This is a genomic window from Micromonospora sp. C41, assembly GCF_018070485.1.
GTDB classification, from domain to species: Bacteria; Actinomycetota; Actinomycetes; order Mycobacteriales; family Micromonosporaceae; genus Micromonospora; species Micromonospora chalcea.
This window is the reverse complement of the sequence record NZ_JAGPXP010000016.1, coordinates 1-56,196: the sequence shown is the minus strand read 5'-3', so window position 1 is coordinate 56,196 and position 56,196 is coordinate 1. Positions and strand designations below refer to the sequence as shown.

Sequence of the window (56,196 nt, the reverse complement as noted above, 5' to 3'; positions counted from 1 at the left end):
CGCTGCTGTGCCTCTTCGAGCAGCCGCTCCAGCCCGATGATCCGCTTGACCCCGGCCAGGTTGATCCCGTCGTCCTGGCTGAGCCGCTGCACCTCGCGCAGCAGCACCACGTCCCGGACGCTGTACCGGCGGCCACCGCCGGACGCCCGGCCCGCCTGCACCAGGCCCAGCCGGTCGTACTGGCGCAGCGTCTGGGGGTGCATCCCCGCCATCCGCGCAGCCACCGAGATCATCAACACCTTGGCCTCGTAGGCCGGGTCACCCGAGCCGACGTACTCCTCCGACATGCCCGCTCACCTCCGCTGCCGCCGTCAACTGAATCGACGTACCCGCGCGTCGAGATGTTCCCGCGCGGCGGGCGGAGTCTGCTCCGCGAAGGTCTCCAGCGCCGCCCGCGCCTCGTCCGAGACCTTCGCCGGGACCACCACGTCGAGCGTGACCAGCAGGTCACCGGCGCGGCCGTCCTTGCGTACGACGCCCTTGCCGCGGGCACGCAGCACCCGCCCGCTGGGCGTACCCGGTGGCACCCGCAGCGTCACCGTCCCGTCCAGGGTCGGCACGCGCAGGTCGGTGCCGAGGACCGCCTCGGCGTACGTGATCGGGACGTTCAGGGTCAGATCGTCCCCGGTACGCCCGAACAGCTCGTCCGGGCGGACCTTCACCTGCACGAACAGGTCGCCGGCCGCGCCGCCCCGCTCACCGGGCTCACCCCGGCCGGCCAGGCGGATCCGCTGCCCGTCGGCCACCCCGGCCGGGAAGCGCACGTTCAGCGTGCGGGTCTTGGTGACACCGCCGGTGCCGTGGCACTCCGGGCACTTCTCCTCGACGATCGTGCCGACGCCCTGGCAGTTGCGGCACGGCTCGGAGAAGCTGAACGACCCCTGGTTGCGGGTGGTCACGCCGGCGCCGTGGCAGACCGGGCAGGCCACCGGCTGGGTACCCGGCTTCGCGCCGTTGCCGTGGCAGGTGTCGCAGACGCCGGGCGCGCGCAGCGTCAGCGGCAGCGTGACGCCGCGTACCGCATCCTCGAAATCGAGCGCCACCTCGGTCTCGACGTCCCGGCCCCGCGCCGGACCGCGCGGACGCGCCGCGCCGCCCCCGCCGCCGCCGGAGAAGATCGAGCTGAACAGGTCGGTGAAACCGCCGCCGCCGAACCGGGTGTCCCCGCCGCCCGCGCCGCCGCCGAACAGGTCGGAGACGTCGAACGGCACGCCGCCCGGCTGGCCCGCGCCGCGGGCGCTGCGGCGGAAGGCGCCCGAGCCGAACAGCGAGCGCATCTCGTCGTACTCGCGTCGCTTCTTCTCGTCGCCCAGCACCGCGTACGCCTCGGAGACGGTCTTGAACCGCTCCTCGGCCCCGGTGTCGCCGGGGTTGTGGTCCGGGTGCGACTCCCGGGCCAGCTTGCGGTACGCCTTCTTGATCTCGTCCGAGGAGGCGGACTTCTCCACGCCCAACGCGGCGTAGTAGTCCTTCTCGATCCAGTCCTTGGAACTCACCGGTCCACCCCCTTCCACGGGTCGAAGCCCGGCCGTCCCGCCCGCCCGGTGGGGGCGGGCGGGACGTCACGGGTCGGCACTACTCCGGGTCCGCGACCGCGACCATGGCGGGCCGCAGCAGCCGCTCGCCGAGCTGGTAACCGCGGCGCATGACCTGTACGCAGGTCGACTCGGTCACGTCGGCGGAGGTCTGGTGCGCCACCGCCTCGTGCCGGGTCGGGTCGAACGGGTCGCCCTTCTCGCCGAACGCGGTCAGGCCGAACTTGCCCAGCGCGGCGGTGAGCTGCTCGGCCACGCTGCCGAACGGGCCCACCAGATCGCCGTGCTCACGGGCCCGGTCCAGGTCGTCCAGGATCGGCAGCAGCGCGCTGAGCACAGTGCCGGTGGCCTGCTCCTGGACCAGGTTGCGGTCCCGGTCGACCCGCTTGCGGTAGTTGGCGTACTCCGCCGTGACCCGCTGGAGGTCGCGGGTGCGCTCCTCCAGGTCGGTGCGGAGCGACTCCAGCTCGGCGCCGAGCGGCGCGGTCGCCTCCGTCTCCCCGCTCGGCTCGGCCGGGGAGTCGACCACCGTCGGCCCGGTGACCTCGGCCTCGCCGCCGATCTCGTCGACCACGACCTCGGCCTCCTCGACCAGCCCTTCGGCGGGCGCGTCGGCAGCGGCGTCCGCCGCCGAGGCGTCGTTCGCCGGCTGCTCGGTCACCTTGCCGAGCTTGCGCTTGTCGCGGATGACGACCCGGGGTTCGTCGCCGGCGTCCTTGCCGGCGCCCGCCGACCCGGTGGCACCCGGGTCGGCCGCGCGTGGCTTGTCCGTCATGCGGTTACCTCATCCCTCTGCCGTGCGAATCGTGTCCGGGACCGGATGTCACTTCTTGTCCTCGTCCACGATCTCCGCGTCGACCACGTCGTCGTCGCCGCCGGCCTTCGGGCCACCGGTCGCGCCCGCGCCCGCGCCGGCGCCCGGCCCGGCCGCGCCACCCGGCGCCGCCTGCTCGCCCTCCTGCTGCTGGGCGTAGAGCAGCGAGCCGGCCTGCTGGGAGACCTGCGCCAGCTTCTCGTGCGCGGACTTGATCTTCTCGATGTCCTGGCCGCCGAGCGCGCTGCGCAGCTCGCCGAGCGCCTCGTTGAGCTGGTCACGGTTCTCGCTGGGCAGCTTGTCGCCGCTCTCGGCGAGGAACTTCTCGGTCTGCCACTGGAGCGCCTCGGCCACGTTGCGGGTCTCGGCCTCCTCGCGGCGGCGCTTGTCCTCGTCGGCGTGCTCCTCGGCGTCCCGGCGCATCCGCTCGATGTCGTCCTTCGGCAGCGAGGAGCCGCCGGTGATCGTCATCTTCTGCTCCTTGCCGGTGCCCAGGTCCTTGGCGTGCACGTTCACGATGCCGTTGGCGTCGATGTCGAACGTGACCTCGATCTGCGGCACGCCGCGCGGGGCCGGCGGGAGGCCGGTCAGCTCGAAGGTGCCGAGCTTCTTGTTGTAGGCCGCGATCTCCCGCTCGCCCTGGAACACCTGGATCAGCACCGACGGCTGGTTGTCGTCGGCCGTGGTGAAGACCTCGGAGCGCTTGGTCGGGATGGTGGTGTTGCGCTCGATGAGCTTGGTGAAGATGCCGCCCTTGGTCTCGATGCCCAGGCTCAGCGGGGTCACGTCGAGCAGCAGGACGTCCTTGACCTCGCCCTTGAGCACACCGGCCTGGAGCGCGGCGCCGACGGCGACGACCTCGTCCGGGTTGACGCCCTTGTTCGGGTCCCGGCCGGTGAGCTGCTTGACCAGGTCGGTGACGGCCGGCATCCGGGTCGAGCCGCCGACCAGGATGACGTGGTCGACGTCGGAGATCTTGATGCCGGCGTCCTTGACGGCCTGCTCGAACGGGCCCTTGCAGCGGTCCAGCAGGTCCTGCGTCATGCGCTGGAACTCGGCGCGGCTGAGCGTCACGTCGAGGTGCAGCGGGCCGGCCGAGCCGGCGGTGATGTACGGCAGGTTGATGTTGCTGGTGGTGGCGGCGGACAGCTCGATCTTGGCCTTCTCGGCCGCCTCCTTGAGCCGCTGCATGGCCATCTTGTCCTGCGAGAGGTCGATGCCGTGCTCACCGCGGAACGTCTTCACCAGGTGGTCGATGATGCGCTGGTCCCAGTCGTCACCGCCGAGCTGGTTGTCACCGCTGGTGGACTTGACCTCCACCACGCCCTCGGCCAGCTCCAGCAGCGACACGTCGAAGGTGCCGCCACCGAGGTCGAAGACCAGGACGGTCTGCTCCTTGGAACCCTTGTCCAGGCCGTACGCCAGGGCGGCCGCGGTCGGCTCGTTCACGATCCGCAGCACGTTGAAGCCGGCGATCTCACCGGCCTCCTTGGTGGCCTGGCGCTGCCCGTCGTTGAAGTAGGCGGGGACGGTGATCACCGCGTCGGTGATCTGCTCGCCCAGGTACGCCTCGGCGTCCCGCTTGAGCTTCATCAGCGTGCGGGCCGAGATCTCCTGCGGGGTGTACTTCTTGCCGTCGATGTCGACGGTCCAGTTGGTGCCGATCTCCCGCTTGACCGAGCGGATGGTCCGGTCGGGGTTGGTCACCGCCTGGCGCTTGGCGACCTCACCGACGAGCACCTCGCCGTTGCGGGCGAACGCGACGATCGAGGGAGTCGTACGCGAGCCCTCTGCGTTGGCGATGACGGTGGGCTCACCGCCCTCGAGAACGCTGACGCAGGAGTTCGTCGTGCCGAGGTCGATGCCGACCGCACGTGCCATGTTCGCTTCCTCGCTTCGTAACGGGTGAGCAGGTCAGACGGCCTGCCCGGGAGGGCCGCCCGGAAGCGACCGCACCACAAGTTGAGTGAACTTGACTCAATAGTGCCACGCCATCGCCAATCCGCAAGTCGAGGTTGAGCCGACCCGGCGCAACCCGACCGTTACTACTGTCCGGTTGTCTTACCTTGCGTCGGTCGGGCACGCTTTAGCGGTGACGACGCATGGCGATTCCGCCACCCGTGCCGGCGCGCCCGCCGTCGCAGCCCGCACCGGAGCCACCACCGGCGCCGACCAGCCTGCGCACGCCGCGGAGGGCCTGCCCGCCGCGCTCACCGGCCTGCGGTCGGCGATCGGCGCGGCCCGCTTCCCGCTCGCCCTCCCGTCGGCCGAGCCGGCCCGGCACGCCGCCACGAGCCTCACCGACCAGCTCGACGACTACCTGCTTCCCCGGCTGGCCCGGCTCGACGCCCCGCTGCTGGTGGTGGTCGGCGGCTCCACCGGCGCGGGCAAGTCGACGCTCGTCAACAGCCTGGTCCAGGCACGGGTCAGCGCGGCCGGGGTGCTCCGCCCCACCACCCGCTCCCCGGTGCTGGTGTGCAGCCCGACCGACGCGGCCTGGTTCCGGCAGGGCGAGCTGCTGCCCGGCCTGACCCGGACCACCGAGCCGAGCGAGCAGCCGGGCACCCTGCACCTGGTCACCGCACCGGCGCTGCCGCCCGGCCTGGCCTTCCTCGACGCGCCCGACATCGACTCGGTGGTCGACGCCAACCGGGCGCTCGCCGGGCAACTGCTCGCCGCCGCCGACCTCTGGCTGTTCGTCACCACCGCCGCCCGGTACGCCGACGCCGTCCCCTGGGAGCTGCTGCGCAGCGCCCGCGCCCGGGGCACCGCAGTGGCGATGGTGCTGGACCGGGTCCCCCCGGAGGCCGCCGACGAGGTCGCCGCCCACCTGTCCGAGATGCTCGCCGAGCAGGAGCTGGGCGCCGCGCCGCTGTTCGTGCTGCCGGAGACCTGGGTGGATGGGCAGGGGCTGCTGCCGGACCGGATCACCGCCCCGCTCAGTGACTGGTTCGCCCGGCTCGCCGCCGACGCCGACGCCCGCGCCGCGGTGGTCCGGCAGACGCTCGACGGCGCGCTGGCCGCGCTGCACCCGGTGGTGGAGGCGCTCGCCGAGGCCGCCGACGAGCAGTGCACCGCGGCCGACGCGCTGGACGAACGGGTACGGGCCGCGTACCGGGGCGCCGAGCGGAGCGTCGACCAGGGGCTCCGGGACGGCCGGCTGCTGCGCGGCGAGGTGCTGGCCCGCTGGCAGGAGTTCATCGGCACCGGCGAGTTCTTCCGGGGCCTGGAGGCACGCATCGGCCGGCTGCGGGACCGGGTCGTCGCGGCGGTCACCGGGCGGCCCGCGCCCGCCGCGGAACTGCGTACCGCGATCGAGTCGCAGCTCGTCACGCTGCTGCGCGGCGTGGCCGCCGAGGCGGCGGAGAACGCGTACACCGGTTGGAAGGCGCACCCGGCCGGCGCGGCGCTGCTTGAGCCGGACCTGGCCCACGCCTCGGCCGACCTGCCGGAGCGGGCCGAGCAGCTGGTCCGCGACTGGCAGCGCGGCGTGCTGGAACTGGTCCGGGTCGAGGGCGGCGACCGGCGGTTCGTGGCCCGCACCGCGGCGTACGCGGTGAACGCCACCGGCCTCGCCGTCATGATCGGCGTGTTCGCCTCCACCGCGTTCATCCCCACCGGGCTGGAGGTCGCCGCCGGCACCGGCACGGCGGTCGCCGGGCAGACCGTGCTCCAGGCGATCTTCGGCGACCAGGCGGTGCGGAACCTGGCCCGCAAGGCCCGGATCGACCTGCTCGACCGGACCGGCAAGCTGCTGGCCGAGGAGGCCGAGCGCTTCCTGGCCCGCACCGAGGCCGAGCGCCCGGCCGACAACGCGGGAGCGGCGCTGCGCTGGGCCGCCCTGGAGGTCGAGCGGGCCCGGCACCGTAGTGGTCTGTTTCCGAGCCCCGAGCAGGACGGACGCCAGTGAGTAACGTCGTCGGACGGATGCGGGACGCGCTGCGCGGCGAGCAGCGGGTCGACCCGGACGTGCTGATCGAGCGCCTCCAGGCGATCCAGCGGTTCCTTTCCGCGGTGGACGGCGATGTGCCCGACGCTCAACTGGTCGCCGCGCACACGGTGGTCGAGCGGGCCGGTGACCGGCTCGCCCTCTCCGGCCGGCACACGGTGGTCGCGCTGGCCGGCGCGACCGGCAGCGGCAAGTCGAGCCTGTTCAACTCGCTGGCCCGGCTCGACCTCTCCCCGGTCGGGGTGCGCCGGCCGACCACCGGCGTCGCGCACGCCTGCGTGTGGGGTCCGCTGGACGGCGCGGTCCGGCTGCTCGACTGGATCGGCGTGCTGCCCCGGCACCGGTTCGTCCGGGAGAGCCCGCTGGACGCCGACGACGAGTCGACGCTGCACGGCCTCGTCCTGCTCGACCTGCCCGACTTCGACTCGGTGCAGCACGGTCACCGGCTGGAGGTCGACCGCCTGCTGGGCCTGGTCGACCTGGTGGTCTGGGTGGTCGACCCGCAGAAGTACGCCGACCGCGTGATCCACACCAGCTATCTGCGCGAGTTCCACAGGCACAAGGACGTCACGGTCGTGGTGCTCAACCAGGCCGACCGGCTGCACCCGACCGAGCTGCCCAAGGTCCTCGAGGATCTGCGCCGGCTGCTCGACGAGGACGGGCTGGGCGGGGTGCCGCTGCTGCCCACGGTAGCGGTCGACCCGAACGGGCTGAGCGGCCTGCGGGCCGAGCTGGAGCGTACGGTCGCCGAACGGCAGGCCGCCCTGCGCCGGCTCTCCGGCGACGTGGACGCCGTGGTGGCCGATCTCGAACCGCTCGTCGGGCCGGAACCGCCGAGCAGCAAACCCGGCGACGCCTCGGCGCAGGAGCTGAACCGGGCGCTGGCCGGGGCGGCCGGGGTGCCGACTGTGGCGGCGGCGGTCGAGGGGGCGTACCGGCACCGGGCCGTCAGCAACACCGGCTGGCCGCTGCTGCGGAGCTGGCGCAAGCTACGACCCGACCCGCTGCGCCGGCTGCACCTGCCCGGGCGGGACCCGGACGCGCCGGCGGACAGCCTGGTCGCGGCCACCTCCGTACCCGATCCGACAGCCGCGCAGCGCTCGGCGCTGACGCTGGCGATCCGCGCGGTGGCCGACCGGAACGGCGCCGGTCTGCCGGCGCCGTGGCCGGCCGCGGTGACCGCGGCGGCCCGGTCCCGGCAGGCCGACCTGCCGGGCGCGCTCGACCACGCGGTCGCCGCGACCGACCTGGGCATGGACCGCCGGCCGGCCTGGTGGCGGGTGGTCGGCGTGCTCCAGTGGGTGGTCACCCTGGCCGCGCTGGCCGGCCTGGTCTGGCTGCTCCTCGGGTACGCGGTGCGCCTGCTCGGCCTGCCCCCGCTGGAACACCCCACGCTCGGCGTGGTGCCGTGGCCGACGGTCCTGCTGCTCGGTGGCCTGCTGGCCGGGCTGCTGATCGCGGCGCTGACCCGGCCGGTGGTCGGGTGGGCGGCCCGCCGGGCCCGGGCGCGGGCCGAGCGACGCCTGCTCACGTCGGTGGGCAGCGTCGGCGAGAAGTACGTGCTGGACCCGGTGTGGGCGGTGCTGACCCGCTACGGCACGGCCCGGGAGGCGCTGCGCGAAGCCGTGCGGCGCTGAACCCGGCGTGCTGACCGGTGTGGGGGCGGCCCGCGCGGCGTAGGGTCGATGCATGGCCACGCCACAGACCCCCTACGACGCGGTTCTGCACGCCGCGCGCGACGTGACGAGGCTCGACTCGGCCCTGGACGCGGAGATGCTCGGCGCCGCGTTGCTGGGCAGCGTCTACGCCGTCGCGGAGCACGACCGGGAACAGGCCGTCCGCGAGTTCGTCACCGGCTTCCTCGCCGCCACGTCCCGGCGGCGCAGCGCCGCCGCGACCACACTGCGCGCCGTCTTCGCCGCCCTGGTGCCCGACGCCGAGGGCGCCGCCCGGGTCCGGCCCGGCGCGTACGCCCCGACGTGGGCCGGCCAGCTCGGCCGGGTGCACGTCACAGGCGCCTGGGCGTACGGCGACGTGTACGGCGACCAGACGTCCTACCTCGCCACGTTCGCGTACGACGACGAGGAACAGGGCGGGCCCGAGCACGCGCTGGTGGCGCTGGTCGACCACAACATCGGCATCACCAAGGACGTCTTCGTCGGCGGCCCGGCGGCCCGGATCGTGGAGCAGGCCCGGGAGATCTGCACCGAGGACGAGTTCACCTGGTTCCGTACCGAGGACCCGGCCCGGATGCACGCCGAGGTGAGCCGCCACCTGGCGGTCACCGACGACCTCGCCGAGCTGCCCGCACAGGGCTCGCTCGCCACCGACCGGGCGCTCGTGGGCGCACGGCTGGCCGCGCTGCCCGGGCCGACCCCGCCGGCCGGTCCGGCGGTCGTGCCGCCGCCCACCGACGAGGAGCGCACCCGCCTGGTACGCGCATTCCTCGACTCGCCCGAGGCGTCCCGGTTCGGCCTGCCCGAGGTCGCCGACGGCGAGCTGGCCTCACTGCACTTCTGCCTCGGCCTGCTGCTCGACCACGCGGCCAGCTTCCCGGACGCCGACCCGATGCGGTGGAGCCCGATGGTCGCCGAGCTGTTCCTGCTCGACTGGGTGCACCGCCGGGCCGTGCTGGACATGGACGACGCGGCGATGCTGCCCCGGGTGCTGCGCGCCTGGGCGGCGTACGCGGCCCGGCAGCGCGGGCTGTCGCAGTCGGCGTCCGCCCGGACGGACGAGGCGATCACCGAGATGGTCCCGGAGTTCGCGCGGCTCTACAGCACCGGTGAGCGGCGCAGCCCGGCCACCGCGGCGGTCGCCCAGCTGATGGCGGACGGCGTGGACCCGGACGACCCGGAGGCGCTCAACGCCTGGATCGAGGCGAACCGCCACCGCCTGACCGACGACCCGGCCTAGGCAGTCGCACACGCATGATCGGCACCACCTCGGCGAGGTGGCGGCATCACCCCGGCCGGAACCACACCACTACGCCGTACTGGTGTCGATCATGCGGGCGCCGGCCCTCGGTGGCCCCGCCCCTCGTTGATCCACGCCACCTCGCCGAGGTGGCTGCATCGAGCCGGCCGGAACCACACCAGCACGGCGTAACGGTGTCGATCATGCGGCCCTGGGTGCCCCGCGCGAGGGGCCTCCCCGAACCTCCTTGATCGACACCAGCACGGCGAAGTGGTGTCGATCATGCGCCTGCCGATGCCCTGACCAGCCGGACCTCGGTTGATCCACACCACCTCGGCGAGGTGGCTGCATCGGACCGGCCGGGACCACACCAGCACGGCGTAACGGTGTCGATCATGAGGCCTGCCGTCCCCCGACCACCCCACCCCGGAACGAGGGCACGCCCCCCAGACCCCTGTTGATCCACACCACCTCGGCGAGGTGGCTGCATCGGACCCGCTGGGACCACACCACCACGCCGAAGTGGTGTCGATCATGAGGTGCGGGACACCGATGGGCGGACCAGGCCGGAAGGAGCGGACGCGGCGGACGACCCGGCAGGACCCGACGGCCCAGCAGAACCGGACGGATCGGCAGGACCCGACGGATCAGCAGGACCGGACGGCTCAGCGGGACCCGACGGCCCAGCGGAACCGGACGGCTCGGCAGGACCCGACGGATCAGCGGGACCGGACGTACCCGATGGGCCGGACGGGTCGGACGAACCTGCCGAGGGCGTCGGCTCGACGGACGTGGCGGACGGCTCGGGGCTGGGGCTCGGCTCGGGCGTCGGCGTACCCGGGTCGGACGGCGGGTGCGACGGCGACGGTGAGGGCACCGGCGAGGGGTGCGGCGGGCGGACCGGGGTGGGCCGGACCGGCGTGGACGGTGGCGGCGGCGCGGCCACCGGGCGGGACCGGTGGCGGGCGGCGAGGTCGCTGTCGTCGGGCAGGCTCGGCGCGGCCGGGAGCACCGGCCGGGCCGGGGGTACGGAGGTGACGTCGGGGGTGGGCGTGGACGGCACTGCGGGCTGGGTCGCCTGGGGCGGCGGGATCACCACCGGCCCGATCGAGGGTGTCGGCAGGAACGGGGTGCTGGTGTCGGGGAGCGCGCTGTTGCCCACCGTCGCCGATCCGGTGCTGATGGCGGCGAGGATCGGCATCGACGCGGTGCCGGCGAGCAGCGCCACTGTGAGCAGGTAGCCCCGGCTGGGGGCGCCGGCGCCGGGGGCGCGGTGGGCGCCGACGACCCGGCGGTACGGGGAGGCGGGCAGCGCGCGGTGCCGGCCGAGGAAGGGTGAGCCGGGGGGACCCTCTGGTTCGGACACCGGCACACTCCTCACGCGCGAACGGGGACGGGAGAGCACGCGCGGATATTCGGACAAATGCCGCGCAACAGCTCACCGCAAGCTTGACCCAGTGACGCTCAGTTCACCAGTCGCAACCGCGTGTCGACACACATTTTGTACGTCAGCCGATCCCGCCACTGGGGACAAAGACGGCTATCCGTCATGAAGACGATGGAACCTCACCCACCAAGGAGGCCATACTGTGGGCCCGCTCACCTCCTCTGCAATCATTCAGACACGACGGCAACGCAGCCGCCACCTCCGCGTACCCCGCGGCTGGTGCGGAACGGCGCCGGCGCTCCCGGGCCTGGGTCTGTCCCCGACCGACTCCGGCTCACGCCGCGCGGCAACCCCTACCGGGGTCAGGCGCGGTCGCCAGGGACCGACCCGGCATCAGCCGGGCGGGCGCACGAGGTGCTCGGCTCGGGTAACCCCCGGCGCCGGCGCAGACAGACAGGGAGAGACGGATGGCAAAGGGCGACCCCGGGGCCGCCACCCGCAGCAAGCGGGCCGCACCCCGCACCAGGCGCGCCGCCGCGGCCGGTGAACCGGAACTCGTACAGCTGCTCACGCCGGAAGGTGAGCGCATCGAGACCGCGCTCGGCCCGGACGGGACCGAGTACCGCGTCGACTTCACCGACGAGGAGTACCGCGGGCTCTACCGCGACCTCGTGCTGGTCCGCAAGCTGGACGCCGAGGCCACCGCGCTGCAGCGCCAGGGCGAGCTGGGACTGTGGGCCAGCCTGCTGGGCCAGGAGGCGGCGCAGGTCGGCTCCGGCCGGGCGCTGCGTACGCAGGACATGGCGTTCCCGACCTACCGCGAGCACGGCGTGCTCTACTGCCGCGGCATCGACCCGATCATGCCGCTGGGCCTGTTCCGCGGCGTCGACCAGGGCGGCTGGGACCCGAACGAGTTCAAGTTCAACATGTACACGATCGTGATCGGGGCGCAGACCCTGCACGCGACCGGGTACGCCATGGGTGTCGCCATGGACGGCAAGACCGGCGGCGAGGACGGCGAGGCGGTCATCGCCTACTTCGGTGACGGCGCCACCAGCCAGGGCGACGTCAACGAGTCGTTCGTCTGGGCCAGCGTCTTCAACGCCCCGCTGGTGTTCTTCTGCCAGAACAACCAGTACGCCATCTCCGAGCCGCTGGAGCGGCAGACCCGCGTGCCGCTGTACCGGCGGGCCGGCGGGTTCGGCTTCCCCGGCGTCCGGGTGGACGGCAACGACGTGCTCGCGTCGTACGCGGTGACCCGGCACGCGCTGGACAACGCGCGCAACGGCCAGGGCCCGAGCCTGATCGAGGCGTACACCTACCGGATGGGCGCGCACACCACCTCCGACGACCCGACCCGCTACCGCATCGCCAGCGAGGTCGAGGCGTGGCAGGCGAAGGACCCGATCGCCCGGATGAAGGCGTTCCTGACCAAGCAGAAGATCGCCGACGAGTCGTTCTTCACCGCTGTCGACGAGCAGGCCCGCACCGAGTCGGTGCACCTGCGCGAGCGTGTGCTCGCCATGCCCGACCCGCAGCCGGTGAGCATGTTCGACCACGTCTACCCCAACGGCTCTCCCGAGCTGGACGAGCAGCGGGCCCGGTTCACGCAGTACATGGAGTCCTTCGAGGGGAGCGCGCACTGATGGCCACGGAGACGCTCACCCTCGGCAAGGCACTGAACACCGGCCTGCGGCGGGCCCTGGAGAACGACCCGAAGGTCGTCATCATGGGCGAGGACGTCGGCAAGCTCGGCGGCGTGTTCCGGATCACCGACGGCCTCCAGAAGGACTTCGGCGACCAGCGCGTCATCGACACCCCGCTGGCCGAGTCCGGCATCATCGGCACCGCTGTCGGCCTGGCCATCCGCGGTTTCCGGCCGGTCTGCGAGATCCAGTTCGACGGTTTCGTCTACCCCGCGTACGACCAGATCGTGTCGCAGGTGGCGAAGATGCACTACCGCTCGCAGGGCAAGGTGCGGATCCCGATGGTCATCCGCATCCCGTTCGGCGGCGGCATCGGCGCGGTCGAGCACCACTCCGAGTCGCCCGAGGCGTACTTCGCGCACACCGCCGGTCTCAAGGTGGTGAGCTGCGCGAACCCGCAGGACGCGTACGTGATGATTCAGCAGGCGATCGCGTCGGACGACCCGATCGTGTTCCTGGAGCCGAAGCGGCGCTACTGGGAGAAGGGTCCGGTGGACCTGGACGCGCCGATCGCCGACGCGTACCCCCTGCACTCGGCCCGGGTCGCGCGGCCCGGCACGGACGCGACGGTCCTGGCGTACGGCCCGATGGTGCGCACCGCGCTCGACGCGGCCACCGCCGCCGCCGAGGACGGCCGCGAGCTGGAGGTCATCGACCTGCGCACGATCTCGCCGCTGGACCTGACCGCGGCGTACGAGTCGGTGCGGCGCACCGGCCGCTGCGTGGTCGTGCACGAGGCCCCGGGCAACCTGGGTCTCGGGTCGGAGATCGCGGCCCGGATCACCGAGGAGTGCTTCTACTCCCTGGAGTCCCCGGTGCTGCGGGTGACCGGCTTCGACACCCCCTACCCGGCCGCCCGGGTGGAGGAGGAGTACCTGCCCGACCTGGACCGGGTGCTCGACGCCGTCGACCGCACGTTCGGCTGGTGAGCGGCATGTCCCGGATCAAGGAGTTCAACCTTCCCGACCTGGGCGAGGGCCTGACCGAGGGCGAGATCCTCGCCTGGCTGGTCAAGGTCGGCGACGACATCGAGCTGAACCAGCCGATCGTCGAGGTGGAGACCGCGAAGGCGGCGGTCGAGATCCCGGCGAAGTGGGCCGGCCGGGTGCAGGCGATCTTCCACCCGGAGGGGTCCACTGTCGAGGTCGGCGTGCCGATCATCGCGATCGACACCGACCCGGGCGCCGGGCCGATCGAGGAGTCGACGACCGCTACCCCCGCGTCGGACCTGCCCGCTCCGTCTGCAGCGTCGCTCGCCGCGGTCCAGGTCGCGCCCGCCGAGGGCATGGTCGAGCCGGGCCTGATCGGTGGTGTGGCCCCGGGTGGGCGTACCGCCGTGCTGGTCGGCTACGGCCCGCGCAACGCCCCGGCCAAGCGCCGCCCGCGCAAGGGTGACGCGCCGGCACCGGCTCAGGCCGCCGCCCCGGTGGCGCCCGCGCCTGTCGCGCCCGCCCCGCCCGCTCCCGCCCCGGCGGTCAACGGCAACGGCCGGGTCTCCGGTCCGGTGCTGGCCAAGCCGCCGGTCCGCAAGCTGGCGAAGGATCTCGGCATCGACCTGGCCACGCTGACCGGCTCGGGTCCACTCGGCTCGATCACCCGTGAGGACGTACAGCGGGCGGCGACCGCGACCCCGGCGGCGGCCGAGCCGCTGACGGTCACGACGCCGGCCGCGTCGGCCGCGAGCTTCGGCGCGGACCGCGAGCAGCGCATCCCGGTCAAGGGGGTACGCAAGCTCACCGCGGAGAACATGGCCCGCTCGGCGTTCACCGCCCCGCACGTGACGGAGTTCCTGACCGTCGACGTGACCCGGGCGATGAAGGCGCTGGACCGGCTGCGCGACCGGCGGGAGTGGCGCGACGTGCGGGTCTCGCCGCTGCTGCTGGTCGCCAAGGCGGTGCTGCTGGCGGTCAAGCGGCACCCGATGGTCAACTCGACCTGGGCCGGCGACGAGATCGTGGTGAAGGAGTACGTCAACCTCGGCATCGCGGCGGCCACCGAGCGCGGCCTGATCGTGCCGAACATCAAGGACGCCGGGCGGCTCTCGCTGCGCGAGCTGGCGGACGCGATGACGGACCTGGTGCAGACCGCGAAGTCGGGGAGGACGTCCCCGGCGGACATGTCCGGCGGCACGTTCACCATCACCAACGTCGGCGTCTTCGGCGTCGACACCGGTACGCCGATCCTGCCCCCGGGCGAGTCGGCGATCCTCGCCTTCGGCGCGGTACGGGAGCAGCCGTGGGTGCACAAGGGCAAGGTGAAGCCGCGCCTGGTGACCACGCTCGGCCTCTCCTTCGACCACCGCATCATCGACGGTGAGCTGGGCTCGAAGTTCCTCCGCGACATCGGGGACTTCCTGGCCGACCCGGAGGCGGCGCTGCTCGCCTGGACCTGACGCACCACCGCTCCGGTCACGGCCGGTGTGCCACGGGTGAACGCCCGGCACACCGGCCGTAACCGTTTCGGGAACAGAATCATAGGATCTGAGGGCAGGCTGACCTACGATCCTTAGGTACGTGGTTCAGCTCACCTAATAATCGATGGCGATGGGCGGCCTGGTGCGCTTAAATAGAGACATCAAGGGGCTGACAACCGAATAGCCAGGAGGAGAGACCCAAGATGAGCATGATCGAGCGAATCCGCACCCGCCGCGACGCCAACCGCCGCGCCCGCGCCATCGAGCACGCGCTGCGTTCCGCGAACTCGCCCGCGGTCCGCGAGGAGCTTCTCGCCATCGCCCAGCGTCACATGAGCTGACGCCACAGACCTTTCTCACCTCCTCCAGTCCGAAGACCCGCCCGACACCGGGCGGGTCTTCGGCGTATCGGCATCGGTCGGCACCGGGATTCCACCTCGCCGCACCGCCCGGTACGGTTGGCACGGTCGCCAACCGGTGGTTCCGGGCCGACGCGGGCAAGTGAAACCCATCGACGTCGTCCGGTGACTTTCGGTGACGGCCGATGCTCCCCCGGGCGGCTCCGGGCAACCACCGGATACGGTGCGGGGAGCCCGCACGGCCGGTACCCGCCGGCGACGCCGGCAGCCATGCCGACGGTTCCCCGGACCGGCATCGGCGGCCGACCTGTGATGGAGGAGGCGCACCCATGACGTCCGAGGCTCCGCACCGCCCCGGCCAGGAGCCGGGCGAGGTGTCGCCGGGCACCGGCGGACCGGTGCCGTACGGCGATCAGCCGGCGCAGCAGGACAACGGGTACAACGGAGCGCCCGACCTCGGCTGGGCGCCGCCCCCGCCGGCCGGTCGGCCCGCGCAGCCGGCCCCGGCCTGGGCCGCTAACGACGAACAGCCCCCCGCCTGGGCCCCGCCCGCGGGCCAGCCGGTGACCGGCCGGGCCACCGCCCAGGTCCCACCGCCCGCCGACCGTGGGCAGCAGCCCGCCTGGGGCGGCACCGACCAGGGCGCCCCCGCCTGGGCCGGTCCCGCCCAGGGCAGTCCCGTGTGGGGCGCTCAGGAGCAGCCCGGCCCGGACCGCGCCGCCGACCCGGCGCCGCCCGCGTGGGCCGCCACGCCGCCGGGCAGCCCGGTCGAGCCGACGGCGCCGGCCTGGGCCGCCGAGCAGAACCGCCAGGGGTGGGGCTCCGGTGAGCAGCCGGCCCGGTCGCCGTCCGGCGACCCGGCCGCCCGCAGCACCGGTTACGTCCCCGCCCCGGCCACCGTGCCGAACGAGACCTCGGTCACGCCCGCCCCGCCGGACGACCCGCACCGCTCCGGCGGCTTCGCGCCCACCGGCGGGCAGCACGACGACGCTCCGGGACACGCCGGTGGCTGGTCCCCCGCCGCGCCGCCGGAGGATCCGAACCGCTCCGGCGGCTGGAACCCGCGTGACGAGCAGCCCGCCGCGGCCGACGACCCCGGCCGCTCCGGCGGCTGGACGCCGCGTGAGAGCCAGCCGGCTTGGGCGCCCCCGGGTCAGCAGACCGGCGCCACCTGGCCGCCGGCCGACCCGCCCGCCCGTGCCGCCGCCGCGGTCTCCGTGCCCGGCGTCACCCGGCCGGACAACGCGTGGTCCACTCCGGAGCAGTCCGATCAGGACAACCGCTCCGCCGCTGGCGAGGACGACTCCCACCGCTCGGGCGGCTGGCGTCCGACCGGTGGACAGCACGACGGCGGATGGCCCGCCCCGCAGGCCGAGAACCGGCCGGGGGGCTGGGACGAGCCCGCCCGCCCCGACGACCCGGACCGCTCCGGCGGCTGGGCCGCGGGCCGCGCCGCCGGCCCCGCCGAGGTGGCACAGCCGGGCGGCTGGGGTGAGCCGGACCAGGGCCGGCAGCCCGGTGGCTGGGGCGCCCCCGCCGTACCGCAGCAGCGTGACTCCGAGGAGCAGGCCGGCGCCTGGAGCGGTGCCGCGTCCGTGCCGCAGCAGCAGGAGAGCGGCCGGTCGGCCGAGGAGCCGGCACAGCCCAGTTGGGGTGCCGCCGCACCGGTCGATACTCCGGCGGCCCGCGCGAGCGTCTCCGTACCGGCGCCCGACGCCGGCTGGGGCGGCAACCAGAACGACCGCCCGGCCGTACCGGCCGCCGAGCCGTGGTCGCCCGCCGAGGCGTGGGGCCGCTCCGAGGACTCCGCCCCGGCGTACCAGCCCGCTCCCGCGCCGGGCATCTCGCCCGGCAACGCGGTGCCGCTGCCGGCGCAGCAGCAGCGCGTGCCCGGAGCCGCGCTCGCCGCGTCGCCGCCCGCCGACCAGCCGCCCGCGCCGGCCGAACCCCAGGGGTACGAGCCGGAACGCGGTGACGGCGCGTGGGGCGAGTCGCAGTCGGCCTCCGTGCCCGGCCCGCGTACCTCCCCGGAGGGCGGCCCGGTCTCGGCCAGCGCGTCGGTCCCGGTGACCAGCCGGGTCACCCCGCCGTCCGACCAGCCCCTGCCGACCGGCACCCCGGCGCCGCAGCCCCGGGTGTACGGCCGGCCCGCCCGCCCGGAGCCCGAGGACACGCCCGAGCAGGACGGTCACGGCTTCCCCGAGCAGGACGGGCCCTCCGGATTCGGCCCGGACAACGGCTTCCCCGGCCCGCAGTCCCGGACCGAGGACGCCGACGGGCCGCACGGGTACGCCGCCGTGCCGCCGTCCTCGCCGGCCGCGCCGCCGCCGTTCCCGGCCGGTGTGCCGTCCTTCATGGACCCGCCCGCCAACACCCGCCCCGCCAACGGGGTGCACCCGGGCGGCGAGCAGCCCGGCGCGGTCCGGGACCCGTTCGACGGCCCGCAGAGCCCCTACGGCACCCCGGGTGGCAGCCAGGACCCGTTCGGCCCGCCCGGCGGCCATCAGGACCCGTTCGGTGGCCCTCAGGGCGGCCGCCAGGATGCGTTCGGCAGCCCGGCCGGCCGGCCCGAGCCGTTCGGCGGCCAGCCGGACCAGTTCGGCCCGCCGGCCGGTGGGCGCGCCTCCGTCGCGGTGCCCGGCCAGGGCCGGCCGGGCGAGACGAGCCCCTTCCCGGCACAGCAGGCCCCGCCGGCCTGGTCGCAGGACGCGCCGTCCGGTGAGCCGGAGCAGGGCCGGTTCGACGCGTTCAAGCCGGACGCCGCCGAGCCGCAGACCGAGGCGCCCCCGCCGAAGGTACGCAACGGACGGGTGCTCGCCGCCGTACTGATCGCGGCGGTGCTCATCCTCGCCGTACCGCTCGGTCTGCTCACGCTGCTCGGCAAGGTCGGCGACGACAAGCCGGCGGGCTTCGACCCGGCGGTCGGTTCCTGCGTCAAGCAGTCCGGCGAGACCGCCGTTCCCGCCGACTGCGGTGAGCAGGGCGCGTTCAGCGTGGTGTCGAAGGTGGACAACAAGGACAAGTGCGCCGATCTGACGCAGCCCACCGTCTCCGTCGAGAACGGCGGGACCACCCGGGTGCTCTGCCTGAAGCCGGCCGGCCAGTAACCACACGCACGCGGAGCGTCCACCCCTCACCGGGTGGGCGCTCCGCGCCGTTCCGGTGTGCCTCTGTTCACCCCGGGTTCGCCGCGAGCGCACCCGGCCGGTGCGGCACGATGGGGGCATGAGCGCGCGCGTACGGGCACCGGAACTGCGGGGTCGGGCCTGGCTGAACACCGGCGGCAAGGCCGTCACGCTGGCCGACCTGCGCGGCAAGATCGTCTTGTTGGACTTTTGGACCTTCTGCTGCATCAACTGCCTGCACGTGCTGGACGAACTGCGCCCGCTCGAAGAGAAGTACGGCGACGTCCTGGTCGTGATCGGGGTGCACTCGCCGAAGTTCGAGCACGAGAAGGACCCGGCGGCGCTGGCCGCGGCCGTCGAGCGGTACGGCGTGCACCACCCGGTGCTCGACGACGCCGACATGGACATGTGGCAGCAGTACGCGGCCAAGGCGTGGCCGACCCTGGCCGTGGTCGACCCCGAGGGGTACGTGGTCGCCACCATGGCCGGCGAGGGGCACGCCGAAGGGCTGGCGCGGCTGATCGACGAGTTGATCGCCACCCATGAGGCGAAGTGCACGCTGCACCGGGGCGAGGGCCCGTACGTGCCGCCGGCCGAGCCGGACACCGTGCTGCGGTTCCCCGGCAAGGCGCTGCCGCTCGACGGCGGGAACCTGCTGGTCAGCGACTCGGCCCGGCACTCACTGGTCGAGCTGGCCGCCGACGGCGAGACGGTGGCGCGCCGCATCGGCGCCGGTTCCCGGGGCCGTACGGACGGCCCGGCCTCCGCCGCCACGTTCGCCGAGCCGCAGGGGCTCTGCCTGCTGCCGCCGCACGTGGCCGAGGTCGCCGGTTACGACGTGGTCGTCGCGGACACCGTCAACCACCTGCTGCGCGGCGTACGGCTGTCGTCCGGCGAGGTGGTCACGATCGCGGGCACCGGGCGGCAGTGGCGCTCGACCGTCGACGACCACGCGCACGACGCCCGCGCCGTCGACCTGTCGTCCCCGTGGGACGTGGCCTGGTACGGCGATCGGGTGATCGTCGCCATGGCCGGCATCCACCAGCTCTGGTGGTTCGACCCGATCAAGCGGACCGCCGGCATGTACGCCGGGACCACAGTCGAGGCGCTGCGCGACGGCCCGCTGCCGGACGTGTGGATGGCCCAGCCGTCCGGGTTGTCCGTCTCCGTCGACGGGACACGGCTCTGGGTGGCCGACAGCGAGACCAGCGCGATCCGGTGGGTCGAAGGCGGCGTGATGCACACCGCAGTCGGTCAGGGCCTGTTCGACTTCGGGCACGTCGACGGCCCGGCCGACCAGGCGTTGCTCCAGCACCCGCTGGGCGTGTGCGCGCTGCCCGACGGTTCGGTGCTGATCGCCGACACGTACAACGGGGCGGTGCGCCGCTTCGACCCGGAGACCGGCCAGGTGGGCACCGTGGCGGACGGGCTGGCCGAGCCGAGCGACCTGGTGCTGACCGGCGAGGGCGACGTGCTCGTGGTCGAGTCGGCCGCGCACCGCCTGACCCGGCTGGCGCCGGGCGCGCTGACGTCGGCCGGGGCGAACACGGTGGACGGCCCCCGGCACCGGCTGGAGCGCAAGCCGACCGACGTGGCGGCCGGGGAGCTGACCTTGGACGTGATCTTCACGCCGGCGCCGGGGCAGAAGCTCGACGAGACGTACGGGCCGTCGACCCGGCTGGTGGTCTCGGCGTCCCCGCCGGAGTTGCTGGTCGAGGGCGCGGGCACCACCACCGACCTGTCCCGCAAGCTGGTGGTCAGCGGCGACGTGACGCAGGGGGTGCTGCAGGTGACCGCCCAGGCGGCGACCTGCGACGCCGACGTGGAGCACGCGGCCTGTCACCTGACGCGGCAGGACTGGGGCGTGCCGGTCCGGGTGGTCACCGGCGGCGCGACCCGCGTGCCGCTGGTGCTGCGTGGCATGGACGCCTGACAGCGCGTGTTAAGAAGGGGCCCTTCCTCTACCGGAGGCGTTAAGAAGGGGCCCTTCCTTTCACGCGAACGGAGTGAGCGTGACCCCCGCGTCGATGAGCGCGGCGCGGACCAGCTCCGCGCACCGCACCGCGCCGGGCGTGTCCCCGTGCAGGCAGATCGACTCGACCGGGCAGGCGATCACCGTCCCGTCGACGGCGACGAGCGTCTGCTCGACGGCCATCCGTACCGCCCGGACGGCCACCTGCTCCGGGTCGGTCACCAGCGCGTCGGGGGAGCTGCGCGGCACCAGCGTGCCGTTCGGGAGGTAGTTGCGGTCGGCGAACCCCTCGGCCACCACCCGCAGGCCGGCGCCGGTGGCGAGCTGCGCGAGCACGCTGCCGGGCTGGCAGAGCACCGGTAGCTCGTGGTCGTACCCGCTGATCGCGGCCACCAGCGCGGCGGCCTGGGCCTCGTCGCGGGCCGCCGCGTGGTAGAGCGCGCCGTGCGGTTTGAGGTAGCGGACCCGGGTGCGGTACAGCCGGCAGAAGGCGTCGAGCGCGCCGAGCTGGTAGATCGTCTCGTCGCGCAGCTCGGCGAAGTCGTACGCGATGTGCCGCCGACCGAAGCCGGCGAGGTCCCGGTAGCCGACCTGCGCGCCGACCGCGACGCCGCGTTCGGCGGCGGCGGCGCAGACCTGGTGCATGGTGGCCGCGTCGCCGGCGTGGAAGCCGCAGGCGACGTTCGCGGAGCTGATCAGGTCGAGCAGCGCGTGGTCGTCGCCGAGCCGCCAGCTTCCGAATCCCTCGCCCAGGTCAGCGTTGAGGTCCATGGAACGTCACCGTAGTGCCTGGCCGAGCCTGGGCGAGCGCTGTCACGTCGTCCACCACTCCGACGACCGGGTAACCGCCGGTGGTGGGGTGGTCGGCCAGGAAGACCAGCGGCTGGCCGTCCGGCGGGACCTGCACCGCGCCGAGCACCAGGCCCTCGCTGGGCAGTTCGCCGGCGACCGCGCGGGGCAGCGCCGCGCCGGCCAGCCGCGCGCCGACCCGGTTGCTGTCCGGGCTCACCGTGTACGCGGTGCCGCACAGCAGGTCCAGCGCCTGCGGGGTGAACCAGTCCTGCCGGGGGCCGGGGCGCACGGTCAGTCGCAGCGCGTCCGGGACCGGCGGCGGGACGGCGAGGTCGACCGGGGGCGGCGGCCGGTCCGGGGTGCCGAGCGGCAGCCGGTCTCCGTCGCGCAGCGGAGGCGGCCCGAGCCCGGAGAGCGTGTCGGTGGATCGGCTGCCGAGCACCGGTTCGACGGTGATTCCGCCGCTGACCGCCAGCCAGGTGCGTACGCCGGCCCGGGCCGGTCCGACGCGCAGCACCGCGCCCGCCGGTAGTGCGAGCGGCAGTCCCACGTCCCCCGGCCGGGTGTCCCCGGCCGGCCACTCGACGGCCACGTCGGCCGGGGCGCCGGTGAGCGCGAGCGCGACGGCCCGGGTGAAGCGCAGCACGCAGCCGGTCATGGTGATCTCCAGCCCGGCGGCGTGCTCGTGGTTGCCGACGAGGCGGTTGGCCAGGCGCAGGGCGGCCGGGTCGAGCGCGCCGGAGCGGGGTACGCCGAGGTGCGCCCACCCCGGTCGGCCCTGGTCCTGCACGGTGGTGAGCGCCCCGGCCCGCAGTACCTCGATCACGGCGTGTCGACCAGCCGGACCCGGGTGCCGGGGGTGAGCCGGGCCGGCGGGTCGGCGCGCACGTCGAACAGCGGCAGGTCGGTCCGGCCGACCAGCAGCCAGCCGCCGGGTGACGCGGCGGGGTAGATGCCCGCGTACGGGCCGGCGAGCGCGACCGAGCCGGCCGGCACCCGGGTACGCGGTGTGGCGAGCCGGGGCACTGCCAGCTCGGGCGGCAGCCCGGTCAGGTACGCGAACCCGGGCGCGAATCCGCAGAACGCGACCCGGAACTCGGTACGCCGCAGCCGGTCGATCACGGCGGGCACGTCGGTGTCCCAGTGGGCGGCGACGCGCGGCAGGTCCTCGCCGTCGTACACGACTGGCACCCGGACCTCGGCGGTGGTCGCGCCGGGGCCGCCGGTCCGGGGCCGCCAGCCGGCGATCCGGTCGGCGGCGGCAGACGGGTCCGGTACGCCGTCGAGCAGTACGGTGACCGCGCCCGGGACGATCTCGGTGGCGGTCAGCTCGCCGTTCGCGCGCCGGTGCCACAGTTCGGCCCGCCATGCCTCGACCTGCTCGGGGTCGTCGCAGTCGAGCAGCAGGGCGTGGGTCCCGACCGGCCGGATCCGCATCCCGGTCATCCTCCCGTCGGCTGACGTGACGGTCCACACTACTTGCAAGTAACCTACGCTGTCGTAACCTGTTGACGTGACCACATCCGCACCGTTCCGGCTCCGGCCGGCCGACATCGGGAAGCCGCGCATGCGCGGCTGGCTGCACGCATACGCGTTCTTCGCCGCTCTCGTCTGCGGCATCGTGCTCTGTTCGATCGCCGCCGGCCGTCCCGGCTGGGCGCCGCTGGTGAGCTGCCTGATCTACAGCTTCACCGTGTGCGGGCTGTTCGGCACCAGCGCGCTCTACCACCGGCGGGTCTGGTCCGAACGCGGCTACCAGATCATGCGCCGGATGGACCACTCGATGATCTTCGTGTTCATCGCCGGCACCTACACGCCGTTCTGCGCGCTGCTGCTGGACACCCGGCAGGCCACGATCATGCTGAGCCTGGTCTGGGGCGGCGCGATCGCGGGCGTGGCGGTGAAGCTGATCTGGCCGCACGCGCCGCGCTGGGTCTCCGCCCCGCTCTATCTCGCGCTCGGCTGGGTAGCGGTGGCCATGCTGCCGCAGATCCTGCACTCCGGCGGCGTCACCGCGCTGGTGCTGCTGGCGGTGGGCGGCGCGATCTACAGCGTGGGCGCGGTGTTCTACGCGCTGCGCCGCCCGAACCCGTGGCCCACGGTCTTCGGCCACCACGAGTTCTTCCACGCCTGCACGCTCGTCGCGGCGATCTGCCACCACATCGCGATCTACTTCGCCCTGTTCGCCTGAGCCGAGCCGGCCCCGGACACGCGCGAGGGCCCCGCGCCGTTGCGGGGCCCTCGGGTTCGGGGGTACGGGATCAGGCCGGGTAACCCGAGCCCGGACCACGCACCTCGCGGTACTCCTCGCGTACGACGCGGTCCTCCCGCACCGGTGCGACCGGCTCGGCGACGACCCGCTCACGCACCGGCGCCGCCACGACCCGGCGGCGGCTGTTCCAGAAGTAGAGCGTGGTGAGCAGGCCGGCGACGCCGGCGAGCATGAGCACCCAGCCCACCACGTTGAGGTTCAGCCATCCCAGATTGGCGTCGACGGCGAACGCGAAGATCGCGCCGAGCGCGATGAGAAAGATGCTGGCACCGATGCCCATGACGTCGCCTCCTTGGCGTCCTGCTGGCGTTTCCTGCCCGCCGCGGCCATGGATGAGGTAGCGGCACACATCGACATACCCAGGCGCTTTGATCGTCAATCAGGCAAGCTGGGCGGTATGACGGACGGCAGGAACGGGCAGCGGACGCTGGTGCTGCTGCGGCACGCCAAGGCCGAGCCGTCCGGGGACCTCCCGGACGTGGAGCGGTCACTCACCGCGCGGGGGCACGCCGACGCGGCCACCGCCGGGGCCTGGCTGGCCCGGCACGGGCTGCTCCCCGACGTGGTGCTCTGCTCGCCCGCCCGGCGTACCCGGCAGACCTGGCACGACGCGGCGATGGGCATGAGCGGTTCGCCGACGGAGAGCGGTCCGGCGGGCTCGGCGCCCGCGGTGCGGTACGAGGCGAGCGCGTACGACGCGCTTCCGGATCAGCTGCTGGAGCTGCTGTGGACCGTCGAGCCGACCGCCGGCACCGTGCTCCTGGTCGCCCACAATCCGGGGATCTCACTGTTGTCGGCGCTGCTCGACCCGCAGCGGGCCGACCCGGACGGGCTGCGGACCAGTGACCTTGTGGTGCACCGGCCGACGACCCGCTGGGCCGACCTCGGGCCGGGAACCGCGCCGATCACCGGCCGCCACACCGCCCGCGCCTGATGCTCACCCGACGCGGGTGTCGTACGCGGCCCGGTTGGCGAGCACGTCGTCCATGTGCGCCTCCGCCCAGGACTTCAGGCCGCGGATCATCTCGTGCAGGGAGAAACCGAGGTCGGTCATCTCGTAGGTGACCGTCACCGGCACTGTCGGCTCGACGGTGCGGGTGATCAGACCGTCGCGCTCCAGGGCGCGCAGCGTCTGGGTGAGCATCTTCTGGCTGACCCCGGGCAGCGTGCGGAACAGCTCGGAGTATCGCCTCGGTCGTGGGTCGCCCGCGCAGTCCGCCCCGAACCGGTGCGAGCCGTCGCTGCGCAGCGCGGCCAGCACGAGTGCGACCCACTTGTCGGTGATCCGGTCGAGCAGTTGCCGGCTGGGGCACCCGGCCAGGAACGCGTCGTACTCGGCCTTGCTCATCTTCTGCTCCTGCCGCCCGGTGAGCTACGCACTTTCAGGTGCCTACTTCCCACGAGAAAGTAACACCCCGATAGTGGAGGGCGGCCGCCGCGACCCGGCGGCGTCGCGTAACGACGAGAGGTACACGCATGGCCCCCACCACCCTTCCCGGCGGCACCTGGACGCTGGGCGACCTGACCGTGACCCGGTTCGGCTACGGCGCGATGCAGCTCGCCGGCCAGTGGGTCATGGGACCACCGGCGGACCACGAGGGCGCCCTCGCGGTGCTGCGCGAGGCGGTCGCGCTCGGCATCACCCACATCGACACCAGCGCGGCGTACGGGCCGTACGTCACCAACCGGCTGATCCGGGAGGCGCTGCACCCGTACCCGGAGTCGCTGCACGTCGTCACCAAGGTCGGCGCGGACCGGGACGAGCAGGGCGGCTGGCCCACCGCGCGCGACCCGCGCAGCCTGCGCCGGCAGGTCCGGGAGAACCTGGAGACGCTCGGCCTGGAGAGGCTCGATCTGGTCAACCTGCGGCTCGGCGACGCCACGGGCCCGCAGCCCGGCTCGCTCGCCGAGCCGCTGGAGACGCTCGTCGCGCTCCAGCGGGAGGGCCTGATCCGCCACCTCGGCCTGAGCAACGTGACGCCGGCACAGGTCACCGAGGCACAGGCCATCACGCCCATCGTCTGCGTGCAGAACCACTACAACCTGGCGCACCGCGCAGACGAGGACCTGATCGACGAGCTGGCCCGGCAGGGCGTCGCCTACGTGCCGTACTTCCCGCTCGGCGGCTTCACCCCGCTGCAGTCCTCGGCGCTGTCGGCAGTGGCCGCGCGCCTCGGGGCGACACCGATGGGCGTCGCCCTGGCCTGGCTGCTGCGCCGTTCCCCGAACATCCTGCTGATCCCCGGCACGAAGTCCGTCGCGCACCTGCGCGAGAACGTCGCGGGCGCCGGGCTGGCCCTCTCCGGCGAGGATCTCGCCGAGCTGGACCGGATCGGCAGCTGAGACGCGGCGTCAGGACGGCGGCGCCGTCGGCGGCGGCGGGTCGGGCGGCGGCGGCATCATCGCGGTCGGATGCGAGAGCCGGTTCTCCTCCACGATGAGCGTGCGGGCCCGCTTGCGGCGGTCCTGCCAGAACCACAGCGTGGTCAGCAGGACGCCCAGCCCGGCCAGGATGAAGACCCAGCCGACCGCGCGCAGGTCGATCCACCAGACGTTGGCCCGGATGGCGAAGGTCATGATCGCGCCGAGCGCGATGAGAAAGATGGCGCTACCAATGCCCATGTGCGCTGCACTCCCCCGTGCGATGGCCTTGGGCGTACTCCGGTCGTGGTCCGCGACGGTTACCCGCCACCGGGCCGCCTATCCGCCCGGGGCGCACGCACGACGACGGCCGGCGGGCTGGGGCCCGCCGGCCGTCGTCATGAGGGGGAGAGTGACGCTTCAGGGGTGAAAGCCCCCGGAAGGGCTCAGAAAGCCTCCTCCGGGAGGTCCATGATCTCCAGGTCGGTGCCCTCGATGATCCGCCGGTCCGCGCCGATGCGGGGCAGCACCTCGCGGGCGAAGAACCGGGCGGCGGCGACCTTGCCGGTGTAGAAGGACTTGTCGGCCGCGGAGACCTCGGCGGCCAGCGCCTTCAGCGCCACGTCCGCCTGCTTCTGCAGCAGCCAGCCGACCACCAGGTCGCCGATCGCGAGCAGGAACCGGCGGCTGCTCAGGCCGACCTTGTAGAGGGCGCGGGTGTCGCCACCCTGGGCCTCGCCCAGCCAGCCGGTCATCACGCCGAGGATGTTCTGGATCTCGGCGAGCGCCTTGCCGAGCGCCTGCCGCTCCTCCTTGAGCTGGCCGTTGCCGGCCTCGGAGGTGATGTGCTCCTGGATCTCGGCGGCGACCGCCATCAGGGCCTTGCCGTTGTCCCGGACGATCTTGCGGAAGATCAGGTCCAGGCTCTGGATCGCCGTGGTGCCCTCGTACAGGGTGTCGATCTTGGCGTCCCGGACGTACTGCTCCAGCGGGTAGTCCTGGAGGAAGCCGGAGCCGCCGAAGGTCTGCAGCGCCTCGTGCCCGAGCAGCTCGTACGCCCGCTCCGAACCGACGCCCTTGACCAGCGGCAGGAGCAGGTCGTTGACGCGCTTGGCCAGCTTGGTGGCCTTCTCGTCACCGGCCGCCTCGGCGATCGTGACCTTATCCTGCCAGGTCGCGGTGTAGCAGACGAGCGCGCGCAGGCCCTCGGCGTACGACTTCTGCAGCAGCAGCGAGCGGCGCACGTCCGGGTGGTTGGTGATGGTCACCCGCGGCGCGGTCTTGTCGGCCATCTGGGTGAGGTCGGCGCCCTGCACCCGGTTCTTGGCGTACTCCAGCGCGTTCAGGTAGCCGGTGGAGAGCGTGGCGATCGCCTTGGTGCCGACCAGCATCCGGGCGTACTCGATGATCATGAACATCTGGCGGATGCCGTCGTGCTTCTCACCCAGCAGCCAGCCCTTGGCCGGCACGCCGTGCTCGCCGAAGGTCACCTCGCAGGTGTTCGAGACCTTCAGGCCCATCTTGTGCTCGACGTTGGTGGCGTAGACGCCGTTGCGCTCGCCCAGCTCGCCGGTCTCGGCGTCGAAGTGGTACTTCGGCACGACGAACAGCGACAGGCCCTTGGTGCCCGGGCCACCGACGCCCTCGACGCCGACCGGGCGGGCCAGCACGTAGTGGACGATGTTGTCGCTCAGGTCGTGCTCACCGGAGGTGATGAAGCGCTTCACGCCCTCGATGTGCCACGAGCCGTCCGGCTGCTGGATCGCGCGGGTACGGCCGGCGCCCACGTCCGAGCCGGCGTCCGGCTCGGTGAGGACCATGGTCGAGCCCCACTGCTTGTCGATGAACAGCCGGGCCCACTTCTTCTGCTCCTCGGTGCCCTCGACGTGCAGCACGTGGGCGAAGGACGGGCCGGAGGCGTACATCCAGATCGGGGCGTTGGCGCCGAGCACCAGCTCGGCGAGCGACCACCAGAGGGCACGCGGGGCGTTGGTGCCGCCCAGGGACTCCGGCAGGTCGAGGCGCCAGAACTCGGAGTCCATGAACGCCTTGTACGACTTCTTGAACGACTCCGGCAGCGGCGCGGTGAACGTCGCCGGGTCGAAGACCGGCGGGTTGCGGTCGCTGTCCGTGTAGCTGGCAGCCAGGTCCTCGCGGGCGAGACGGTCGACCTCGCCGAGGAAGCTGCGGGCGGTGTCGACGTCCAGGTCCGTGAACGGGGCCTGGCCGAGCGTACGGTCCGCCCCGAATACCTCGAACAGGTTGAACTCGAGGTCCCGCACGTTGCTCTTGTAGTGGGTCATGCTCGCTGGCCCCGCTTCCGGACAGGTGTTACCGATCAGTAACTCCAGACTGTATTACTCACCGGTAGGCAACGACAAGCGGATCTCGGAAGTGACAGCGATTACACACTTCCCGTTCATCCGTCGGCGGCGCCGACCTCCCAGCTCGGCACCGGCGTCGCGGTGGCGCTGTACGGGCCGGCGTACTCCATCAGGACCAGCGCGATGTCGTCGTCGAGCCGGCCGTGCACCCACTCGACCAGGGCGGTCTCCAGCGAGGCCAGCCCGTCGGCGACGGTGCCGTGGCCGAGCAGCCGCCAGGCCCGGTCGGCGGTGGGGAAGAACTCGCCGTCCCGGCGCGCCTCGCCAAGCCCGTCGGTGAACAGCAGCAGCCGGTCGCCCGGCTCCAGCCGCTCCACGCGCGGCCGCACCACCGGCATGAAGCCGAGCGGCGGCGCGGGCGCGGGCGGCTCCAGTGGGATCACCGCGCCCCGGCGCAGCAGCAACGGCGGCGGGTGCCCGCAGTTGACGATCGTGAGCGTGCCGCCGCGCTCCTCGACCAGCGCCGCGGTGACGAAGTCCTCGTCGCCGACGTTGCGGGCCACCGCGCGGTCCAGGTCGGTCACCACCGCGCGCAGGTCGGCCCGCTCGTAGGCGACGTGCCGGTAGGAGCCGAGCACGATGCTGGCCAGGCGGACCGCGTCCAGCCCCTTGCCCCGGACGTCACCGATGATCATGCGGACGCCGTACGGGGTGTCCATCGCCTCGTACAGGTCGCCGCCGATCTCGGCGGTAGCGGTCGAGGAGATGTACCGGGCGGCCACCGCGAGCGTGCCGACCTGCGGTCCGAGCGGGCGCAGCACCGCCTGCTGGGCCACCGAGGCGAGCCGGGACAGCTCCGCGATCCGGTCCACCTGCCGCTGGCGTACCGCCGCCGTGGCCGCGGCGACGACAGTCCCCACCGCGATGGCTGTCACGTTCACGGCGGTCACCAGCGTGGTGCCCCGCTCGGCGAGGGCGAAGGCGACACCGACGGCGGTGGCCAGCCCGCCCATCGCGAGCACCACCCGCCAGGAGGCCAGCGCCGCCGCCAGGAACGGCGCGATGACCATCAGCGCGAGGTAGTGCGCCGGACGGCCGTCGGCCAGTTCCGCCGCGGCGACGATCGCGAGCAGCCCGAGGGCCGCGCCGAGGCCGGCGCGGGATCCGGGGCTCAGCGGGCGACGGCCCGGCTGGAAGGGTTGCGTGCGTACATCGGACAGCATGCCTGATGGACGTGAACGGGAGAATGAACCTGGCCCGTCGGCCGTGGAAGTTCTGGCCGAGTGGACGGTCAGCCGAGGACCTCGTACCGGACCTGGATGTGCCCGAGACCGGTGGCGGCGATGGACGCGAACGCGGCGCGGGACAGGTCCAGGCACCGGCCCTCGATGAACGGGCCCCGGTCGTTGATCCGCACCACCACCGACTTGCCGTTGTCCGGGTTGGTGACCCGGACCTTCGTGTTGAACGGCAGCGTCTTGTGCGCGGCGGTCAGCGCGTTCGGGTTGAACGACTCGCCGTTCGCGGTCATCTGACCCTCGGCGTAGAAGGACGCGCCGCAGGAGCCGCTGTCCACGACCTTCGGGCTGCTGGTCTTCTTCGCCGTCGGCGACGGGGAGGCGGTCCGGGCCTTGCTCCGGGAGGCCGCCTGGGTCCGGCTCGACTTCGGGCTCGCGGTGGCCTTCGGCGACGGGCTGAGGCTCGCGCTCGGCGAGGCCGAGGCGCTCGGCGAGGGGGCCGCCGAGGTGGGGGCGGGCGTGCTGGGCAGCGTCGCGACCGCGACCGGCTCGGCGGGCGGCTCGGCGGAGGTGAGCCGCACGGCGCCGACGGTACCGCCGACCGCGAGCGCCACGCCGACCGCCGCGGTCGCGGCGATGGCGGCGGGCGAGGAGAACTTGCGGGTACGAAGGTGCCTAGCAGCCACCGGCCCGGTCCTTTCGTCAACTGAACAAACCGGCCCGGACCGTAGCGAGAGAAGCACTTCCGAAGTCAACGTGATCATGGTGCTATGCCCGTATTTACCCCGGTACGTGTAGCCGATCACGCCACGCTCGATCGGCCGAACGGCCCACCGATCCGCGAGGATGGAAACCGTGCTGAACCGTCGCCTGGTCGAGCTGTTCCGGTGGATCGACCCCGGCCCCGGCAGCACCCACCTGGTCAGCGACACCTCCGGCTGGTGGCGTGACCCCGAGGTGCTCGCCCAGGTCGGCCCGGCGCTGGCCGGGCTCTTTCCGGACGCCCGCCCGACCGTCGTGATCGCGCCCGAGGTGACCGGGCTGCTGCTCGGCCCGCTCGTCGCGGTCGCCGCCGGAGCCGGTTTCCTGCCCGCGTACAAGGACGGCGGCGAGCGACGCCGGGCCGGGCCGACGCGCTGGGCGCAGACACCCCCCGACTACCGGGGCCGGCGGCTGCGGGTCGGCGTGGACAGCAGGCGGCTCGGCACCGGCGACCGGGTGCTGCTCGTCGACGACTGGGTCGACACCGGCGCGCAACTGGACGCGCTGTGCCGGGTCGTCCGGGACGCCGGGGCCGACCTGGTCGGCGCTGCCGCGCTCGTCGCGACCTGCCCGCCCGAGGTCGCCGCGCGGCTGAGGCTGCGCGCCCTGATCACCGGCGCCGACCTGCCGTGAGCCGCCGGCGGTGGCGGAGCGTGCCGTAGCGTCGGCGGCATGTGGCCCCGCATCGGTGGATTGCGCGCACTCGCCCTCGGCACGCCCGGTGAGCTGCGCACCCGGCTCAACACCCTCGTGCTCTCCGGCGTGAAGACCGCCACCGCCGGCCTCGTGCAGGAGTACGACGACGAGAACGAGGAACTGGAGTACGTCGGCGAGCGACTGGTCCTGGTCGACGACAACGACCGGTTCGTCGCCGTGATCGAGGTGACAGGCGTCGAGGTGGTGCGCTTCGCCGACGTGCCGTGGGACTTCGCCCGCGCCGAGGGCGAGGGCGACAGGTCGATCGAGGAGTGGCGCGAGGGCCACGGCGCCTACTGGGCCCGGCAGGGCACGCCGGTCACCGACGACACCCGGATCGTCTGCCTCCGGTTCCGGGTGGTCTCCACCGAGGGCAGCGTCGGCACCTAACCGGCCCGGCGCAGCTCCGGCAGCAGCGCCGCCGCCTCCACCAGCACCGCCTCGTCGCCCGCGTACCAGCTGCTGGCCCGGGGCCAGTGCGTCACCACGTCGGTGAAGCCCAGCCGGGCCGCCCGGGCCACCTGCTCGGCGAAGAAGTCGGCGCTGGTCAGCGAGAACATCGGAGCGGAGTCGAGCGAGAGGTAGCGGTCCAGCGTCGCCGGGTCACGGCCGGCCTGCTCCAGCGTGCGGTCCATCCGCTCGGACAGCTCCGTGACCGTCCGCCACCAGCTCTCCACATCGTCGCTGCCCTGCCCGATGGTCACCCAGCCCTGCCCGAACCGGGCGGCCAGCCGCATCGAGCGGGGACCGTTCGCGGCCACCACGAACGGCACCCGGGGCTGCTGGACACACCCCGGGTTGTTGCGCGCGTCGACTGCGGTGAACCAGTCCCCGCGCCAGGTCGTGCCGTCCTCCCGCAGGATCGCGTCGAGCAGCTCGATGAACTCGGCGAACCGGTCCACGCGCTGCCGGGGCGGCAGCGTCTCGCCGCCGAGCACCGCCGAGTCGAAGCCGATGCCCCCCGCGCCCAGGCCGAGCAGCACGCGGCCGTCGGACACGTCGTCGAGCGCCGTCACCTGCCGGGCGAACGCCACCGGGTGCCGGAAGTTCGGCGAGGCCACGAGCGTCCCCAGCTTGACCCGGGACGTCACGCCGGCCGCCGCGGTCAGCGTCGTCCACGAGTCGAACCACGGCCCGTCGACAAGGTCACGCCAGCCCAGGTGGTCGTAGGTCCAGGCGTGGTCGAAGCCCCACTCGTCCACCTGGGCCCACCGCCGACGTGCTTCCGACCAGCGCTGGTCAGGCAGGATCACGATGCCGATTCGCATGCCCGCCAGGGTACGACCCGGGTCGGACACTCCGACCCGGGTCGCGGTGATCACGCCGCCAGATCGGCCACCACGCAGGCGATGTTGTCCGGTGCGCCGGCCGCGTACGCCAGCTCCACCAGGCGCTCGACGGCGCTCTCCGGGTCGTCCGCCTCGGCCAGCGCGGCGTGCAGCGCGCCCGGGTCCACCACGGCGGAGAGACCGTCGGAGCAGAGCAGGTAGCGGTCGCCGGGCAGCGCGGTCCGCAGCGCCAGGTCCGCCTCGACCTCCGCGCCCGCGCCGAGCGCCCGGGCCAGCAGCGCCCGCTGCGGATGCGATCCCGCCTCGGCCGGGGTGAGCCGGCCCTGGTCGACGAGCGTCTGCACGTACGTGTGGTCCTGGGTGAGCCGGGACAGCTCACCGCCGCGCAGCAGGTACGCCCGGCTGTCCCCGACGTGCACCAGCGCGAGCCGGGTGCCGCGTCGCACGAGCGCGGTGAGCGTGGTGGCGGGCTGGTCCGCGTCGGTGGCGTGCGCGCGTACCGCCCGGTCGGCCCGGGTCACCGCGTCGGCCAGTGCGGCGAGCAGATCGGCCTGCGGCGTGTCCGCCTGCTCCAACGGCCGCAGCGCGTCCACCGCCTCCGCACTCGCAGTGGACCCGGCCGGGCCGCGTACGCCGTCGGCGACAGCGAGCAGCGTGGCGCTCGCGTAGGCGGTGTCCTCGTTGGAGTCGCGGACCGTGCCGGTCTCGCAGCGCGTCGCGTACCGGAAGGTGGTCTCGGACATGGTGGTGCCCCTCTCGCTGAGCCTGTCGACGAGGAGCGCGACGGTCCGGCCGCGCGCCGCGGTGTCCGCGCTGACCCGCCGCCACCAGTCGTCGAGCGCCTCGGCGGCGGCCGCGGGCGGCAGGCCGCAGACGGTACGGATCTCGGCCAGCGGCATCCCGGCCCGGCGCAGCCCGGCGATCAGCCGTGCCCGGTCCGCCTGCTCCGGCGCGTAGTAGCGGTAGCCCGAGTGCGGGTCCACCGCGGCCGGGGGCAGCAGCCCGCAGTCGTCGTAGATGCGCAGCGCCTTGGCGCTCAGGCCGGTCGCGCGGGCGAACGCGCCGATGGTCAGCAGTCGCACCGTGCCTCCCTCGCGCTCCTCGTGCCGGTCACCGCGACCGGCACCGACCACGCTGGGCCTTGCCGCAGGGGACGGGTCAAGGCGCGTCCGGCAGCGGGTTGGCGTCGGCCGCCGCGCGGACGAACTCGCGTACCCGGGACGTGGTGTTCCCGGCCGGCCACACCGGGCCGCGACAGATCGGCGGCGCGTCGTGGATCGGCACGTAGGCCACGTCCGGACGGGCGTAGAACTGCCGGGTCTGCTCGCCCACCGGCAGCACCCCGCGCCCCAGCGCGACGAGCGCCAGCATCTCGGAGAAGCTGCCACCCACCGGGCCCTTCGGCACCGGACGGCCGGACGGGGTGCGGTCCGGCGTGCGGTCCTGCTTGAACGCGGTCGACGTCACCGCCGGGTACTGCACCACCGGATGGTCGCCCAGCACCTCCAGCGACACCGACTCCTCGGCCGCCAGCGGATGGCCCGCGGCCACCGCGAGCACCCGGCGCTCGCGCAGCAGCACCGGGCCGTTCGCCATGCCGTCGAAGGGGTACGAGGCGATCAGGACGTCGATCGTGCCGTCCAGCAGGCTCGACCGGGTGCTGGCCAGCGGCGCCTCGTGCACGTGCACCTCGCAGTCCGGGTGGCGCTCGGTGAACAGCGCGACCGCCCGCAGCAGCACCGGCGCTGTCGACTCGCCGACGTACGCCACCCGCAGCTCGCCGGTGAGCCCGCGGCCGGCGTCCACGGCCCGCTGCACCGCCGCCTCGATGCCGGCCACCAGCGGGCGCATCTCCTCGGCCAGGCGGGCACCGATCGGGGTGAGCCGGACGACCCGGCTGGTGCGCTCGAACAGCGGCGCACCGATGCGGCGTTCCAGCTTGCGCACCACGTGGCTGACCCGTCCGGTGCTCACCCGCAGCCGCTCGGCGGTCCGCCCGAAGTGCAGCTCCTCGGCCAGGGTCAGGAACGTCTCGATCTCGTACCGCTCCAGCACACGGCACCTCCGTCGTTGCCCGTGAGTCAACGATCGTAGTGCGATCGGGGGTTGGTCCCGCCGCCGCGCCGGGCCAGAGTTGACGGCATGCGGAACGATCTCGTGACGGTGACCGGGTTCGACCATCTCGTGCTATCGGTGAGCGACGTCGAGCGTTCCCTCGACTTCTACTGCGGCACGCTCGGGCTGGCCCCGGTGCGGGTCGACAGGTGGCGGGCCGGCGAGGTGCCGTTCCCGTCCGTACGGGTCGACGCCGGCACCATCATCGACCTGATCGCGGGCGACCCGACCGGGTCCAACGTGGACCACTTCTGCCTCGTCGTGGAGCCGGTCGACTGGCAGCGGGTGGTCGACTCCGGGGTGTTCACGGTGCTGACCGGCCCGGTCCCGCGCTTCGGCGCGCGGGGCACCGGCACCTCGATCTACGTCAGCGACCCGGACGGCAACACAATCGAACTGCGTTCCTACCCGGCCGACGCCTAACCTGGCCCGATGCCGGAGCTGGAACGACTCGCCGCCCGCCACGCGCCCGCCGTGCTGCGGTTCGAGCGGGAGAACCGGGCCTACTTCGCCCAGTACGTCCCCGACCGGGGCGACGGCTTCTTCACCGGCTACGCCGCCCGGCACGCGGCCCTGCTGGCCGAGCAGGACCGCGGCACCTGCCACTTCCACGTGCTGGTCGGCGACTACGGCGCCGTGCTCGGGCGCTTCAACCTGGTCGACGTCGCAGGCGGCAGCGCCGAGCTGGGCTACCGCGTGGCCGAGCGCGCCGCCGGGCGCGGGCTCGCAGGCGAAGGCGTACGGCGCGTCTGCGAACTGGCCCGCAGCGAGTACGGGCTGCGCCGGCTCGTCGCCTCGGCGGCGCTGGCAAACCCGGCCTCACTGGCGGTGCTCACGCGTGCCGGCTTCGTACCGGACGGTCCGGTGGAACTGGACGGGGAGCCCGGCCTGCGGCACACGCTCGACCTCGACGTGCCCTACGCGGCCGCGTCGCCGTAGGCGGGCGCGCCGGCCGGCTCGTACGTCAACTGGAGCGTGCCATGGGCGTGGGTGACCGACTCGGTGAGCCGCAGCGCGGTCGGCACCGTGCCGTCGCCGAACAGCCGCTTGCCGGTGCCGAGCAGCACCGGGTACACCCACAGGTTGAGCCGGTCCACGAGACCGGCGCGCAGCAGCGACTGCGCCAGGTCGAGGCTGCCGATCACGTGCACCTCGTCGTGGCGGGCCTTGATCTCGGTGACGCGCTCGGCGAGGTCACCGTTCACCAGCGTCGAGTTCGCCCAGGCCAGCGGCTCGGTGAGGGTACGGCTGGCCACGTACTTGGGCACGCCGTTGAGCAGGCCGGTGAAGGGGATCTCCTCCGGCGCCTTCGGCCAGTAGCCGGCGAAGATGTCGTACGTCTTGCGGCCCAGCAGCAGCGCGTCCATGCTGCTCGCCTGCTGGAACATCACCGTGCCGGACTTCTCGTCCAGCAGCGGCATCTGCCAGCCGCCGTGGTTGAAACCGCCGTCACGGTCCTCGTCGGGCTCGCCGGGCGCCTGCGCCACGCCGTCGAGGGTCAGGAACTCGGTCACGATCAACGTACCCATGGGTCTGCTCCTCCGGTTTTCGCTCGTCCCCCGACAGACCCGTCAACGACCCGCAACTCATCGCCGAGGTGTACGTGATGGATTTCGTGGAGCACGGCTCCCACCTCGATGTCGACGTCCTTGTGACGGCGGACCGACAAGCCGTCCTGGACGCTGTCTTCGGGGTGCTCGCCGCCTTGGACCTAGGCGGCGTCCCGGGGCACGTGAGCGGCCCAGGCGGCGAGCCGCCGCATCAGGTCCGCGAGCAACATCTGGTACTCGTGGCGCACCTGCGCATCGGCGCCCACCAGTGAGCCTGCCGGAAGCTCTGCCCAGAACTCCTGGGTGAGACGGCACGAGTCGGGCCCGAGCGGCACAACGGTGAGCACGCCGCCGCTGGGACAGCCGGCCGTCAGGTTGCGGGTGACGGCGCGGCGTCCCGGTTCCACCTCGACCACCTCGTGCATCATGCCCGTTCGACCGCCGGGGCTCCGATCCACGAACGCCTGGATCTCGCCGACTCCCTTCGGGCCGGGCAGCGTCACGCCGAGCTCCGTCGAGTCGTGCAGCGCCACCGACGACGCCGGATCCTCCATGAAGCCGAAGGCTGCCTCCGCACTCGTGGGCAGGTCGACGGTGGCCGCCTCCCGTACCTGGACCGCAGACGTCGTCACCCTGATCAACCGCAGACGCGAGCGCACGCCGCATTGTGTCAGTCGATCCGCCGACGGTGGGGGCGAGATCAGCGCTACGGCGCCCTCCCTAGCGGGCTCCGCTCGGTGCGAACACGGCATAGAAGTACCGGAGGCTGTCCTCCGGGCCGTTCTCCAATCGCTTGAAGGCCTTCGCGATCGGATTGCACCAGCGCTGCCCGCCGAGCTCCACCACCATAGGCCACCCGACGACGGTCAGTTCGTCTGCCGCCGTTGCGCGCCACCGTCCACCGGCATGCCGGTTCAACACCTCGCCGACGTAGCAACCGAAGCCGAAGAGAGTCTCCGCCACCTGCCCAGCCATGAGGCCCTCGGCCCGAAAGCCGTCGAGGATGGCGTCCACGGATGCCAGGCTGTCCGGCGTGTAGTCCAGGTGCACACCGCTGACCTGGGCCGCTGACACCACGATGTCGCCAGCGAACCGGGCTGCGTTCTCCGGGACGGGCGCGTACTTCAGGCGCAGTTGCACGGTTCTCTCCGTTAATCAACAGATGGGGATCTTGCGATCGTACCGACGACGGCCGACAAGCAGCGGCCTCGCGACGGCTCGCAGGACGCCGGACGAGCACGACGCCGTGGTCTGGTTCGCGACGTCCGATCTCGCCGGCCTGCGTCTCAACCATAAGCCGCTTCTCCCGATGCTCACCGCCCTGCTCGCCGGGGTCAGCAGCCCTATCTCGTCCGCACGTCAGGTGCGAACCGGCGGCTCGCCGAATCTGCCACCACGAACGACGGAATCGGTCTCGACTTCCTGAACCGTCCAGACGTGACCGACGAAGTCGTCCACTGCGACGCCACCGCGTCCGAGCAGCGTCCGGATCGCTGCCACTGCGTCCTGCCGCCGCGACAACCGGTAGTTCACCTGGACCGCCCACGGCGGCCGCTCGCCGACAACGCGCTCCAACTCCGCCACCATCTCGCGCTCCCAGTCGAGGTACAGGTCACGGTGTTCCTCCACCAGCCAGAGGAAGACCGAGCCCGGCGCGACCCACTGATCAGACTGGGTCTCACCGAGGGAACCCAGGAGCCGCAACACGTCCGCCCTGGACACGGCCGGGAAGACGAACGCGTTCTCACTCATGTGCAGAACCATAGGCGCCGGCTTCGTCGCCCTCGATGCTGAGAAGAAACTCGGCCACCTGGTGGCCGTCCGGGTGGGTTATCGTGAGGGCGACCCGAATCTCGTCGTCGATCCGGATCATGGCCTCGTCATCGGCCGCGTCGAGGGCGGCGTTCCGGGCGACGAAGAGCGGACGCAGCGGCTCGAATGCAGGCAGCGGACGGAATCGGCCGTACGTCCACGGGAAGTCGTGAGTCTGCTCATCGATCTCGCCGGCCAGCTCGCCCCGGCGGTACAGCCGCCACACCCTGCCCGCGTCCATCGCGACAGCGTAGGCGGCGCTGAGCGGTCAGTTCCGGTGCGGTGTGGGTGAGGCCGGAGGGCCGAGGGCAAGCCGGCGTAGCCGGTGCGGCAGCCGATCGCCGAAAGCTCGACGGCCGCCAGCCACCTTGGCGATCGTCATTGCCTGGCCGCGATCGACTGTCTGCCCGATGCGGGCGTGGCAACCCGTCGGCTGTCGGCGGCTTGCCGCCGGGCGGACCACCGGGCCCGCACTCGTGGAACATCGAAGGCCCTGACCGGGACTGACGTCCTGATCAGGGCCTTCACGCTGGAGCGGGTGACGAGAATCGAACCCGCACTGTCAGCTTGGGAATCAGGCTCAATCACGAATAGATGGCAGTCTTTGTACTTTTTATTTGACCGTGATTGGACTGGCGGCCCTTGCCTGGAACCTCGCCTTGACCTCTGTTGGCCGCCCGAACGGGCATGCCACGGGCACGTGAGAGTCGAAGACTCCGGCTCGTTACTGGTAGCGTTCGCCGGTGCGCGTTGGAGTGTATGTCGATGGGTACAACCTCTACTACGGTGGCCGAGGGCTATGCGGACAGGGAACCCCTGGCTGGCGCTGGCTCGACATCCGGGCCCTTGCAGAGCGCCTGCTAGCCAACGTGCCGACCTGGGCTGGTGCTCAGGCGCACCGAATCGTCTACTGCACTGCTGTAATCGACGCGGCTAGCAACCCCTCGGGCTTCATCGATCAAGACATCTACCTCAAGGCTCTGATGGCGTCATCGAGCGTCGACCTCATCGAGTACGGCAGCTATGTCTCTCGCGTGAAGTACGCCCCGCTTGCAGTAAAGGCCCAGAGCCGCAGCGCAGGCCCCCAGCTCGTAACCTCGCAGTGGCCGATCATGGTTCAGGACGCGCAGGGCAATCCAGTACAAAACGCGACATTCATGGTGTCGTACGCCCACCGAGAGGAAAAGGGTTCCGACGTCAACGTGGCTTCCCACCTCCTGGTCGACGTACTCACGTCGCAGGTAGACGCGGCCCTCGTGATCTCCAACGACAGTGATCTTAAATTTCCGGTGTCATATGCGAGGACACTCGTCCCCGTCGGCACGATTAACCCCTCGCGGAACTACCTGGCAGGAGCCTTGAAGGGACAACGAGGGGACGGGGTCGGCAGCCACTGGTGGAAGCAGCTCACGGCGGGAGACCTCCAAGCCTGTCAGCTCAGTGACCCTGTAGTGAGCCCTGCCGGCACCTACGCGCGCCCAGCCGGCTGGTAGCTCTATAGTCTGTCTCGGTTGCAGGTCGAACTAGGCTGCGCTACAGTTCACCGCATATACCACCCGGTTCCCCTAGAGGGGCCGGGTTTTTTTTGGGCCGAAGCACCCAACCCCTCGACGCTTCCATGCTCTGACCTGCGGGTATGCAACCGCCAGGGCCGGCAAGGCGGGGGTTCGCTTCGCACCAAACCGGCCTACAGGAGCCTGCGACAAGAGGGCGAAAGAGGGAGCATCCACTACGCTCAGGCCGCCCGTTGGGTGCAAGCATCGCGGAGCGACGGCCTGAGCGTAGTGGATGCTGTCAAGTCCCGCGCACCCGGCCCCGACTAGGCTCCGGCGCTCAAAGGCTAGGATAGCTAGCCGGAGCCTAGTCGGGGCCGGGTGCTTCAAAGACGCGACACGCCGGGGAAATTTGTGACATTCGTCACTCTGCTTATCCTCGCCATCCGGACTTTCTGCCGTCGATCCGGCCTCGCGGGGGCAGGCCGCTGCCCGACCCGCCAACTTCAAGACGGACTTGACGCACGAACGGCCCCTCCCCCGGCAGGCCCAGTCGCCGATGCCGACATTCGGACCGTCACCATTCCCGACGCGATCCGCCGTGACATCCGCCCACACCTGGACGACTTCGTCGACGAGGACCAGGACGCGCTCGTCTTCACCGGCGCGAAGGGTGCTGTCCTGCGCCGCTCCAACTTCCAGACCGCCTGCAAGTGGCGTGACTGCGTGGCTGCGGCTGGCCTGCCCGGCTTCCACTTCCACGACCTGCGGCACACCGGTAATACCCTGGCGTCCCGGACCGGGGCGAGCCTTGCCGACCTCATGGCCAGGATGGGTCACGCCTCGACTCGCGCGGCATTGATCTACCAGCACACCGCCAAGGAGCGCGACGAGCACATCGCGAGCGGGCTCAGCGAGCAGATCAAGAAGGGCCGTGATCGGGCACGTAGCGGGCACGGCCAGCGCAAGAAGCGGTAGCAACGAACGAGGCCCCAGCCAGGAAACCTGTCCTGAGCTGGGGCCTCACGTTGGAGCGGGTGACGGGAATCGAACCCGCACTGTCAGCTTGGGAAGCTGATGTTCTGCCATTGAACTACACCCGCAGGCGGCACCACTCTACCTGAAGCCCCCCACCCCCGTGCACTCAGGTGCGCGCGCCACCTCGGCGAGGTGGCGGCATCGGCGGGCGGTTGACCCAGCCACCTCCCCGAACTGGAGTGGATCAAGCACTCACCGGAGCCGGCAGGCGCGAAGTTGCACGTCGGAAACGTATGGGCATTCTCAAATGCATCGATGGGATGTAACGTCTGCCCCACGTTTCCGCACCGGCGTGACACACCCCCTGGCACGCCGTCAGAAAGAGGTGGGCCCATGGGACTCCGTCCCAACCTGCTGACCCGGCGTACCGCCGGTGTCGCGACGTCGACCCTCGCGCTGCTGCTCAGCACCGCCGCCGTCGGCGTCGTTCCCGCTGCTTCGGCCTTCTCGGCCGCCCCGGCCGGCGTCTGCGCCGAGCCTGCTGACGCCCACGCCGACGAGCACGCGAACGCTCGCGTCGCGAAGGGCGGCAACGCCAAGCTCGACCCCAACCACCTGACCGCCAAGCAGGTCCAGGACCGGGAGGCCGACCTCGCCGCCGCGCAGCGCGAGCGGGCCAACTTCCGGACCGGCGCGGTCACCCCGCTGGCCACCGTGACGATCCCGGTCGTCGTGCACGTCATCCAGGAGAACAGCACCCGGGCCGGCGGCAACATCACCGACTCGATGATCAACCAGCAGATCACCGTGCTGAACCAGTCGTACGCGGGCTCGACCGGCGGCGCCGCCACCGCCTTCGGCTTCCAGCTCACGAAGATCAACCGGGTGACCAACCCGTCGTGGTACCCGATCGTGCAGGGCTCCTCCGCCGAGCGCTCGATGAAGACCTCGCTGCGTGAGGGCGGCAAGAACACGCTGAACATCTACCTCGGCGAGCTGAGCGACAGCCTGCTGGGCTGGGCGACGTTCCCGAAGCGGACGCTGGACAAGATGGACGGCGTGGTCGTGCTCAACGAGTCGCTGCCCGGCGGCACCGCCACCAACTACAACCAGGGTGACACCGGCACCCACGAGGTCGGCCACTGGCTGAACCTCTACCACACCTTCCAGGGCGGCTGCTCCGGCTCGGGCGACAGCGTCTCCGACACCCCGGCCGAGGCGTCCCCGGCGTACCAGTGCCCGACCGGCCGCGACACCTGCTCGACCGCCGGCAAGGACCCGATCACCAACTTCATGGACTACACGTACGACTCCTGCATGTACCAGTTCACCGCCGGCCAGGCGAGCCGCATGCTCACCGCGTGGAACGCCTACCGCGCAGCCTGACCGCCTCGTACCGCGTACCGGTGCCGGCCCTGTCCTCGGACGGGGCCGGCACCGCTCGTTTCGGGGTCGGGGTCAGGCGGCCGGGCGGCGGGTGTCGAAGCCGTGCCGGCCGCGCCGGCCCTCCGCGCCCACCGGCTCACGCCGGGCCGGTTCGGCCCCGAGCGGGTCGAGCCACACCCGCACCTGCGGCGGAGCGGCGCCGGGCTGGGCGACAGGGTCGCGCCGGGTCAGCATCGCCGCCTCGACTGTGAACTCGAACAGCCGCCAGTCACCATGTGGCGACGCGCGGGCGATCCGGGCCAGCCGCGTCACGGTGGCCGGGTCGGTCACCGGCCGCGCGCGCCCCGCGACGTACGCCTCGTCGTCGCTCTCCTCGGGCGGGAACGAGTGCAGCGCGTAGCGGCCGTCGCGTTCGAGGTCGCGGCGCTTCGGCGAGTCGATGACGAAGCACCATAGGCCGTCGTCGGTGAACACCGGGGAGACCGGGTGCACGCGGGGGCCGCCGTCGGCGCGGACCGTGGCGAGGTAGCCGAAGCCCGGCCCGTACTGCTGCATCAGGAGGCGGATCTCGCCGGCGAGGCGGGGCTCGTCGGCGGCGAATTCGGACCAGGAAGCCATGCGGACATCCTATCGAACACGTGTACGAAGAAGTAGTGCGACACGCAGGTCACCCATACCGGTCGCTATGGTGTTCCGATGCTGCTCTCCGACCGCGACCTGATCTCCGAGATCAAGGCCGGCACGCTCGCGCTGGAGCCCTTCGAGCCCACGCTGGTGCAGCCGTCGAGCATCGACGTACGCCTGGACCGGCTGTTCCGGGTCTTCAACAACCACCTCTACACACACATCGACCCGTCGGTCCAGCAGGACGACCTCACCTCGATGGTGGAGGTGCCCGAGGGCCAGCCGTTCGTGCTGCACCCGGGCGAGTTCGTGCTCGCCTCCACGCTTGAGGTGATCTCGCTGGGCGACCAGCTCGCGGGCCGAATCGAGGGCAAGTCGAGCCTGGGGCGGCTGGGTCTGCTGACCCACTCGACAGCCGGTTTCATCGACCCCGGCTTCTCCGGCCACGTCACGCTGGAGCTGTCGAACGTGGCGAACCTGCCGATCACGCTCTGGCCCGGCATGAAGATCGGCCAGCTCTGCATCTTCCGGCTCTCCTCGCCGGCCGAGCACCCGTACGGCTCGGCCGTCTACGGCTCGCGTTACCAGGGGCAGCGCGGCCCGACGCCGAGCCGGTCCTGGCAGAGCTGGCGCACCTGGCCGACGCGCTGACGCCGGGCGCAGTTGTTAAGAAGGGCCCCCTCCTCTACCGGAGGCGTTAAGAGGGGGCCCTTCCTTACACGCGGCCGTAGCTGTTGATGTCGCCGTCGTCGACCCGCTTCATCGTGATGGGCTTGCCGGACTGGGAGGCGTGCACCACCCAGCCGTCGCCCACGTACATCGCCACGTGGTGCAGGTCGCTGTAGTAGAAGACGAGATCGCCGGCGCGCAGCTCGGCCCGGCTGATGCGCTTCGTCACGCCGTGCTGCTGGCGTGCGCTGTGCGGCAGCGAGACGCCGCCCTTGGCCCAGGCCGCCATGGTGAGGCCCGAGCAGTCGAAGTGGTCCGGGCCGGCGGCGCCCCAGACGTAGATCTTGCCGATCTGGGCGCAGGCGAACTTCACCGCCGCTCCGGCCGGGCCGCCGGGATAGCCGGCCGGGCAGGGCGCCGGGCGCAGCGGGCCGCCGCCGCCCTTGCCGTACACCTTGAGCCGCAGCTTCTCCAGCTTGGCGATCTCGGCGTCGATCTGCTTCTTCTTCGCCGCGAGCTGGGCCTCGGTGCGCGCCAGGCCGGCGATCATCTCGTCCAGCGGCTTCTTCTTCGCCGCCAGCTCGTCGCGCAGCGCGGCGACCGAGCGCACCTGCTCGTGCTGGCGGTGCGCGAAGCGGTCGAGCAGCTCCAGGCCGTCGACCAGGTCACCGGGTGAGCGGCTGCCGAGCAGCGCGTTGACCGTGGAGAGGTTGTCGGCCTTGTAGGCGTCGGCGGCGAGGCCGCCGACCTGACCGAGCGCGGCGTCCACCCGCGCCTGGAGGGGTGCGATCTGGCGGCCGAGCGCGTCGGCCTGCCTGCGCCGCGCGGCGAGCTGCTCGCGTACGTCGTTGACCTGCTCGATGACCGGTTCGAGCTTGTTCCAGTCGCGGTCGATCTGGGCCTCGATCTCGGCGACCGAGGGTTCGGCGTGTGCCGCAGTGGCGCCGCCGGTCAGTACGACGGCGGTGCCGACCAGTGCGGCGAGGGCGGTGGTGAAGCGGGACCAGCGGGAACGCGGCGCGGCGCTGGACCGGTCGACCGACCGGTTCGACGACGGCCGCGGGGCATGGAGTGCCACCGGGCGTCCGTACTCCTTCTTCCGTACCGCCTACCGGGTTAGCTGACGGATTCGGGCGGGAAGGGAGCCGCCCTACCGCAGCAGCGCTGCGGATTCACCCCAGGTACCTGGTTCCCCGGCTCGCCCGGAGGCGACTCGGCGGTGTCGGACCGTCACCGACCGGGTTGGACGGTGAGACGTGCGGCCGACGATTCACCAGAGTAGGGACCACCGTTATCGATCCGCAACTTCCAGCGCCGTGACACTCCGTACGCGATCCAGCGCCACACCGCGCACGGAGGTGAAATTTTCTTTCACGACTGATTACTTACTGGAAAGGTATTGACCGTCGCGGGTGTGCGGAGTGAGGGTGGAAACGCAGTGACCCCCATCCCTGTCCAGGAGGTTCGATGCATCTCTCCGCCCCGCCGTCGGGCAGACGGATACTGCTCGCCGCCGCCGTGGCCACGGCCACCGCGCTGGCGACCACCGGCCCGGTTACCGCCGCGCCGGACACGTCCGCGCCCGCGAGCGACCGGCAACAACAATACGCCGCCGCCGCGGCCGAGTACGGCGTGCCCCAGAACGTGCTGCTCGGTGTCTCCTATCTGGAGTCCCGCTGGGACACCCACCCGGGTCAGCCCAGCACCAGCGGCGGCTACGGCCCGATGCACCTGACCGACGCCGCGCACATCCTCGCCACGCCGGGCAGCGCCCACGTCGACGAGGACGAGGACCCGCGCGGCGACGACTCCCGGCCGCTGAAGCTCGACCCGGCCACCGCCGCCGCGCCGACGCGGGAGACGCCGCTGCCGAGCGCCTCGCTCCAGACGCTCGACGCGGCCGCCGCGCTCACCGGGCTGGACGCGGGGACGCTGCGCACCGACCCGGCCGCGAACATCCGCGGCGGCGCGGCGCTGCTGTCGTCGTACCAGAAGGCTCTGGGCGGGCCGGTCGGCGCCGGCACCGACCCGGCGGCCTGGTACGCCGCGGTGGCCCGCTACTCCGGCGCGGACACCGCCGACGCGGCGGCGGCCTTCGCCGACGAGGTCTACGACCAGCTCGGCCAGGGCGCCACCCGGACCACCGACGACGGCCAGCGGGTCACGCTCGCCGCCACCGCCGCGAAGCCGGACCGCTCCCGGCTGGCCCGCCTCGGCCTGCGCACCGCGCAGCGGCCGGACGGGCTGGAGTGCCCGGTCCGGCTGGCCTGCGAGTGGATTCCCGCGCCCTACGAGCAGCTCAGCGACGACCCGGGCGACTACGGCAACCACGACCTGGCTGACCGGCCGAAGCAGCAGAAGATCGAGTACATCGTCATCCACGACACCGAGGGCTACTTCGGCCCGAGCGTCGACCTGGTGAAGCGGGCCGACTACCTGGGCTGGCACTACACGCTGCGCTCGGTGGACGGCTACATCGCCCAGCACATCAAGACCAAGGACGTCGGCTGGCACGCCGGCAACTGGTACGTCAACGCCAAGTCCATCGGCCTGGAGCACGAGGGCTTCGCCGGCCAGGGCACCTGGTACACCGAGGCGATGTACCGCACCTCCGCCAAGCTGGTCCGCCACCTGGCGCTGAAGTTCGGCATCCCGATGGACCGGCAGCACATCATCGGCCACGACAACGTGCCCGGCATCACCGCCGCCAACGTGGGCGGCATGCACTGGGACCCGGGGCCCTACTGGGACTGGTCGCACTACTTCGACCTGATGAAGGCGCCGTTCCGCGGCACCGGCACGGCGAAGACCGGCCTGGTCACCATCGACCCGGACTTCGCCACCAACCGGCCCGCGTTCACCGGTTGCAACCAGCAGCCGCCGGGCGTCCCGACGCCCACCCCGCCGGCGCAGCCGTGCCCCTCGCGCGGCTCCTCCGCGGTGATCCTGCGGACCGCGCCGAGCCCGGACGCCCCGCTCGTCAACGACCTCGGGCTGCGCCCGGACGGCACGCCGGACACCATGTACATCTCCGACCACGGCGCCCGCGCCTCGGCCGGCCAGACGTACGCGCTCGCCGGCCGGCAGGGCGACTGGACCGCGATCTGGTACCTCGGCCAGAAGGCGTGGTTCCACAACCCGGCCTCCGCGCCCACCGCCAAGTGGGCCACCGGCTTCGTGGTGACCCCGCGGCCCGGCAAGGCCACCATCCCGGTGTACGGCCGCGCCTACCCGGAGCAGTCCGCCTACCCGGACACCATCCCGTACCAGGCCATCTCTCCGCTGCAGTACACGTTCGCCGCCGGCCAGCGGTACGCGGTCGGCGGGGTGCTGCCCGGCGAGTACTACCGGGCGGTCTCGTTCGACGGTTCCGCGCCGGGTGACCGGACCGTGGTACGCGGGAAGAACCAGTACGTGCAGGTCCAGTTCGGCCACCGGATCATGTTCGTGAACCTGGACGACGTGCTGATCCTGCCGTCCCCGGTCGGCGCGCCGCGCTGACCTCTCCCCGAGAACGCGAAGGCCCCCGGTCCGTGCGGACCGGGGGCCTTTCGGTGTGACCGAGGTCAGGTGACCCGGACGAAGCCGGCGAGCGGCTGGGTGTTGATGCTCGACACCTGGACCGGTTTGCCTGTCCGGGGCGCGTGCACCATCACCCCGTTGCCGAGATAGAGCCCGACGTGATGCAGATCGGAGCCGAAGAACACCAGGTCACCCGGGCGCGCCTCGGAACGGGACACCTTGCGGCCCTCGTTCCACTGCGCGCCGGTGAAGTGGGTGAGCGAGATGCCCGCCGCCTTGTACGCGTACTGCGTGAGGCCGGAGCAGTCGAACGCGTTCGGGCCGGTGGCGCCCCACACGTACGGGTCGCCGACCTGGGCGCACGCCGTCGCGATCGCGGTACGCGCGGCGCTGCTCACCACGCCGTCGATCTTCGGGCAGCCCGCCGGGCGGATCGAGGTCACCGGCAGCATCGCGGTGAGCCGCTTGATCTCCGAGTCGATCTGCTTCTTCTTCGCCGCGAGGTCGTTCTGCTGCTTGGTCTCCAGCTCGATCAGCTCGTCGAGCTTCTCCTTCTGCCTGTTGTACTCGTCCCGCACCTTGAGCACACCGGCGATCTGACGGCGCTGGTCGTCGGCGATCCGGTCCAGCATGACCAGCTGCTCGGCCAGCGTGCCCGGCTTGGTGCTCACCAGCAGCGCGCCCAGCTCCTGCGACGGGCCCTGGATGTAGTAGCGGGCCGCGATGTCGCCGACCTTGTTCATGGCGAGCGTGGAGGCCAGCTCCAGCGGCACCATCTTGTCCTTCAGCGCCTTGGACTTCTTCTGGTTGGCGCGAAGCTGCGAGCGGACCTTGTTGAACTGCTCGATGGTGGGTTCGAGCTGCTCCCACTGCTTGTCGATCTGCGCGTCGATCTCGTCCACCGACGGCGCCGCGTGCGCCGGAGCCGTCAGCATCCCGGCGCCGACCGCGGCGGCCGCGACCAGGGTGACCAGACGGCGTGCCATCCGGTGGAACCCGGCACGTCGGCCGGGTGGAGCGCTCGGGGCGTGACGTTGAGGGGGCGTGGTTGCCACCGGCACGGACTCCTTTGCAACCGACCGCCGGGCGCCTCGCGAGAGGGAAGATCGAGGCAGACGACCCACAGCGGTCGGTGCCCCACATTAGGGAAGGCGTCCGGTGGAATCAAGGCGACCGTTTGTTCAATCACGTATCCGCAATCGATTGCACACCAAGGGTATTCATTTCATCTTCCGACGATGGCTGTCAATACGTCGTCGAGCGTCACCACGCCCATCGGCCGCCGTCCGTCGCTGACCAGCACCATGTGGCGGCGTTCGCGGCGCATCGCGAGCAGCAGGTCGGCGAGCGTACGGTCCGGCGGCACCACCGCCAGCGGCCGGTAGACAGCGGCCGGCACGGGGGCCCGGCGACTCGCGCCGGCGTAGCCGAGCACGTCCTTCACGTGCACGAAACCGAGCACCCGGCGGGTGGACCGCTGCACCACCGGGAAGCGGGACCGGCCGGTGCGGGTCGCCAGCACCTCCAGCGACGCCGGTGAGACGTCCTCGGCGACTGTGGTGACAGTGGACCACTGTTGCAGCGCGTCCGCCGCCGTACGGCTGTGCAGGGCCAGCGCGCCGGTGATCCGGGCGTGCTCCTCGGCGTCCAGCAACCCCTCGGTACGCGCCTGCGAGACCAGCCCGGCCAGTTCCTCGGCGGTGAACACGGTTTTCACCGCGTCTGTCGCCTCCACCCGCCACCACCGCAGCACCTGCCGGGACGCCCACTTCATCGCCAGCAGCAGCGGCTTGGTGACCAGGCAGAACGCCAGCATGGCCGGGCCGAGCCAGAGCGCCGAAGGCTCCGGACCGGCCAGCGTGATGTTCTTCGGCACCATCTCGCCGACCACCGTGTGCAGGAACACCACCACCGCCAGCGCGATGACGAAGGTCACCGGGTGCACCGCCGAGGCGGGCATCCCCAGCGCGGCGAACGGCCCCTCCAGCAGGTGGGCCAGCGCCGGCTCGGCGATCGCGCCGAGGCCGAGGGAACAGACGGTGATGCCGAGCTGCGCTCCGGCGATCATCAGCGGAATCTGGTTCATCGCTGCGAGCGCCCACCGGGCCCGCTTCGACGTCGCCGCAAGCGGTTCGATCACCGTACGGCGGGAGGCGATCAGCGCGAACTCGCTGCCCACGAAGAACGCGTTGCCGAGCAGCAACACCACCGCCACGAGTAGCTCAGGCACCGTCGTCGGGCTCCTCGGGGCGCACCACCCGCACCTGCTCGATCCGGTGCCGGTCGACCTCCACCACCGTGAACTCGTACCCGGCCTCGTCGACCGTCTCGCCCGGCACCGGGATGTGGCCCAGCCGCGCCATCAGGAAGCCGCCCAGCGTCTCGTACGGCCCGTCGGGCAGCCGGAACCCGGTCTGCTCGACCAGTTCGTCGGCGCGCAGCACGCCGTCGGCCAGGACGGTCCGCTCGCCGCCCGGCACGGTGAGCTCCACCGGCCCGGCGTCGTCGACCGCGTCCGGGTCGAACTCGTCGGCGATCTCCCCGACCAGTTCCTCGACCAGGTCCTCCACCGTCACCACGCCGTCGGTGCCGCCGTACTCGTCCACCACGATCGCCAGGTCCGCCCCGGCGGCCTTCAGCGCGGCCAGCACCCCGTTCAGGTTGAGGCTCTCCGGCACGTACACCGGTTCCCGGGCCACCGCGGCCACCGAGGTGACGGCCCGGCGGGCCAGCGGCACCCCCAGCGCGTCGGGCACCCCGGCGACGCCGGTGACCAGGTCGAGCGTCTCCTCGTAGACCGGGAACCGGGTCCGGCCGGTCTGCCGGGAGAGGTCCAGCAGGTCGGCGACGGACGCGGTGGCGCGCAGCGCTGTCACGTCCACCCTGGGCGTCATCGCCTCGGCGGCCCGCTTGTCGCCGAAGCGGATCGTGCGCCGCAGCAGCATCGCGGTGTCCGGCGGCAGCGCGCCGGCCCGCGCCGAGATGGCCGCGAGCAGGCCCAGCTCCTCCGGGGAGCGGGCGCTGGCCAGCTCCTCCTGCGGCTCCACGCCGAGGCGGCGCACCAGCCGGTTGGCTGATTCGTTCAGCAGCCGGATCAGCCAGCCGAACATGCGGGAGAACGCGCGCATCGGCGCGGCGGTGGCGAGCGCCGCCGGCATCGGGCGGGCCAGCGCCAGGTTCTTCGGCACCAGCTCGCCGAAGAGCATCGAGATGAGCGTGGCGAGGGCCAGCGCGAGCAGGCCGGAGAAGCGTTCCGCGCCGCCGAGCGGATGCAGCAGCGGGGCGAAGATCCGGGCCAGCGCGGGTTCGGCGAGGTAGCCGGTGAGCAGCGCGGTGAGGGTGATGCCGAGTTGCGCGCCGGAGAGCTGGAAGGACAGTTCGCGCAGCGCGCGGCGTACCGTGGCGGCCCGGCCGTCGCCCTCGCCGGCCCGCCTGTCGATCTCCGCCCGGTCCACGGTGACGAGGGCGAACTCGGCCGCGACGAAGAAGGCGTTGCCGGCGGTCAGCAGCACGAAACCGACCAGGGGCAACAGCGTCAGAAGAAGAAGGCCGTCGATGGGCGTGATTGTGGCACGCGAGCGCCGACGGTGGGCCCCCGTGGCGCGCGACGGCGGCGGCACCGCACGGGTGCCGCCGCCGTCGTGGTCCGGCTTCTGCCGGGGTACGCCTCAGCTCGCGCTCGGCGCGACCTCCGGCTCGCCGGCCGGGGCCTCCGGCTTGACCGAGCGCAGCAGCACGCTGGCCACGTCGACCACCTCGACCTGCTCGCCCGCGCCCTTGCCGTTCACGCCGTCGTTCAGCATCGTCGAGCAGAACGGGCAGCCGACCGCGATGGTCTTCGCCCCGGTGGACATGGCCTCCTCGACCCGGTCCACGTTGATCCGCTTGCCGATCTTCTCCTCCATCCACATCCGGGCGCCGCCGGCGCCGCAGCAGAAGGAGCGCTCGCTGTTACGCGGCATCTCGGTCAGCTCGCCCTGGATCGAATCGCCGAGCACCTCACGCGGCGCGGCGAAGATCCGGTTGTGGCGGCCCAGGTAGCACGGGTCGTGGTAGGTGACGCCGCCGTCCACCGGCTGCACCGGGGTGAGCTTGCCGGCGCTGACCAGGTGGGCCAGCAACTGGGTGTGGTGCACGACCTCGAACTCGCCGCCGAGCTGGCCGTACTCGTTGCCGAGCGTGTTGAAGCAGTGCGGGCAGGTGGCGACGATCTTGCGCTTGCTCTTCTCCCGGCCCTCGAACGCCTCGTTCAGCGTCTCGACGTTCTGCTGGGCGAGCATCTGGAAGACGAACTCGTTGCCGATGCGGCGGGCCGGGTCACCGGAGCAGGTCTCGCCCTCGCCGAGGATGGCGAAGGAGACGCCCGCCTCGTTGAGCAGCGTGGCGACCGCACGGGTGGTCTTCTTGGCCCGGTCCTCGAACGCGCCGGCGCAGCCGACCCAGAACAGGTACTCGAAGTCGTCGACCTCGCCGACCCGAGGCACCTCGAACCCGAGGCCCTTGGTCCAGTCCTCGCGGGTGTTCTGCGGGGCACCCCACGGGTTGCCCTTGTTCTCCAGGTTGCGCAGCATGACGCCGGCCTCGGACGGGAAGCTCGACTCGATCAGCACCTGGTAGCGGCGCATGTCGACGATGTGGTCCACGTGCTCGATGTCCACCGGGCACTGCTCGACGCACGCGCCACAGGTGGTGCAGGACCAGAGCACGTCCGGGTCGATGACGCCGCCCTCTTCGGCGGTGCCGATCAGCGGCCGGTCGGCCTCGGCCATGGCGAGCACGTCGACGCCGGCCAGCTGATCCTGCGTCGCCTTCTCCTCGCCGGTGAGGTCCTTGCCGCCGCCGGCCAGGAGGTAGGGCGCCTTGGCGTACGCGTGGTCGCGCAGGCTCAGCACCAGCAGCTTCGGCGACAGCGGCTTGCCGGTGTTCCAGGCCGGGCACTGCGACTGGCAGCGGCCGCACTCGGTGCAGGTGCTGAAGTCGAGCAGGCCCTTCCAGCTGAACTGCTCGACCTGGGCGACGCCGAACTGGTCCTTCTCCGGGTCGGCCTCCTCGAAGTCCAGCGGCTTGCCCTCGCTGGTCATCGGGCGCAGCGGGCCGAGGCCGGAGCCGGCCGGCTTCTCCGGGTCGCGCTTGAAGAAGATGTTCGGGAAGGCCAGGAAGCGGTGCCAGGCCACGCCCATGGTGACGTTCAGCGAGATCACGATGAGCCAGGTCATCGAGATGCAGATCTTGATGAGCGCGGCGACGCTGACGCCGGCCTCCCAGTTCGGGAGGACCGAGCCGATCGCGTGGCTGAGCGGGGCGGCCCAGACCGGGTACTCGAAGTGGTCGGTGGCGACCTTGAAGCCCCGGATCACGAACCCGAAGATCAGGACCAGCAGGACGACCCACTCGACGAAGTAGCCCTGCCACATGCTCGAACCGGTGAACCGGGAGCGGTTCTCCGCGCGGCCCGGCCGGTTGCGCAGGCGGATCGCCATCAGTACCAGGATGCCGACCAGGCCGAGGATGCCGATCCACTCGGTGACCAGGCCGAAGATCGTCCAGTGCCCGATGATCGGCAACCCGCCACCGGTCGAGACGACCTCGAAGTAGGCCTCCAGCACCAGCAGCGACAGCACGATGAAGCCGACCATCACGAACCAGTGGGCGGCGCCGACCACGCTCCACTTCAGCATGCGGGTGTGACCTGCGGTCTCCACCAGCATCTTCTTGGTACGCGCGCCCTTGTCGCCGAAGCGCTCCGGCGCGGGCTGACCGAGCCGGATGACGGCGGTCATCTTCATGACCGCGCGCACCGCAAGCCACACCGCGACAGCGGTGATGGCGGCCGCGAGGATCGTGGTGACGATCTGGACGCTGCCCATCGAGTTGGCCTCCCGGTCTGCTGCTTGTCCGTGCAGCCTACGCGCAAGGTTACCCAGCAGTAACGTGAGTCTTCTCGCACCAGGCCACGCCGCCCTGCGCACACCTTAGGTGTAGCGGCGACGAAGCGCCTGGCAGGGGCGGCGTGGCGTGACCTACGCCGGGTCGACGGGCGGCCGGCTCAGCGCCAGCGGGAGAGCAGGATCAGCGAGGAGACCATCGCGCCGAAGCCGACAGCGAGGTTCCAGTAACCCCAGGTGGCGACCGGGTACGCCTGCTCGGACAGGTAGTAGAGCACCAGCCAGCCGATGCCGATCACGATCAGCGCGACCGCCGTAACCGGCAGCCAGACCGGGCTAGGCTTGCGCGTCGACGCCGTCGCCGTCGGACGAACGTCCGTGGGCGGGGTGTACACCTTCTTCTTGCGGACCTGAGACTTGGGCACGACGCTCTCCAGAGGGGGGTACGACCTCGTCCGGCCTGACAACCGGGCGCGAGGGCGACGGTCCATGGCCAATAATGTTCGACAGCTAGCGTAGTCCCGACGGACCGTCCAGGCCACGAATGGGGCCAGGCCGGTGCACTCAGTAACCGGAAAGAGCGGACTTTCCGGGTCGATCAGGTCGGTTCGCATCGGCGCGAGCCGGAACGAGACGACGGGAAAGGGAACGCCCGGTGGAGTACACGTCCGGCGCCGCCTCCTGGCAGAAGGTCCTCCGCCGCGCGGCAGCCGCCCTGCTGCCCCGGCGCGCCCGCCAGCGCCGCCCGGGCTGGTCGATCGGCGTACCCCTGATCGCCGCCGCGGCCGGGCTGCTGTTCACCACCACCGCCACCACCGCGGGCGGCACGCCGCTGCGCGAGGACCGCCGGCCCCAGCTCACCCAGCTGATCGAGGACCGCCGGGAGCAGGTGGCGGCGAGCGAGGCGAAGGCCGCCCGGCTCCGCACCGAGGTGGAGGAGCAGACCGCCGCGCTGGCCGGCGCCGACGGGCCGATCAAGACCGAACGGGACCGGGCCGCCGCGAGCCGGCAGGCCGCCGGGTTCACCGCGCTCACCGGCAGCGGCGTGACGGTCGAGCTGAACGACGCCGACCGCCGGCCCGACCAGCCGCTGCCCAAGGGCGCCAGCAACGACGACCTGGTCGTGCACCAGGGCGACGTCCAGGCGGTGGTCAACGCGCTCTGGGCCGGCGGCGCGGAGGCCATGTCAATCATGAACGTCCGCGTGCTCAGCACCAGCGCGGTACGCTGCGTCGGTAACACCCTGCTGCTGCACGGCCGGGTGTACTCCCCTCCTTTCAAGATCGTGGCAATCGGCGACCCCGCGGAACTCCAGCGGGCGCTCGCCGCCTCTGAGGGAGTGCGGGTGTTCAAGGAAGTGGCTGAGCACTACCAACTCGGCTACGTCGAGCGCGTCTCCACAGTCACCGTGCCGGCGTTCGAGGACTCCACCGCGTTGCAGTCGGCGACGGTGCCCCGGTGAGCGGCGGCGACCCCCGGGACCGCCGCGGCCACGACCGCCAGGAGGAGCCCACCGCGTTCCTCCCCAAGGTCGAGCGCCCGGCCCCCGCCCCGGCGTCGCCGCCCCCGCTCGACCTGCCCTGGCCCGACGCCGGACCGTCGCACACCTCTCCGGCGCGACGGGGCCCGTTCCCACCGACGCCCGCCCCACCACGGAGCGCCCCGCCACGGACCGCCCCGCCGTCGACCGCCCCACCGTCGACCGCCCCGCCACCGCCCGGCCCGCCACGGTCCGCTCCGCCGCCCTGGCCGGGCAACCAGGCCCATCCGCCGGCCGGCCCGCACCGCGCCGAGGCCGACAGGCGGTTCCGCCCCTCCGCCGGCGGGATTCCCGAATCCGGGTTCCAGCCCTCCGGTGGCAGAGTTCCCGAGTCCGGGTTCCAGCCTTCCGGTGACGGGATCCCCGAGTCGGCGCACCGATCGCCCGGCCGTCCGGGCGCGGGCGGGTCCGGCCCGGCGCGTTTCGCCGGGCCGGCCGGACCCGGCACCGGCCAGCCGGGCGGTCCACCGCAGCACACGGCCGCGCCCCAGCGCGGGCCCGGGATGCGTCCCGCCACGCCGGCCGACGTGCCGCCCCGGACGGGCGAACGCACGACGCGACCGGGCGACGTCCCACCCCCGGCGGGTGAACGCCGGACGCGACCCGGCGACGCCCCGCCCGGGACGGGTGAGCGGCAGATGCGGCCGGGCGCGTACGGACCGGCGGCGCACCAGAATCCCGCCCGCCCGGCCGGCGGCGCGCTCCCGCCGGAACGCGGTGTGCGCGGGGCCCAGCCGCCGCACACCGGCCCGCAGCCGTGGGAGAACGGAGGACGTACGCCGGGGGGCGAGGGACGGCAGGCGGCCGGTGCGCCCGGCGTACCCCGGTTCGGCGGCCCGGCCGACGCGGACCGGACCCCGCCGGCCGACCCGGGAGCGACGGCGGTGCTGCCCGCCGTCACCCGGCCGCCCGCGGACCCCCGGATGGACGCCACCGGGCTGATGGGCGCGGTGCCTCCGGCGCCGGACGCGGCGGACAGCGGCGACGAGCCACCGGCCGAGCCGCCCCGCCCCCGGCGCGGCGAGCGGGTGGTGCAGTTGCGGCCCGAGCAGACCGGCGAGGGCTACCGGAGCGTCTACTCCGAGCTGACCCGCCCCAGCGCCGGCTCCCGGCTGCGCACCGTCGTACGCGGCGCCGGCGAACTGCTCATCACGTTCGGCCTGGTGGTGCTCCTCTTCGCCGGCTACGAGATCTGGGGCAAGGCGGTCATCGTCGACGCCCACCAGAGCGACCTGAACAGCCAGCTCGCCCAGGAGTGGGGCGCGGACCCGACGGTCGCCCCGACCACCGGGCCGACCGTGAAGCCGAAGCCGCCGGCCAACGGAAAACCGGTCGCCGGCCTCTACATCCCCAAGTTCGACAAGCACTGGGTGGTGGTCGAGGGGGTCACCCCCAACGACATCCGGTACGCCCCGGGCCGCTACCCGGACAGCGCCATGCCCGGCGAGGTGGGCAACTTCGCCGTGGCGGGCCACCGGATCCGCTCCACGTTCTGGCGGCTGGACGAGCTGAAGACCGGCGACGCCATAGTGGTCGAGACCCGCACCGACTGGCTCGTCTACCGCGTGTACGAGCAGCGCATCGTCAAGCCGTCCCAGGTCGAGGTGGTCGCGCCGGTGCCGGGCAAGCCGGGCCAGAAGCCCACCGAGAAGCTGCTCACGCTCACCACCTGCAACCCGAAGTTCGACAACTACCAGCGGCTGATCATCCACGCCCGGCTGGACACCGTCCAGGCCAAGTCGGCGGGCCGCCCGGCCGAACTGGAGACGTGAGCCGTGTACTCCTGGATCTGGCGGAAACTTCCCTTCGGGCTGCCCGGAAAGCTGATCGGCTCGCTGCTGCTGGCCACCGCCACCGTCGCGCTGCTCTGGTTCGTGGTGTTCCCGTGGGCCGAGCCGCTGCTGCCGTTCGACGACGTGCAGGTCACCCAGGACTCCGGCGTACCGGGTGACGGCGGGCTCACCGAGCCGACCGGGCTGCCCGGCGACGAGGAGCTGCCGTACAGCACCGAGACGAACAACGCCCCGCCCCCCACCCCGAACAGGTGACCCCGATGCGTGTCCTGGTGATCGACAACTACGACTCGTTCGTCTTCAACCTCGTGCAGTACCTCGGCCAGCTCGGGGCCGACTGCGACGTACGGCGCAACGACGAGATCGACGTCGCCGAGGTGGGCCGCGCGGGCGCCGGTGGCATCCTGCTGTCGCCCGGTCCGGGCAGCCCGGACCGCGCCGGCATCTGCCTGGACGTCATCCGCGAGTACGCCGGCAAGCTCCCGATCTTCGGCGTCTGCCTCGGTCACCAGGCGATCGGCGAGGCGTTCGGCGCCACAGTGGCGCGCGCGCCGGAGCTGCTGCACGGCAAGACCTCAGAGGTACGCCACGACGGTGTGGGCGTGCTCGCCGGCCTGCCCGACCCGTTCACCGCCACCCGCTACCACTCACTCGCCGTACTGCCCGAGACGCTGCCGGACGAGCTGGAGGTCACCGGCCGGACCGGCTCCGGCGTGGTGATGGCGATGCGGCACCGGACGCTGCCCATCGAGGGCGTGCAGTTCCACCCGGAGTCGGTGCTGACCGAGGGCGGTCACCTCATGCTGGCGAACTGGCTGGCCGCCTGCGGCTTCCCGGAAGCGCTGGAGCGTGCCCCGGAGCTGGCCGCCGAGGTCGACGCCCGCCGCCGGGCCGCCTTCGCCGCAGCCTGACCCGCCCG

54 protein-coding genes, 1 tRNA gene and 1 riboswitch (1 of these 56 only partly in view) are annotated in these 56,196 nt (G+C 72.4%); of the genes, 26 read left to right on the top strand and 29 right to left on the bottom strand.

The genetic code is table 11. From position 1 onward, the window contains the following. The 4 genes from KBX43_RS18425 to dnaK form a co-directional block, all read right to left on the bottom strand. Positions 1-287 carry the 5' portion of a heat shock protein transcriptional repressor HspR gene (locus KBX43_RS18425; RefSeq protein ID WP_030500539.1) on the bottom strand. It extends 154 nt beyond the left edge of the window, so the window shows 287 of its 441 coding nt (coding positions 1-287); the start codon lies at positions 285-287; its stop codon lies beyond the left edge, outside the window. A 24-nt stretch (positions 288-311) separates the two neighbouring features. After that, positions 312-1,496 carry a molecular chaperone DnaJ gene (gene dnaJ / locus KBX43_RS18420; protein WP_210885910.1) on the bottom strand — a complete coding sequence of 395 codons (1,185 nt, stop codon included), beginning with the start codon at positions 1,494-1,496 and terminating at the stop codon, positions 312-314. Between the two features lie 79 nt (positions 1,497-1,575). Further along, the gene (gene grpE, locus KBX43_RS18415) at positions 1,576-2,310 is read right to left on the bottom strand and encodes a nucleotide exchange factor GrpE (RefSeq protein ID WP_043327582.1); all 735 of its coding nucleotides are present in this window, start codon (positions 2,308-2,310) and stop codon (positions 1,576-1,578) included. 48 nt (positions 2,311-2,358) lie between these two features. Further along, a complete protein-coding gene (gene dnaK, locus KBX43_RS18410) occupies positions 2,359-4,230 on the bottom strand; it encodes a molecular chaperone DnaK (RefSeq protein ID WP_043327583.1) in 1,872 nt (623 codons plus the stop codon). Between the two features lie 211 nt (positions 4,231-4,441). On the opposite strand from dnaK, the gene KBX43_RS18405 reads away from it, so the two are divergent. The 10 genes from KBX43_RS18405 to KBX43_RS18360 all read left to right on the top strand — a co-directional run bounded on the left by KBX43_RS18405 (position 4,442) and on the right by KBX43_RS18360 (position 20,137). Further along, positions 4,442-6,259 carry an ABC transporter gene (locus KBX43_RS18405; RefSeq protein ID WP_064447964.1) on the top strand — a complete coding sequence of 606 codons (1,818 nt, stop codon included), beginning with the start codon at positions 4,442-4,444 and terminating at the stop codon, positions 6,257-6,259. A gap of 17 nt (positions 6,260-6,276) precedes the next feature. After that, positions 6,277-7,935 carry a GTPase gene (locus KBX43_RS18400; protein ID WP_166457394.1) on the top strand — a complete coding sequence of 553 codons (1,659 nt, stop codon included), beginning with the start codon at positions 6,277-6,279 and terminating at the stop codon, positions 7,933-7,935. A 52-nt stretch (positions 7,936-7,987) separates the two neighbouring features. Further along, complete coding sequence (locus KBX43_RS18395; RefSeq protein WP_043327586.1) at positions 7,988-9,214, top strand: hypothetical protein; 1,227 nt, start codon at positions 7,988-7,990, stop codon at positions 9,212-9,214. A 791-nt stretch (positions 9,215-10,005) separates the two neighbouring features. Then, a complete protein-coding gene (locus KBX43_RS18390) occupies positions 10,006-10,455 on the top strand; it encodes a hypothetical protein (protein ID WP_247677510.1) in 450 nt (149 codons plus the stop codon). A 613-nt stretch (positions 10,456-11,068) separates the two neighbouring features. Then, positions 11,069-12,247 (top strand): pyruvate dehydrogenase (acetyl-transferring) E1 component subunit alpha, encoded by a 1,179-nt coding sequence (pdhA, locus tag KBX43_RS18385; RefSeq protein ID WP_187694576.1) that lies wholly within the window; start codon positions 11,069-11,071, stop codon positions 12,245-12,247. After that, positions 12,247-13,236: an alpha-ketoacid dehydrogenase subunit beta gene (locus KBX43_RS18380; protein ID WP_030269708.1), complete on the top strand. Its 990-nt coding sequence runs from the start codon at positions 12,247-12,249 to the stop codon at positions 13,234-13,236. The genes pdhA and KBX43_RS18380 overlap by 1 nt, the downstream gene beginning before the upstream one ends. Before the next feature lie 5 nt (positions 13,237-13,241). Further along, positions 13,242-14,699, top strand: a complete 1,458-nt coding sequence (locus KBX43_RS18375) for a dihydrolipoamide acetyltransferase family protein (RefSeq protein WP_043330772.1) — start codon at positions 13,242-13,244, stop codon at positions 14,697-14,699. A gap of 224 nt (positions 14,700-14,923) precedes the next feature. Beyond that, entirely contained in the window at positions 14,924-15,061 is a 138-nt protein-coding gene (locus tag KBX43_RS18370; protein WP_013283356.1) for a hypothetical protein, read from the top strand. Positions 15,062-15,408: 347 nt separating this feature from the next. Next, a complete protein-coding gene (locus KBX43_RS18365) occupies positions 15,409-18,186 on the top strand; it encodes a hypothetical protein (protein ID WP_210885896.1) in 2,778 nt (925 codons plus the stop codon). A gap of 118 nt (positions 18,187-18,304) precedes the next feature. After that, a complete protein-coding gene (locus KBX43_RS18360; protein WP_210885894.1) occupies positions 18,305-20,137 on the top strand; it encodes an NHL domain-containing thioredoxin family protein in 1,833 nt (610 codons plus the stop codon). Between the two features lie 60 nt (positions 20,138-20,197). Here the strand turns inward: KBX43_RS18360 and KBX43_RS18355 are convergent, their stop codons facing one another. Genes KBX43_RS18355 through KBX43_RS18345 form a run of 3 tightly spaced genes read right to left on the bottom strand, consistent with a single transcriptional unit; the run spans position 20,198 to position 22,405 of the window. Then, entirely contained in the window at positions 20,198-20,947 is a 750-nt protein-coding gene (locus KBX43_RS18355) for a LamB/YcsF family protein (RefSeq protein WP_043327589.1), read from the bottom strand. Further along, positions 20,931-21,794, bottom strand: a complete 864-nt coding sequence (locus KBX43_RS18350) for a biotin-dependent carboxyltransferase family protein (RefSeq protein WP_210885891.1) — start codon at positions 21,792-21,794, stop codon at positions 20,931-20,933. Before KBX43_RS18350 ends, KBX43_RS18355 begins: the two co-directional genes overlap by 17 nt. After that, entirely contained in the window at positions 21,791-22,405 is a 615-nt protein-coding gene (locus tag KBX43_RS18345; RefSeq protein ID WP_210885875.1) for an allophanate hydrolase subunit 1, read from the bottom strand. Before KBX43_RS18345 ends, KBX43_RS18350 begins: the two co-directional genes overlap by 4 nt. A gap of 76 nt (positions 22,406-22,481) precedes the next feature. Between KBX43_RS18345 and KBX43_RS18340 the strand changes: the two genes are divergently transcribed. Beyond that, positions 22,482-23,159: a hemolysin III family protein gene (locus tag KBX43_RS18340; RefSeq protein ID WP_030500524.1), complete on the top strand. Its 678-nt coding sequence runs from the start codon at positions 22,482-22,484 to the stop codon at positions 23,157-23,159. A gap of 70 nt (positions 23,160-23,229) precedes the next feature. Here KBX43_RS18340 and KBX43_RS18335 read toward each other — a convergent pair whose 3' ends face one another. Continuing rightward, positions 23,230-23,520 (bottom strand): DUF6458 family protein, encoded by a 291-nt coding sequence (locus KBX43_RS18335; protein ID WP_030500523.1) that lies wholly within the window; start codon positions 23,518-23,520, stop codon positions 23,230-23,232. A 117-nt stretch (positions 23,521-23,637) separates the two neighbouring features. On the opposite strand from KBX43_RS18335, the gene KBX43_RS18330 reads away from it, so the two are divergent. Further along, positions 23,638-24,174, top strand: a complete 537-nt coding sequence (locus tag KBX43_RS18330; protein WP_043327592.1) for a histidine phosphatase family protein — start codon at positions 23,638-23,640, stop codon at positions 24,172-24,174. A 3-nt stretch (positions 24,175-24,177) separates the two neighbouring features. Here the strand turns inward: KBX43_RS18330 and KBX43_RS18325 are convergent, their stop codons facing one another. After that, the gene (locus tag KBX43_RS18325) at positions 24,178-24,588 is read right to left on the bottom strand and encodes a helix-turn-helix domain-containing protein (protein WP_043327593.1); all 411 of its coding nucleotides are present in this window, start codon (positions 24,586-24,588) and stop codon (positions 24,178-24,180) included. A 128-nt stretch (positions 24,589-24,716) separates the two neighbouring features. On the opposite strand from KBX43_RS18325, the gene KBX43_RS18320 reads away from it, so the two are divergent. Further along, entirely contained in the window at positions 24,717-25,583 is an 867-nt protein-coding gene (locus KBX43_RS18320) for an aldo/keto reductase family oxidoreductase (RefSeq protein ID WP_210885859.1), read from the top strand. Positions 25,584-25,592: 9 nt separating this feature from the next. Here KBX43_RS18320 and KBX43_RS18315 read toward each other — a convergent pair whose 3' ends face one another. From KBX43_RS18315 to KBX43_RS32120, 4 genes are all read right to left on the bottom strand, one after another. Further along, the gene (locus KBX43_RS18315) at positions 25,593-25,862 is read right to left on the bottom strand and encodes a DUF6458 family protein (protein WP_013283345.1); all 270 of its coding nucleotides are present in this window, start codon (positions 25,860-25,862) and stop codon (positions 25,593-25,595) included. 185 nt (positions 25,863-26,047) lie between these two features. Continuing rightward, on the bottom strand, positions 26,048-27,904 hold the full coding sequence (locus tag KBX43_RS18310) for an acyl-CoA dehydrogenase (RefSeq protein WP_210885856.1): 1,857 nt from the start codon (positions 27,902-27,904) through the stop codon (positions 26,048-26,050). Positions 27,905-28,020: 116 nt separating this feature from the next. After that, positions 28,021-29,148 (bottom strand): PP2C family protein-serine/threonine phosphatase, encoded by a 1,128-nt coding sequence (locus KBX43_RS18305; RefSeq protein WP_043327596.1) that lies wholly within the window; start codon positions 29,146-29,148, stop codon positions 28,021-28,023. Between the two features lie 68 nt (positions 29,149-29,216). Further along, positions 29,217-29,849, bottom strand: coding sequence for a septal ring lytic transglycosylase RlpA family protein (locus KBX43_RS32120; protein ID WP_069089158.1), 633 nt, complete (start codon positions 29,847-29,849; stop codon positions 29,217-29,219). A gap of 160 nt (positions 29,850-30,009) precedes the next feature. Here KBX43_RS32120 and KBX43_RS18295 point away from each other — a divergent pair, with 160 nt between their 5' ends. Both KBX43_RS18295 and KBX43_RS18290 read left to right on the top strand, forming a co-directional pair. Next, positions 30,010-30,558, top strand: a complete 549-nt coding sequence (locus KBX43_RS18295; protein ID WP_176722851.1) for a phosphoribosyltransferase family protein — start codon at positions 30,010-30,012, stop codon at positions 30,556-30,558. A 39-nt stretch (positions 30,559-30,597) separates the two neighbouring features. Next, positions 30,598-31,011 (top strand): ASCH domain-containing protein, encoded by a 414-nt coding sequence (locus KBX43_RS18290; protein ID WP_210885854.1) that lies wholly within the window; start codon positions 30,598-30,600, stop codon positions 31,009-31,011. On the opposite strand, the gene KBX43_RS18285 is transcribed toward KBX43_RS18290, so the two are convergent. The 3 genes from KBX43_RS18285 to KBX43_RS18275 form a co-directional block, all read right to left on the bottom strand. Further along, positions 31,008-31,889, bottom strand: coding sequence for an LLM class flavin-dependent oxidoreductase (locus tag KBX43_RS18285; RefSeq protein WP_064448122.1), 882 nt, complete (start codon positions 31,887-31,889; stop codon positions 31,008-31,010). The genes KBX43_RS18290 and KBX43_RS18285 overlap by 4 nt on opposite strands. Positions 31,890-31,939: 50 nt before the next feature. Further along, positions 31,940-32,992, bottom strand: a complete 1,053-nt coding sequence (locus tag KBX43_RS18280) for a MerR family transcriptional regulator (protein ID WP_210885841.1) — start codon at positions 32,990-32,992, stop codon at positions 31,940-31,942. Between the two features lie 76 nt (positions 32,993-33,068). Further along, the gene (locus tag KBX43_RS18275; RefSeq protein ID WP_210885839.1) at positions 33,069-33,965 is read right to left on the bottom strand and encodes a LysR family transcriptional regulator; all 897 of its coding nucleotides are present in this window, start codon (positions 33,963-33,965) and stop codon (positions 33,069-33,071) included. Positions 33,966-34,052: 87 nt separating this feature from the next. On the opposite strand from KBX43_RS18275, the gene KBX43_RS18270 reads away from it, so the two are divergent. After that, positions 34,053-34,448: a VOC family protein gene (locus tag KBX43_RS18270; RefSeq protein ID WP_210885836.1), complete on the top strand. Its 396-nt coding sequence runs from the start codon at positions 34,053-34,055 to the stop codon at positions 34,446-34,448. Positions 34,449-34,457: 9 nt separating this feature from the next. Next, positions 34,458-34,964, top strand: coding sequence for a GNAT family N-acetyltransferase (locus KBX43_RS18265; protein WP_210885833.1), 507 nt, complete (start codon positions 34,458-34,460; stop codon positions 34,962-34,964). Here the strand turns inward: KBX43_RS18265 and KBX43_RS18260 are convergent. From KBX43_RS18260 to KBX43_RS18240, 5 genes are all read right to left on the bottom strand, one after another. Further along, positions 34,943-35,554, bottom strand: a complete 612-nt coding sequence (locus tag KBX43_RS18260; RefSeq protein WP_210885830.1) for a dihydrofolate reductase family protein — start codon at positions 35,552-35,554, stop codon at positions 34,943-34,945. The two genes, KBX43_RS18265 and KBX43_RS18260, sit on opposite strands and share 22 nt — an antisense overlap. Positions 35,555-35,736: 182 nt before the next feature. Next, the gene (locus KBX43_RS18255) at positions 35,737-36,207 is read right to left on the bottom strand and encodes a hypothetical protein (protein WP_043327603.1); all 471 of its coding nucleotides are present in this window, start codon (positions 36,205-36,207) and stop codon (positions 35,737-35,739) included. 88 nt (positions 36,208-36,295) lie between these two features. Then, complete coding sequence (locus KBX43_RS18250) at positions 36,296-36,715, bottom strand: hypothetical protein (RefSeq protein ID WP_043327604.1); 420 nt, start codon at positions 36,713-36,715, stop codon at positions 36,296-36,298. A 219-nt stretch (positions 36,716-36,934) separates the two neighbouring features. Then, positions 36,935-37,327 (bottom strand): hypothetical protein, encoded by a 393-nt coding sequence (locus KBX43_RS18245; protein ID WP_043327605.1) that lies wholly within the window; start codon positions 37,325-37,327, stop codon positions 36,935-36,937. Further along, positions 37,320-37,628 carry a hypothetical protein gene (locus KBX43_RS18240; RefSeq protein ID WP_064447979.1) on the bottom strand — a complete coding sequence of 103 codons (309 nt, stop codon included), beginning with the start codon at positions 37,626-37,628 and terminating at the stop codon, positions 37,320-37,322. Before KBX43_RS18240 ends, KBX43_RS18245 begins: the two co-directional genes overlap by 8 nt. Positions 37,629-38,130: 502 nt before the next feature. On the opposite strand from KBX43_RS18240, the gene KBX43_RS18235 reads away from it, so the two are divergent. Both KBX43_RS18235 and KBX43_RS18230 read left to right on the top strand, forming a co-directional pair. Beyond that, complete coding sequence (locus KBX43_RS18235; RefSeq protein ID WP_064447980.1) at positions 38,131-38,880, top strand: NYN domain-containing protein; 750 nt, start codon at positions 38,131-38,133, stop codon at positions 38,878-38,880. Positions 38,881-39,294: 414 nt separating this feature from the next. Beyond that, complete coding sequence (locus KBX43_RS18230) at positions 39,295-39,858, top strand: tyrosine-type recombinase/integrase (protein ID WP_307851554.1); 564 nt, start codon at positions 39,295-39,297, stop codon at positions 39,856-39,858. Between the two features lie 51 nt (positions 39,859-39,909). On the opposite strand, the gene KBX43_RS18225 is transcribed toward KBX43_RS18230, so the two are convergent. Continuing rightward, positions 39,910-39,983: transfer RNA gene (locus tag KBX43_RS18225), tRNA-Gly, on the bottom strand. Between the two features lie 268 nt (positions 39,984-40,251). Between KBX43_RS18225 and KBX43_RS18220 the strand changes: the two genes are divergently transcribed. Next, positions 40,252-41,244: a zinc metalloprotease gene (locus tag KBX43_RS18220; RefSeq protein ID WP_043327608.1), complete on the top strand. Its 993-nt coding sequence runs from the start codon at positions 40,252-40,254 to the stop codon at positions 41,242-41,244. A 72-nt stretch (positions 41,245-41,316) separates the two neighbouring features. Here the strand turns inward: KBX43_RS18220 and KBX43_RS18215 are convergent, their stop codons facing one another. Then, complete coding sequence (locus tag KBX43_RS18215; protein ID WP_064447989.1) at positions 41,317-41,862, bottom strand: pyridoxamine 5'-phosphate oxidase family protein; 546 nt, start codon at positions 41,860-41,862, stop codon at positions 41,317-41,319. A gap of 78 nt (positions 41,863-41,940) precedes the next feature. On the opposite strand from KBX43_RS18215, the gene dcd reads away from it, so the two are divergent. Then, positions 41,941-42,519, top strand: a complete 579-nt coding sequence (gene dcd, locus KBX43_RS18210) for a dCTP deaminase (protein ID WP_210885827.1) — start codon at positions 41,941-41,943, stop codon at positions 42,517-42,519. Between the two features lie 64 nt (positions 42,520-42,583). Here the strand turns inward: dcd and KBX43_RS18205 are convergent, their stop codons facing one another. Then, a complete protein-coding gene (locus KBX43_RS18205; protein WP_043327611.1) occupies positions 42,584-43,615 on the bottom strand; it encodes an NlpC/P60 family protein in 1,032 nt (343 codons plus the stop codon). A gap of 13 nt (positions 43,616-43,628) precedes the next feature. Next, a riboswitch (cyclic di-AMP (ydaO/yuaA leader) is annotated at positions 43,629-43,766 on the bottom strand. Between the two features lie 238 nt (positions 43,767-44,004). On the opposite strand from KBX43_RS18205, the gene KBX43_RS18200 reads away from it, so the two are divergent. Continuing rightward, on the top strand, positions 44,005-46,038 hold the full coding sequence (locus KBX43_RS18200) for an N-acetylmuramoyl-L-alanine amidase (RefSeq protein ID WP_064447991.1): 2,034 nt from the start codon (positions 44,005-44,007) through the stop codon (positions 46,036-46,038). A 65-nt stretch (positions 46,039-46,103) separates the two neighbouring features. On the opposite strand, the gene KBX43_RS18195 is transcribed toward KBX43_RS18200, so the two are convergent. The 5 genes from KBX43_RS18195 to KBX43_RS18175 all read right to left on the bottom strand — a co-directional run bounded on the left by KBX43_RS18195 (position 46,104) and on the right by KBX43_RS18175 (position 52,369). Next, positions 46,104-47,114, bottom strand: coding sequence for a C40 family peptidase (locus KBX43_RS18195; RefSeq protein ID WP_064448126.1), 1,011 nt, complete (start codon positions 47,112-47,114; stop codon positions 46,104-46,106). 170 nt (positions 47,115-47,284) lie between these two features. Next, positions 47,285-48,289: a hemolysin family protein gene (locus KBX43_RS18190; RefSeq protein WP_064447992.1), complete on the bottom strand. Its 1,005-nt coding sequence runs from the start codon at positions 48,287-48,289 to the stop codon at positions 47,285-47,287. Continuing rightward, positions 48,282-49,589: a hemolysin family protein gene (locus tag KBX43_RS18185; RefSeq protein WP_043327614.1), complete on the bottom strand. Its 1,308-nt coding sequence runs from the start codon at positions 49,587-49,589 to the stop codon at positions 48,282-48,284. Before KBX43_RS18185 ends, KBX43_RS18190 begins: the two co-directional genes overlap by 8 nt. A 138-nt stretch (positions 49,590-49,727) precedes the next feature. Further along, positions 49,728-51,926: a (Fe-S)-binding protein gene (locus KBX43_RS18180; protein WP_210885823.1), complete on the bottom strand. Its 2,199-nt coding sequence runs from the start codon at positions 51,924-51,926 to the stop codon at positions 49,728-49,730. A gap of 179 nt (positions 51,927-52,105) precedes the next feature. Then, positions 52,106-52,369 carry a cell division protein CrgA gene (locus tag KBX43_RS18175; RefSeq protein WP_209963882.1) on the bottom strand — a complete coding sequence of 88 codons (264 nt, stop codon included), beginning with the start codon at positions 52,367-52,369 and terminating at the stop codon, positions 52,106-52,108. Positions 52,370-52,599: 230 nt separating this feature from the next. On the opposite strand from KBX43_RS18175, the gene KBX43_RS18170 reads away from it, so the two are divergent. The 4 genes from KBX43_RS18170 to KBX43_RS18155 all read left to right on the top strand — a co-directional run bounded on the left by KBX43_RS18170 (position 52,600) and on the right by KBX43_RS18155 (position 56,188). Beyond that, the gene (locus KBX43_RS18170) at positions 52,600-53,406 is read left to right on the top strand and encodes a DUF881 domain-containing protein (protein WP_043327617.1); all 807 of its coding nucleotides are present in this window, start codon (positions 52,600-52,602) and stop codon (positions 53,404-53,406) included. A 716-nt stretch (positions 53,407-54,122) separates the two neighbouring features. Continuing rightward, complete coding sequence (locus KBX43_RS31610) at positions 54,123-55,256, top strand: class E sortase (protein WP_231915605.1); 1,134 nt, start codon at positions 54,123-54,125, stop codon at positions 55,254-55,256. Between the two features lie 3 nt (positions 55,257-55,259). Then, entirely contained in the window at positions 55,260-55,532 is a 273-nt protein-coding gene (locus KBX43_RS18160; RefSeq protein ID WP_030500496.1) for a hypothetical protein, read from the top strand. A 5-nt stretch (positions 55,533-55,537) separates the two neighbouring features. Further along, the gene (locus KBX43_RS18155; protein WP_064448127.1) at positions 55,538-56,188 is read left to right on the top strand and encodes an aminodeoxychorismate/anthranilate synthase component II; all 651 of its coding nucleotides are present in this window, start codon (positions 55,538-55,540) and stop codon (positions 56,186-56,188) included. Positions 56,189-56,196: the final 8 nt, after the last annotated feature.

What these genes read in the sequence shown, in the direction of transcription:
- grpE (WP_043327582.1), bottom strand. Translation starts at nt 2,310, where the DNA reads ATGACGGACAAGCCACGCGCGGCCGACCCGGGTGCCACCGGGTCGGCG.
- dnaK (WP_043327583.1), bottom strand. Translation starts at nt 4,230, where the DNA reads ATGGCACGTGCGGTCGGCATCGACCTCGGCACGACGAACTCCTGCGTC.
- KBX43_RS18400 (WP_166457394.1), top strand. Translation starts at nt 6,277, where the DNA reads ATGCGGGACGCGCTGCGCGGCGAGCAGCGGGTCGACCCGGACGTGCTG.
- KBX43_RS18395 (WP_043327586.1), top strand. Translation starts at nt 7,988, where the DNA reads ATGGCCACGCCACAGACCCCCTACGACGCGGTTCTGCACGCCGCGCGC.
- pdhA (WP_187694576.1), top strand. Translation starts at nt 11,069, where the DNA reads ATGGCAAAGGGCGACCCCGGGGCCGCCACCCGCAGCAAGCGGGCCGCA.
- KBX43_RS18380 (WP_030269708.1), top strand. Translation starts at nt 12,247, where the DNA reads ATGGCCACGGAGACGCTCACCCTCGGCAAGGCACTGAACACCGGCCTG.
- KBX43_RS18375 (WP_043330772.1), top strand. Translation starts at nt 13,242, where the DNA reads ATGTCCCGGATCAAGGAGTTCAACCTTCCCGACCTGGGCGAGGGCCTG.
- KBX43_RS18370 (WP_013283356.1), top strand. Translation starts at nt 14,924, where the DNA reads ATGAGCATGATCGAGCGAATCCGCACCCGCCGCGACGCCAACCGCCGC.
- KBX43_RS18365 (WP_210885896.1), top strand. Translation starts at nt 15,409, where the DNA reads ATGACGTCCGAGGCTCCGCACCGCCCCGGCCAGGAGCCGGGCGAGGTG.
- KBX43_RS18360 (WP_210885894.1), top strand. Translation starts at nt 18,305, where the DNA reads ATGAGCGCGCGCGTACGGGCACCGGAACTGCGGGGTCGGGCCTGGCTG.
- KBX43_RS18355 (WP_043327589.1), bottom strand. Translation starts at nt 20,947, where the DNA reads ATGGACCTCAACGCTGACCTGGGCGAGGGATTCGGAAGCTGGCGGCTC.
- KBX43_RS18345 (WP_210885875.1), bottom strand. Translation starts at nt 22,405, where the DNA reads ATGCGGATCCGGCCGGTCGGGACCCACGCCCTGCTGCTCGACTGCGAC.
- KBX43_RS18335 (WP_030500523.1), bottom strand. Translation starts at nt 23,520, where the DNA reads ATGGGCATCGGTGCCAGCATCTTTCTCATCGCGCTCGGCGCGATCTTC.
- KBX43_RS18330 (WP_043327592.1), top strand. Translation starts at nt 23,638, where the DNA reads ATGACGGACGGCAGGAACGGGCAGCGGACGCTGGTGCTGCTGCGGCAC.
- KBX43_RS18325 (WP_043327593.1), bottom strand. Translation starts at nt 24,588, where the DNA reads ATGAGCAAGGCCGAGTACGACGCGTTCCTGGCCGGGTGCCCCAGCCGG.
- KBX43_RS18320 (WP_210885859.1), top strand. Translation starts at nt 24,717, where the DNA reads ATGGCCCCCACCACCCTTCCCGGCGGCACCTGGACGCTGGGCGACCTG.
- KBX43_RS18315 (WP_013283345.1), bottom strand. Translation starts at nt 25,862, where the DNA reads ATGGGCATTGGTAGCGCCATCTTTCTCATCGCGCTCGGCGCGATCATG.
- KBX43_RS18310 (WP_210885856.1), bottom strand. Translation starts at nt 27,904, where the DNA reads ATGACCCACTACAAGAGCAACGTGCGGGACCTCGAGTTCAACCTGTTC.
- KBX43_RS18305 (WP_043327596.1), bottom strand. Translation starts at nt 29,148, where the DNA reads ATGCTGTCCGATGTACGCACGCAACCCTTCCAGCCGGGCCGTCGCCCG.
- KBX43_RS18295 (WP_176722851.1), top strand. Translation starts at nt 30,010, where the DNA reads ATGGAAACCGTGCTGAACCGTCGCCTGGTCGAGCTGTTCCGGTGGATC.
- KBX43_RS18290 (WP_210885854.1), top strand. Translation starts at nt 30,598, where the DNA reads ATGTGGCCCCGCATCGGTGGATTGCGCGCACTCGCCCTCGGCACGCCC.
- KBX43_RS18285 (WP_064448122.1), bottom strand. Translation starts at nt 31,889, where the DNA reads ATGCGAATCGGCATCGTGATCCTGCCTGACCAGCGCTGGTCGGAAGCA.
- KBX43_RS18270 (WP_210885836.1), top strand. Translation starts at nt 34,053, where the DNA reads ATGCGGAACGATCTCGTGACGGTGACCGGGTTCGACCATCTCGTGCTA.
- KBX43_RS18265 (WP_210885833.1), top strand. Translation starts at nt 34,458, where the DNA reads ATGCCGGAGCTGGAACGACTCGCCGCCCGCCACGCGCCCGCCGTGCTG.
- KBX43_RS18260 (WP_210885830.1), bottom strand. Translation starts at nt 35,554, where the DNA reads ATGGGTACGTTGATCGTGACCGAGTTCCTGACCCTCGACGGCGTGGCG.
- KBX43_RS18245 (WP_043327605.1), bottom strand. Translation starts at nt 37,327, where the DNA reads ATGAGTGAGAACGCGTTCGTCTTCCCGGCCGTGTCCAGGGCGGACGTG.
- KBX43_RS18240 (WP_064447979.1), bottom strand. Translation starts at nt 37,628, where the DNA reads ATGGACGCGGGCAGGGTGTGGCGGCTGTACCGCCGGGGCGAGCTGGCC.
- KBX43_RS18220 (WP_043327608.1), top strand. Translation starts at nt 40,252, where the DNA reads ATGGGACTCCGTCCCAACCTGCTGACCCGGCGTACCGCCGGTGTCGCG.
- KBX43_RS18215 (WP_064447989.1), bottom strand. Translation starts at nt 41,862, where the DNA reads ATGGCTTCCTGGTCCGAATTCGCCGCCGACGAGCCCCGCCTCGCCGGC.
- dcd (WP_210885827.1), top strand. Translation starts at nt 41,941, where the DNA reads ATGCTGCTCTCCGACCGCGACCTGATCTCCGAGATCAAGGCCGGCACG.
- KBX43_RS18200 (WP_064447991.1), top strand. Translation starts at nt 44,005, where the DNA reads ATGCATCTCTCCGCCCCGCCGTCGGGCAGACGGATACTGCTCGCCGCC.
- KBX43_RS18180 (WP_210885823.1), bottom strand. Translation starts at nt 51,926, where the DNA reads ATGGGCAGCGTCCAGATCGTCACCACGATCCTCGCGGCCGCCATCACC.
- KBX43_RS31610 (WP_231915605.1), top strand. Translation starts at nt 54,123, where the DNA reads ATGCGGCCGGGCGCGTACGGACCGGCGGCGCACCAGAATCCCGCCCGC.
- KBX43_RS18155 (WP_064448127.1), top strand. Translation starts at nt 55,538, where the DNA reads ATGCGTGTCCTGGTGATCGACAACTACGACTCGTTCGTCTTCAACCTC.